Here is a 57,132-nt window from a genome sequence, read left to right as displayed (position 1 = left end):
AGCGCACCGATCACGCCAAGCGGCACCACCAGCATCACCGAGAAGGGAATGGACCAGCTCTCGTACAGCGCGGCGAGGCTCAGGAACACCACCAGCAGCGAGATCGCATACAGAGCAGGCGCTTGCGAACCGGCCTGACGCTCTTCATACGAGATTCCCGTCCACTCGTAGCCGATGCCTTCCGGCAGCTTGGCGGCGATTTCCTCGACAGCCTGCATTGCAGCGCCCGTGGAGAAGCCCGGCGCCGGCAGGCCGACGATTTCTACTGAGGGGTTGCCGTTGTAGCGCTCCAGACGCGGCGAACCATAGGTCCAGTGGCCGGTAGCGAAGGCGGAGAAGGCAACCATCTGGCCGGTGCTGTTGCGCACGAACCACTTGTCGAGATCCTCCGGCAGCATGCGCGAGGCAGCCTCACCCTGCAGGAAGACTTTCTTCACGCGCCCCTTGTCGACGAAGTCGTTCACATAGGAACTCCCCCAGGCGGTGGCGAGAGTGTCGTTGATGTCGGTCAGCGACAGACCCAGCGCGGTGGCGCGAGCATTGTCGATATCCACCTGGTATTGCGGCGTATCGTCCTGGCCGTTGGGGCGCACGCCAACGAGGCGTTTGTCCTGCATGGCCATACCAAGGAACTGGTTGCGTGCAGCCATCAGCACTTCATGGCCCACACCGGTGCGGTCCTGCAGCTTCACGTCGAAACCGGAGGCATTACCCAACTCGGGCACGGCCGGCGGGGCAATGGCAAACACCATCGCATCGCGAATCTGCGAGAAAGCCATCATGGCGCGACCGGAAATTGCCTTGACGCGCTGGCTCGCACCATGGCGCTCTTCCCAGGGCCTGAGCCTGACGAAGGCGAGGCCGGTGTTCTGGCCGCTGCCGGCGAAGCTGAAACCTGCGGCGGTGAAGATGGATTCGACGGCTTCCGTCTCTTTCTCCATAAAGTGCTTCTCGACTTGCTTGAGCACTTCAACCGTACGCTCCTGAGTGGCTCCGGCAGGCAGTTGCACGATAGTGAATAGCACGCCTTGGTCCTCATCCGGCAGGAAGGCAGTGGGCAGACGCATGAAGAGCAGGCCCATGCCGACCACCAGCAGGCCGTACACCGCGAGGTAACGGCCACGCTTGCCAAGGATGTTGCCTACGGTGCGGGTATAACGCAGCACACCCGCATCAAAAATGCGATTGAAGCCGCGGAAGAACCAGTTCTCCGAGAAATGCTCGCCTTTGTGGATGGGCTTGAGCAGCGTGGCGCACAGTGCAGGGGTGAGCACCAGGGCGACGACCACCGACAGCACCATGGCGGAAACAATAGTGATCGAGAACTGACGATAGATCACACCGGTGGAGCCGCCAAAGAAGGCCATCGGCACGAACACGGCCGACAGCACCAGGGCGATACCGATCAACGCACCCGTGATCTGGTCCATCGATTTGCGCGTGGCTTCATAGGGCGACAGGCCCTCTTCACTCATCACCCGCTCGACGTTCTCCACCACCACGATCGCATCGTCCACCAGCAGGCCGATGGCCAACACCAAGCCGAACATGGTCAAAGTGTTGATCGAGTAGCCGAAGGCGGCCAGCACACCGAAGGTGCCCAGCAGCACCACCGGCACCGCAATGGTCGGGATCAGGGTCGCCCGCAGGTTCTGCAGGAACAGCCACATCACCAGGAACACCAGTATCACGGCTTCGATCAGGGTCCACACCACTTCCTTGATCGAGTTCTGCACGAACGGCGTGGTGTCATAGGGAATTTCAGCCTTCACGCCCGCCGGGAAGAAAGGCTTCATCTCCTGGATCTTGGCCTTCACGGCCTGCGCGGTTTCAAGCGCATTGGCGTTGGCCGCCAGCTTCACAGCCAGGCCGGAAGCGGGCTTGCCCTTGAAACGGGCCACCACGTTGTAGCCTTCGCCACCGAGCTCGGCGCGTGCCACATCCTTGAGGCGCACCGAAGAGCCATCGGGATTGCTGCGCAGCAGGATCTGGCCGAACTGCTCAGGCGTCTGCAGGCGGCTCGCCACGTTGATGGTGGCATTCAGCTGCTGGCCCTGCACGGCCGGGGCACCACCGAGCTGGCCCGCAGAGACCTGTACGTTCTGCGCCGTGATGGCGTTCTTCACGTCCGCCGGGGTGAGCTTGTAGCTGTTGAGTTTGGCCGGGTCCACCCAGATGCGCATCGCATATTGCGAACCGAACAGCTGGATCTCACCGACGCCTTCGACGCGGCTCAGCGGATCGATCACGTTGGCGACCATGTAGTCCGCCAGGTCGTTCTGACCAAGACTGCCGTCTTCAGACGTAAAGGCCACCACCATCAGGAAGCTGGAGGAGCTCTTGGTGACGGTCACGCCCTGCTTCTGCACTTCCTGCGGCAACGAGGAGAGCGCGGACTGCAGCTTGTTCTGCACCTGCACCTGAGCGATATCGGCATTGGTACCGGCAGCGAAGGTCAGGGTAACGCTCACCGAACCGGAGGAATCGCTGGCCGAGCTCATGTAGAGCAAGCCATCGAGGCCCTTCATCTTCTGCTCGATGATCTGGGTGACGGAGTCTTCCAGGGTCTTGGCCGAAGCACCGGGGTAAGTGGCATTGATCGCCACCGTGGGCGGCGCGATCGTGGGGTACTGCGCAACCGGGAGGGTCTCGATGGAAAGCGCACCGGCCAGCATGATGACCAGTGCGATCACCCAGGCAAAGATCGGGCGATCAATAAAGAAACGTGCCATGGATCTTCTCCTTCTCAGCGGCCAGCGGCCGGCGCGGAAGCGGCGCCTGCCGGCACAGCCTTGATCACGGTACCGGGGCGCAGGCGCTGGAGACCTTCCACGATGACCTGATCACCGGCCTTCACGCCTTCAGTCACCAGCCACTTGTCGCCGATGGCCTGGGTCGTCTTCACCACGCGCGGCGCGAACTTGCCTTCCTCGAGCGCCACCATGACTACCGCTTCGCCCTTGGTGTTGCGGGTCACAGCCTGTTGCGGCACGAGGAAGCTGCCTTCACGCACGCCAGTCTGCAGGCGCGCACGCACAAACATGCCCGGCAGCAGTTCCAGTTTCGGGTTCGGGAACACCGCACGCAGATTCACTGAACCGGTGCCGGCGTCCACCGTCACATCGGTGAAGGCCAGCTTGCCTTCGAGCGGGTAGATGCTGCCGTCTTCCAGCTCAAGACTCACCACTGCCTGCTTGGCGCCGCTCTTGAGGGCACCACTGGCCAGTTCGCGGCGCAGCTTGGCCAACTCGGCCACCGACTGGCTCACATCCACATACATCGGATCGAGTTGCTGCACGGTCGTCAGCGCCGTGGCCTGGTTGGCGGTCACCAGGGCGCCCTGGGTCACAGCAGACTTGCCGATACGGCCCGGAATCGGGGAAGACACACGGGTGTAGGCGAGGTTGATGCGGGCCGTGTCGAGTGCGGCCTTGTCGGATGCCACACTGGCTTCAGCCTGCTTCAGGGCTGCGTCAGCGTCATCGTAATCCTGCTGGCTGACGGCCTTGATGCCGACCAGGTCCTTGTAGCGCTCAGCCTTCAGGCGGCTGCTGGTCAGCGTGGCTTCAGAGCGGGCCAGCGCGGCCTTGGCGCTCTCGAAGGCATTCTGGAAGCTGGCCGGCTCAATCTGATACAGCGTCTGGCCAGCCTTCACATCACCGCCTTCGGCAAACATGCGCTGCTGGATGATGCCTCCCACTTGCGGACGAATCTCGGCAATCGCATAGGGCGCGGTACGTCCGGCCAGGCTGGTGGTCAGTGCCACACTGGCCGGGGCCAGGGTCACCACACCGACTTCGGCGGGCGGCATCTGGCCACCGGCCCCCTGAGCGCCGGGCTGGCCCTTGTTGCAGGCGCTCAGTGCCAGAACGGCGAGCAGGGCAGCCGGCAGCAGGCTGTTCTTGTGCGAGGAAAGCTTCATGCGATTCTCCGTTACGGGGGATGCCGTCTGGGCGGCTGGAAGTCAGATATGAAATGGTTGTTAAGCCCAACCATTTCCTTGGGTAGAAATATACATACATCCGTGCATGTATGTAAGTCATCAGCTAAGATGATTTACACGAATTCACCCACGACCAAATCAGTATGGCCCGAAAAACCAAGGAAGAAGCCCAGGCCACACGCGAGTTGCTGCTCGATACGGCCGAGCAGCTGTTCAGTACGCACGGCGTCAGCCACACCTCGCTGAACGATATCGCCCGAGCTGCCAGCCTCACCCGCGGGGCTGTGTACTGGCATTTCGACAACAAAGCCGATCTTCTGAAGGGTCTCTGGGAACGCGTCGCCCTGCCGCTTCAGCAAGGCCTCGAAGCGGTGGACCGGGAACAGGCAAGCAATCCTCGCGCCCGCATCGTGCAAAAAGCTTGCTGGATGGCCGACCATATTGGTGCTGACGCCCACATGCTGGCGATCATGAACATCCTCATGCTGCGCTGCGAGTTCACCGCAGAAACCGAGGGCGCCCGTGCGCACTTTCGCGAAGTGCGCGAAGAATGCCTGGCCGGCATGACCGACGAATTCCGCACGGCCATCGCCCAGCAGCAGCTCCCGCCGACCCTGGATGCCGAGCGCAGCGCATTGGGTCTATTCGGCCTGGTCGACGGCCTGTGCTTTCACTGGCTGATCGATCGCGAGCGCTTCTGTATCCAGGCATGCACCCGTGCAGCCGTCGAGGCCTACTTGAGCGGCCTTGAATGCACCAGATAAAGCCGTAAAATTAGTGTTTCCTCGGTATCGCCACACCAGATTGGTGCATACACTGAGCAAAGAAGTGAGTGACATGCCCAAACGTGCCGATTGGTACAGTTTTCGCATTAAGCTACTTCTATCGCCCTGCGCTCGCCGGGCGTCTGATTTCAGACAGGAGACCCTTTATGACCAAGTTCCACCTGCTTCTCGCCAGCGCCCTTCTCTGTAGTCTTGGCACCGCCCAGGCCCAGGTAGACGGCACCCTGAAGAAGATCAGCGACACCAAGAGCATCACCCTGGGCATCCGCGAATCCTCCTTCCCGCTCTCTTATCTGGACGCGAACCAGAAGCCGATCGGCTATCACATCGACGTGTGCATGGCGATCGTGGATGCCGTAAAGGCCCGCCTGCAGAACCCCAAGCTCGAAGTGAAGATGCAGGCCGTCACCTCGCAGAATCGTATCCCGCTGATGGTCAATGGCACCATTGATCTGGAGTGCGGCTCCACCACCAACAACCTGGATCGCCAGAAGCAGGTTGCCTTTGCCCCCACCACCTTCGTCACCAATGTGCGCATGGCGGTGAAGAAGGCCTCAGGCATCACCGATCTGGATCACCTTGGCGGCAAGCCGGTCGCCACCACCACCGGCACCACCAGTGTGGCGCTGATGCGGGCCAACGAAAAGGGCAAGAGCATCGACTTCAAGGAGGTGTATGGCAAGGATCACGCCGACTCCTTCCTGATGCTCGAAACCGATCGTGCCGTGGCCTTCGTGATGGACGACAACCTGCTCGCCGGCCTGATCGCCAACTCGAAGAGCCCGTCTGACTACGCGCTGGTGGGTGCCCCGCTGTCGATCGAGCCGATCGCCATCATGCTGCGCAAGGATGATCCGCAATTCAAGGGGCTGGTACACGCCACCATTTCCGACATGGCCAAGACCGGCGCCCTCACCAAGCTCTACAACAAGTGGTTCCTCGCGCCGATTCCTCCCAAGGGCATCAACCTGAACTTCGCCATGAGTGATGCACTCAAGGCGCTGATGGCCAAGCCCAACGACAATCCTGCCGAGATGTACAACACCAAGAAGTAATACACTCAGCAAGGAAGCGGCCGACAGGCCGCTTCCTCTTCATGCCTCCGGGAGAAACATGTGAACTACCACTGGAACTGGAACGTCTTCTTCCAGACCATCCCCTCTGGTGACGAGACCTACCTTGCCTGGATCATCCACGGGCTCGGCTGGACCGTTTCCATATCGCTGGCAGCTTGGGTAATCGCCCTTGTGCTGGGCAGCGTGATGGGCACCCTGCGTACTGTCCCCAACACCGGCCTGCGCCTGATCGGCCACACCTGGGTCGAATTTTTCCGTAATGTGCCGCTGCTGATGCAGCTCTTCATCTGGTTCTTCGTAGTGCCCGAGATGCTGCCGCGCGACTGGGGCATGTGGGTCAAGCAGGACATGCCTGCCAAGGAATTCATCACCGCCTTCGTGGCACTGGGCCTGTTCACCTCGGCACGGGTTGCCGAACAGGTGCGCGCCGGCATCCAGGCTCTGCCGCGCGGCCAGCGCAACGCTGGTCTGGCCATCGGTTTCACCCAGGCCCAGACCTATCGCTATGTGATCCTGCCGATGGCCTTCCGCATCATCATCCCGCCGCTGACCTCGGAATTCATGAACGCTTTCAAGAACTCCGGCGTGGCCTATACCGTGGGCGTGTGGGAGCTGATTTTCGTTTCGCGCCAGATGGTAGAAGAAACCGGCGGTCAGGTCATCGAATCACTGATCGTGCCGACTGTGCTCTACATTCTCTGCGCCTATGCCGCCAACCAGCTGATGGCCGTGATAGACCGGCGCGCCCATGTGCCCGGCTTCATCGTGGCGAAATAAGGAAGACGGCCATGTTCAGTACGCTCGATTTTTCCGTCATCCCGCTGGCCTTGCCCGCCATCTTCAAGGGCCTGGCTTTCAGTCTTGAACTCACCTTGATCGCCATGATTGGCGGCGTAATTCTCGGCACCCTGCTCGCCCTCGCCCGCCTCTCCGGCGGCAAGTGGCTCGGCCGCGCCGCCAAGTTCTATGTCGACATCATGCGTTCGATTCCACTGCTGATGATGATCCTGTGGTTCTTCTTCCTGATCCCGCTGCTTACCGGGCAGCCGATCGGCCAGGAAAAGTCCGCCATCATCACCTTCACGCTGTTCCAGGCGGCCTTCTACAGCGAGATCATGCGCGCCGGCATCCAGAGCATCCCGCGCGGTCAGGTCAATGCGGCACTGGCCATCGGCATGACCTACTGGCAAAGCATGGGGCACGTAATCCTGCCGCAGGCCTTCCGCAACATGGTTCCGGTGTTGCTGACCCAGACCTTCGTGCTGTTTCAGGACACCTCGCTGGTCTACGCTATCGGCGCTACCGATCTGCTCAAGGCCGCTGAAAACGCCGGCATGCTTTACGGCCGCACGGTGGAGATGTACCTCTTCGTGTCGCTGATCTATTTCGCCATCTGTTTCGCGTTGTCCATGCTCGTCAAATACATGAACAAGCGCATCGCCATCATTCGCTAGCCAGGTCTCCTCACCATGATCCAGATCCAGAACGTTTCCAAGTGGTATGGCCAGTTCCAGGTGCTCACCGATTGCACCACCAGCATCGCCAAGGGCGAAGTGGTGGTCGTCTGCGGCCCCTCCGGCTCCGGCAAGTCGACCCTGATCAAGTGCGTCAACGGCCTCGAGCCGGTGCAGCAGGGCAAGATCATCGTCGACGGCATCCAGGTGAACGCCCCCGCCACCAACCTGCCCAAGCTGCGCTCGCACGTCGGCATGGTGTTCCAGCACTTCGAACTGTTTCCGCACATGAGCATCATCCAGAACCTCGCCATCGGCCAGGTCAAGGTGCTCGGTCGCAGCCAGGACGAAGCCAATGAACGCGGCATGAAGCTGCTCGATCGCGTCGGCATCAAATCCCACGCCAACAAGTTCCCGGGCGAGCTCTCCGGCGGCCAGCAGCAACGCGTGGCGATTGCCCGTGCGCTGTCGATGGACCCGATCTGCATGCTCTTCGACGAACCCACCTCGGCGCTGGACCCCGAAATGATCAGCGAAGTGCTCGACGTGATGGTGGACCTCGCGCACGAAGGCATGACCATGATGGTCGTCACCCACGAAATGGGCTTTGCCCGCAAGGTGGCACACCGCGTGGTGTTCATGGACCAGGGCAAGATCGTTGAGGATGCCAGCAAGGACGAGTTCTTCGGCCAGCCGCGTTCGGACCGTGCCCAACAGTTCCTGTCCAAGATCCTCAACCACTGAGAACCAGACGGAGCCATGAGGACTGAGTGCCGAGCAGCATCTCGCGGCCCTCAGCCCTCAGCCCTCACGCCATGCCACGTCTAGCCTTGATTGCCACCGGCGGAACCATCGCCGGCAGCGGCTCGCAGGAGAACTACACCGCCGGCGTGCTCGGCGCTGATGTGCTGCTCGGCGCGGTCGCGGAGTTGCGCCAGCTGGCGGACTGGCATGTGGAGCAGCCCTTTGCACTGGACAGCCGCGATATGGAACCGGCTCACTGGCTGCTCCTCGCGGACCGTGTGCAGGCCATGCTGGACGACCCGGCCATCGACGGCATCGTCATCACCCACGGCACGGACACGCTGGAGGAAAGTGCCTTTGCGCTGGACCTGTTGCTGCCTGCCGGCAAGCCGGTGGTGCTCACCGCTGCCATGCGCCCGGCCACCAGCCTGTCCTCCGATGGTCCGCTGAATCTCTTGCAAGCCGCCTGTGTGGCCCTGCATCCGGCGGCACGGGAGCGCGGTGTGCTAGTGGTGGCCAACGGCCTGATCATCGCGGCACAACAGTTGCGCAAGACCAGCACCCATGCTGTCGAAGCGCTGCAGCCACAGGCCGGCGCGGCGCCCCTCGGCCAGGTCATAGGTGAAATCGTGCAGCTGCCCCCCGGCCAGCCGCCACGCTCCGCGCCACTGCAAGTCCAACCGGGCGAATTGCCGCGCGTAGACATCCTGTATGCCCATGCCGGCGCCACACCAGATCTGATCGCAGCCTGTGTCGCCGCTGGCGCACGTGGGCTGGTGCTCGCCCTGAGCGGTCACGGCTCCATCCCACAATCCTGGCGCCCGGCGCTGGCACAAGCCCGGGCGAGCAGCCTGCAGGTGGTGCGCGCCACGCGCATCAGCGCGGGTGGTGTGTGGCCAAATTGCAACGAAGACGATACCGCTAACGGCTGGCTCGCCGCCGGCCCGCTGAGCCCACAGCAGGCGCGCGTGCTCCTCATCCTGGCACTGGCCGGGCAGGCACACCCTGATCCGCAGCCGCTCTCCGGACTATTTGCGCGCTACCACGCCTGAGACCGGCCTCGCCCAGCCCCGTTAGCAAGGGGGAAACCCCTGTGTAAAAGCGCCTGACACCCCTTGGAGCAGCCCTCTGGTCATGTTGCCAGCCCCTTCGGCGAGGAGTTGAATCGATTCATCCTGCGGGTGAATCGGCGGTCACACAGTTTTGCAAGAAAGGGCTGCCATCCACCTCAAGTTCAGCGCTGCTCCGACGTTAGCGTATTTATCCACGCAAGCGCCCACGGCAGCCGGGCTGATTGCGGGAATCGGGGTGAGGCCTGCGCCGCACTCTGCTCAAATCGACCACGCAGATGGTAACCAGCATGAACACGATGACCCGCCCCGCCCCGGCAGCAATCGAAACCTACAGTGACGAAGTGCTCAATGCCAACTGGCTGCCCCAAGCCATGCTAGCCGCCCTGGGCTTGCCGCCCGGCAACACGCGCAGCCGCCATGCCCGCAGCAGCAGCGTAAAGGATCCGGAGACCTTCATGGCGCGCCTGTACCGCGCCCAAGAATAAGCCCAGCCTCCGGCTTGACGGCTCGAGCAGGTCGCCACGGGCGATCTGCAGCTCAACGCCGGCCGGCGTTGCTGGCCACCGCCGGCGCAGCATCACGTACCAGCCGCATATAGGCCAGTGCCGATTCATTCATGATCTGGCTGATGCGCTCGCTGGTCGTGGCCACATCGCGACGTGCGAACTCGAAACTCTTCTCGCGATCATTCACGGCCAACTCGAAGAACATCCACTGCTGCCGCGCAACCTCCAGATTGGCGCGAATCGTCGGGGTGTTTTCGGCTGCAGCCGCCAGCTCGCCGAAGGCAGCCTTGAATTCCTTGCGGGTCTGCTCCAGATCCACCTCCGCAGCCTTGCCACCCATTCCCGCCCGCATCTGCATATAGATACGCGCCAAGCGCTGCGCCAGCATGTCGCTGCGCGAGGCCAGGTCAACCAGGCGATAGAGTGGCGACTCCTGCGCCAGATCGAACTGCACGGCCAGGCTCTGCGCCGCAATCGAGATCTGCTCGGCTTCAGCCGACAGGCTGCTCGCGGCCGGGCCATTGAGTGGAGCCTCCAGAGCTTTGCGGAAACTCTCCCATTCACTCCCGATACGCCGTGCCGAGCGCGCCGCCGAACCGCTTTGGGCCGCAGCCTGCACGATCGGCAGGCAACGCTCGAACTCGGCAATGCTCTCGGCCAGACGCTGCTGCGCGGGTCCCTGCTCCACGCCCACACGGGCCTGCAGGTAAAGCTTGGCCTGACGCTGAGCCAGGCTACGCAGCTTGCCGGCCGCTTCCATCGGCGTCATCACGGCCGGCGAGGACGGCGCTGCCACGGCCGAGCAGGCGAAAGGAAAGCACAGGATCAGGCAGCGCGCCCACCAGCGTGAATTAATGCACATTTATTTATTACCAAAGTAGTAAGCAAATGTGAATTCTGCGTTGGCTGCATTAAAGCCAGATGACACCCTCGGTCGGTGCTGGACTTGAAGCCCGGCCCAGCAACGCCATCGCGAGAACTACAGGGCGTGGGTACGATCCCCGCGCAGAACGCCGAGCCAGGCTTCGTCGAGGCCACGCGTCAGCAACAGCACCTTGAACAGCTCGCCCATTTCATGCGGCGCCACCAGACGCAGGGCCGCGCGCGCAGCGCGCAGATAGGCCGGCGAATCACTGGGACCAACGCTGCCCAGCAACTCAAGCACACCACAGTTCTGCAGGAAGCTGGCCTGGCTGGTGTAGCCGGCCACGCTGAAGCCCGCTTCATGGGCTGCGGTCGCGATGGCCGTAAAATCAACGAAGCTTGTGATGTCATTAAGGCCGGGCCACAGCAGCACTTCGGGGTGGGCGCGGTGGCGGTAGTAGCACTGCAGGCTGCCGCTAGAGCGGCTGGGCAGGTAGTACTCAGCCTGCGGATAGCCATAGTCGATCAGCAGCAGTGCCCCACGTTCGATGCACGAAGCCCACTCAGCCACCCAGGCCTGGGCGGCAAGACAAATCTCGCTGAGGTATTCCCCCTCCTCCGGCATGTCGACGGGCAAGGCCTCGGCGGCTGCCAGCAGACGACCCGCAGCCGGGCGATCCTGCCAGGCAAATTCACCCGCCGCATCGAGCACCACACCGCGCTCGAAAATGGCGCCGTCGCGCCACACCACCAATTGCACCGGCATCACGTCGAGCACTTCGTTGGCCAGCACGCAGCCACTGAAATTTTCGGGCAGTGCATCCAGCCACACCACCCGCCCAGCCAGATGCGGCACCCGGGCCTGAATAGCTTCCGCCTGACGCACGCGCAGCTCGCCCGAGAGTTCAAGGATGCCGTACTGCGCGGGCAGGCAGCCACGCGCTTCAAGCTCCAGTAAAAGGTCGCAGGCCAGCGCCCCGGTACCGGCGCCCACCTCGATGAGCTCCGGAGCAGAAGCCTCCATGATCTGCAGCACCTGCGCAGCCAGTGCGCGGCCAAAAAGCGGCGAGATTTCCGGTGCGGTCACGAAATCCCCGTCCGGACCAAATTTGTGCGAGCCACCGCTGTAGTAGCCGAGACCAGGGGCAAACAGGGCCAGCTCCATGAAGCGGGCAAAGCCGAGCCAGCCGCCGGCATCACGGATCTCCGTGGCGATCCGGGCAGACAGGCGGGCGGAATGTTCCAGCGCGTCGGCGCCGGGAGCGGGAAGCTGATTGTGCATAGCCGGATTGTAGCGGCGGCGGTGCTCGCCCGGCATCCACTACAATGACGCACCTGTTCAAAGCGCCCGCCCATGTCCGCCAGCCAGTCCTTGCCGCTTTTCCCGCTCCAGAGCGTGCTTTTCCCGCACAGCCGGATGAACCTGCGAGTCTTCGAAGCCCGTTATCTGGACATGATTGGCCGCTGCATGCAGGCCAATGCCACCTTCGGCATCTGCCTGATTGCAGAAGGCAGCGAGGTGGGCGCACCGGCCCTACCGCACCGCATCGGCACCGAGGCCCAGATCGTGGACTGGGACATGAGCCAGCCCGGTATCCTGGGCCTGGTCGTACGCGGTGGTCGGCGCTTTCGCATTCTCGAGCAGGAGGTCGATTCCCAAGGCCTCCTGACCGGCGAAATCGAATGGCTCGGCGAGCCCGACAATGAACCGCCTGCAGCGGAATTCCTGAATCTTCTACCACTGCTGGCCGTGGTATTGAAGGACGCGGGTGAAGCGCGCATTCCACGCCCCTATGCACTCGATGACGCGAGCTGGGTCGGCTATCGCTATGCCGAGATCCTGCCGATCCAGCCTCTGGCGCGCCAGCGCCTGCTGGAGCTCGATGATGCCCAGCTGCGCCTGCGCATCATTGCAGATTACCTCACTCAGCAAGGCCTGCTGAAGAGCGCCAGCTGATGCCGCCAGCCTATTGATTGTTTCAACGAATCAATCATTTGGCGGCTGCAGCCTACCATTCATAGCGGATATCCGCCCCTCGTCCGACGCTGGCGTAAAGCGTGACGGATTCCCTTGTACGCCGAAGGGGAAGCGATCGACACTCAGCACTCACCTGCCCCTAAAATGGACCGGAGAATCTTTCCGGGAGAGATGCCATGAGCGATTCAACGATGGATTTCAGCCAAACCATGCTGGAACTGAACGAAGCCATCAACCAGCTGCGCGAGCGCGAGCCCGAGGATGTCTGCTGCTCCTTCTGCGGCAAGCCGCAGTCTGCCGTAGGCATGCTGGTGCCGGGGCCCAACTCGGTCTATATCTGCGACCTGTGCGTCACGCGTGCCGCGCGCCTGATCTCAACCCGCAGCTAAGCCTCCAGTAGCTTGCGGATCGGTGCCGGGAGCCCCAACTGCGCCAACGCCTCACGCGGCACCCAGCGCAAGGCCGCCTGCGCCACGCCAGGCGGCACGCGAGCGAGGCAAGTCCGCCAAGGCTGGATTTGCAGACGGAAATGGGTAAACACATGCTGCACCGGCGGCAGAGCCTCCCAGTTCTGAGGCGCCTGACCTAGATAGCGTAGCGCGGCCTGCGCCGGTGTTTCGCCCTCGATCATTTCGGGCAGGCTGAAGAGCCCTCCCCAGATCCCCTGCAGCGGCCGCTGCTCAAGCAAAACAGTGCCTTCAGCCTCGATCAACAGCAGCTCGGCACTGCGCTGAGGCTGCGCTTTCTTGGGCCGCGGCACCGGCAGACTGGCAGTCAAGCCATGCGCACGGGCATGACAGGATTCACTCAAAGGGCAAGCTTCACAGCGCGGCCGGCTGCGCGTGCACAGCGTTGCACCCAGATCCATCTGGGCCTGCGGATAGATTTCGAGCCCGGTCTCCGGCAGCAAGGATTCCGCCAAAGCCCACAGTTGCTGCTCCACCGCCCGCTCGCCGGGGAAACCACTGATGCCGAAATGCCGGCACAGCACGCGCTTCACATTGCCATCGAGAATCGCCACCCGCTCGCCGTAGCAGAAGGAGGCAATCGCCGCAGCAGTCGAACGGCCGATCCCAGGCAGGCTGGTGAGTAGCGCTGCGGTGGCCGGGAAGCGCCCACCATGCTCACTCATCACGGCCTGTGCGGCCCGATGCAGGTTGCGCGCCCGGGCGTAGTAGCCCAGCCCGGCCCACAGCGCGAGTACCTCGTCGAGCGGGGCTGTCGCCAGCGCAGCAACATCCGGAAAACGCACCAGAAAACGCAGGTAGTACGGGATCACCGTATCCACCTGGGTCTGCTGCAACATGATTTCAGACAGCCAGACACGGTAGGGGTCGCGTGTGTTCTGCCAGGGCAGGTCGTGGCGGCCATGTTGGCGCTGCCAGGCCATCAGGCGGGTAGCAAAGTCACTCATGGGGCCGGAGCCTAGCATCGCTGACGACCGTCCGGGCCCAGAAGTATCGCACTCCGCTCAAGACAGCCCCCCGCTGTGCCGCTAAGCAAGGAAGTTTCCGCATATTCCGGGTGTGATCATGGGCAAATTTTCTGCTGGGCTGCTCTGTGCCGTATGTTGCCTGCCACTGCAGGCGGCCGACTGGCTAGTGGTAGCCAAAGACAAGCTGCGCAGCATCGAGATTGATCGAGGCAGCGTAATGGAGTCCGACGGTGGCTCACGAGTAGCTTGGGGGCGCATCGTGCTCACCGAGACTCAGGCCGACAAAGCCGGCTACAAGACCCTGCGTGCACTGAACCGTTACGACTGCCGCACGCGCAGCTTCACTCTCGTCAAACGCGTCTATCTGTCGGCAGATGACCGCGTACTACGCGAGGAAAACGTTGATGCCAGCAGCCCCAGCGTCGTTCGCCCGGGCACCGTCGATGAGCGCTTCCTGAACGAAATCTGCCCGCCTCCTGCCGCTGAAACAGCGAAGAAAACCAGCCCGGCCAACAAACGCAGCCTGCAGGAAATCGCCGATGAGGCCGGTCGGCGTGCCGCCGCGGCCGGCAGTACGGAGGGCAGCGAGCGTCCCTTTCGCCGGGCCGAGCTCCGGCTCGTCAAGGACGAATCCCCCGCCGCCAGCGCAAAGCCAGCCGCTCCGGGCTCCACAGCCGCTCATGGAGAAATCTCCGCCAAGCCGCCGCTGAACCCGGAACCCAAAGCCGCCAGCCAGGAAGCTCCCACTCCGCCGGTGTATCGCGCGGCACCGCCGCAATACATGCCCCGGCCGGTCGCACCGAAAGCCCCCAAAGCCCCGGCCAGCCATGAGGTCGCGGCGGCTCCGGTAGCTCACAACCCACACGCCCACTGGAGTTACGAAGGCGAGACCGGCCCTGAATTCTGGGCCTCGCTGAATCCGGCCAACAGCACATGTAGCCGCGGCAACCGGCAATCCCCGATCGACATCCGCGACGGCATCCGCGTCGATCAGGAGGAGCTGCTCTTCGACTACAAGCCCTCCTATTTCCGCATCGTCGATAACGGCCACACGATCCAGGTCAATTACGGATCCGGCTCCATGCTCACGGTCATGGGGCGCAACTACGAGCTGCAGCAATTCCACTTTCATCGGCCGTCCGAAGAGCGCGTCGGCGGACGCTCCTTCGCGATGGTGGCGCATCTGGTGCATAAGGATCTGGAGGGGCGCCTGGCGGTCGTCGCGGTACTGATCGAGGAAGGCGCAGCCAACCCTCTGATCCAGACCCTGTGGAACAATCTGCCGCTGGAGAAGAACGAGGAATACACGCCAAAAGCCTCCATCCGCATGAGCGAACTGCTGCCCGCCAGGCTCGATTACTACAGCTACATGGGCTCACTCACCACCCCGCCGTGCACCGAAGGCGTGCTGTGGCTGGTGCTCAAGCAACCGATGAGCCTATCGCGCGAGCAGATCGAAATCTTCAGCCGCTTCTATAGCAACAACGCCCGCCCGCTCCAAGCCCAGAAGGGGCGCGTAATCAAGGAGAGCCGCTAGGCAATGGAAGGCGCCGCGCCAGACCGTAGAACACCGGCTCGGCGCCACTTGCCCGTGCGGCGACATGGCCAAGGGTGGCGGCCAAAATCAGCGGGATCATCAATTGCTGATTGCTGCTCATCTCCAGCACCACCACGAAGGAGGTGATCGGGGCCTGAGTCAGCCCTCCCAGATAGGCAGCCATGCACAGCAAGGCCAGCGCCCCAAGCGTGCTGCCGGGGCAGAGAAACTCTACGAAACCGGATAAACCGGCGCCGATGGCCAGCGAAGGCGCAAAAATGCCGGCCGGAATGGAAGAGGCGAAAGTGATCAGCAGGGACAGCATTTTCAGCGGACTGTAGTACAAGGGCATGCTAGCGGCGCTGGTCACGGCCTGTCGCGCCTCCTCATAGCCGGTTCCCCATGTCAGCCCGCCACTGGCCAATCCTAATAAAGCGGCGCAAAGCCCGCAGGCCGAGGCAAAGTACATCGGCCGCCCGACCCGCAAGCTGCGCAGGCGCGCCGGCAGAAGGCGTTCGACGTTGATCGCGGCACGCGAAAAGAGGCCTCCAGCCAGCCCACCCAATACACCGCACAGCAAGAGCGCATCGAGTTCGCTGAACACAGCCAGAGTGGCCGCATTGCGGCCGAAATACAGGTAGTTGCCAAGCAGTGCAGTTGAAGCCAGGCCTGCCAGTACGACAGCCATCAGGGTGGTGGCATTGGCATTGAAGCTGCGCTTGCGGCTGAGTTCCTCGATCGCAAACATGATGCCCGCCAATGGCGTGTTGAAAGCCGCGGCGACCCCGATCGCACCACCTGCCACCAGCAACTGGCGCGGGCTCGCAGCGTGACGCAGGTAGGACCAGCGCGCGCCCCCCTGCATGATCGCAGCCCCCAGAAAGATACTCGGCCCTTCACGCCCGGCAGCCGCACCCCACAACATGGCCAACGGCGTCAGCAGGAGTTTGCCGAGTGCGGCACGAAAGCCTGGCATGCGCACTCCATGATCGAGGGCAGCGGCGACCGTCTGTGGAACCCCACTCCCCTGCGTACCGGCAAAAATCCGCAGGCTCAGCCAGCTGCTCAACGCAAAACCGGCCGGCATCCACAGCAGGGCCAGCCAGGGCGACATCGCCATCAGCCGCAGGTGCATCAAGGCCGCCCAATCCGCCAGCACCGCCAGCAGGATCACCCCGCACGCAGCCAGCAGGGCCAGCGCACCGAACAGCCCCCGCCCCTGCCAGCGCCCGGCCCGCAGCGGAATCCGCCAACTGCGTGGCAACTTCGCCATCAGTGCTTCAAATCGCACATGCCTCTCCTCGTCTAAACAGCAACGAACTCATGCAAGCGACGTGCCTTCAGCCTTGCGCATCCAGCGCCTCACCCAGAAAACGCTCCAGGCGCACATCACCGCCATAAGCCACGTTCAGGCGCAACCACGGAGATGCCTGGCCTTGCGGGCGGAACAGGGTACCGGGCGCGAGAATGATGCCCTGCTGCGCAGCGCGTGCGGCCAGCGCTACGGCATCGTCCACGCCGGGAATCCTCGTCCAGATGAAGACCCCGCCTTGCGGCGCGATGAAGGGCGTGAGCCCCACCTTGTCGGCCAGGCGCAGGGTGCGCGCACTGGCCTCACCGAGACGGTTGCGCAAACGCTCCACATATTTTCGGTAGTGGCCCTCGGTCAACATCCGATACACCATATCCTCGGCCGCTTCGGGGGTGGCCAGCGAGGTCAGCACCTTGATGTTGGTGAGGGCCTCGGTGATGTCCGGACGGGCCGCCACAAACCCCACCCGCAGATTGCCGGACAGGGTCTTGGAGAAGCTGCTGATGTAGACCACCCGATCCAGGTGATCGAGTGCCGCCAGGCGCGTCGTAATGCCCGGATGCAGATCACAGTAAGTATCGTCTTCGACAATATGGAAATCGTGGCGCGCCGCGCACTGCAGGATGCGATAGGCATTGGCTGGCGAGAGACAGGCACCGGTCGGGTTATGCAACACCGACTGGGTGAAATACACCTTCGGTTTGTGTTCGGCGGCCAGGCGCTCAAGCTCGGCCGCATCCGGTCCCTCGGGCGTCCACGGCACTCCGATCAGGCGCGCACCATGCAGGCGCAACAGGCCGAAAAGCGAGAAATAGCCTGGATCATCCACCAGCACCGCGTCACCGCGCCGGACGAAGTGGTGCACCGCCATATCCAGCGCTTGCGTGGCACCATGCGTCAGCACGATCTGCGCCGGCTGCACCGCGATACCCAGTTCGGCCAGCTTGAAGGGCAGATGCTGGCGCAGCGGCAGGTAGCCCTGCGGGCAGCCGTAGTCGCCCAAATTGCTGCCCTCGTCGCGCAGCATGGCACGTAACTGGCGCCGCAAGCCCTCCTCATCCAGCCAGCTGCGCGGCAGCCAGCCGGCACTCGCGCGCAAGCCCTCGGCCCCCGCATCCAGTGCCTGACGCATCAACCAGGCTGCATCCACAGCCGCACTGGCAATCGGCGCGGGATGAGGATTACTCGCTGGCAAGCTGCGATTAGCGACGTAAAAACCGGACCCACGGCGCGACTGGACATAGCCCTGAGCCACCAGCCGGTCATACGCCTCGACCACCGTGAAGCGGCTCACCTCATGGTTTTCGGCGAACTGGCGGATCGCCGCCAAGCGTGCTCCCGGGCGCAACACGCGATCTTCGATCTGGCCACGAATGGCGTGCACGATCTGATCTACGAGCGGCACGCCGCTCTCGGGGGAAAGGCTGATTTGCAGCATGTGTCGGCTCCTCCGGCCATGTCCGTGCCGGTGATTGGACCGGTACAGTGCGTTGCATTGCCAGAATTATTGTACCGGTCGGAAAACAGAATTGTCCTCTATTGTCTTGCTGCACGACAACAAAACCGGGAGCCATCATGTTGCCGCAAACTACCTCAGCCACCTCCAGTTTTTCACGCCTGCAAACCCTCGCACTGTGCGCTGGCGTCATCGCCATCCCACTCCTGCTGGGCCTGGCCGGCGAGAAAATGCGCGCCATCACGAGCCCGGCTCCGACGCTGCAAAGCTTCGACGCCAGTCGCCAGATGCTCTATGTAGCGCAGGCCGATGGCAGCGTGCGGGTGCTGAACCTGCGCAACACCGTCGGCGAAATCGGTGCTTTGCGCAGCGCCGAACGGCGTGAGGTGCGAGCCATGAAGTTGCAGGCAAACGGTCACGAACTGTGGCTGCGCGGCGACGATGCCGATTACCGCTACGACGCGCACAGCCTGCGTCTGATCGCTCGCGAAGCATCCGTCGCGCAAACCCTGGCCATGAGTGCACCAGCCGCCGGCCCGTTGCAACGCTGAACAAAAGAAACGCAGAAAAACAAAAAGGGACCACGAAGGTCCCTTTTTCATTTCGCCAGAATCTCTGGCGAAGCACCCGGCACTTACTTCACACGGCTCTTGTATTCATCGGTACGCGTATCGATTTCGATCTTGTCGCCGATTTCAACGAAGGCCGGTACCGGCAATTCGAAACCGGTCGCCAGGCGAGCGGGCTTCATCACCTTGCCGGAGGTATCGCCCTTCACAGCAGGTTCGGTGTACTCGACCACGCGGACCACGGAGGTGGGCAGCTCAACCGAGATGGCCTTCTCGTTATAGAACACCACTTCGCACTTCAGACCGTCTTCCAGATACTTCAGCGCGTCGGTCATGTTGTCGGCTTCGATGTCGTACTGGTTGTACTCATCGTCCATGAACACGTACATCGGCTCGGCGAAGTAGGAGTAGGTCACTTCCTTGCGGTCTAGTTGAACGACTTCAAACTTGTCGTCAGCCTTGTAGACGAATTCAGAGCCGGCTTCGGTGAGCAGGTTCTTGAACTTCATCTTCACTTGAGCGGCGTTACGGCCACCCTTCGAGTATTCAGCGCGTTGCACGACCAGCGGCTCGGAGCCGACCATCACGACGTTGCCGACGCGGAGTTCTTGAGCGGTTTTCATAGGGGACACCTTAAAGCGGCGCCCGGATGTGCGCCTGACAAGTTTACAAAGCCGGGCATTCTAGCAAGTTTTTACAGAAAATCAGCAGCTTGGAAGCCAGATCAGGCTCTGAAACAAGATTTTTTGTCCATCGCTGTGCGTGCTTCTGCAAGCCCGGCAGCTCGGCCAGCAGAGCGGGCCAACAGGCGTCAGCCCCCTCCTCGTCTTCCCAGGCCTGCCAGAATTTGCACAGCGCACGACTTTCCATTTCCCCCAGAGTCTTGCAGTAAAGCGCGAGAAAAGCCGCCAGCTTGGGAAGATGTGCGCCCTCATCCTGCTGATAGATGTGCCACACCAGAGGCCGCGCGGCCCACTGGGCACGCACGAAGGAATCTTCGCCGCGCACGAAGTTCAGATCACAGGCGGCCAGCAGCAGGTCGTAATCCTGCTGGGAGAGGAAAGGCAGGAAAGCCAGGCGCAGGCGCCCCACCTGCGGAAGCGGCCGGTGGGCGCGAGCCGGCATATCACCGCCGTTGGCCACGCCCTTAGCGGCAAGCCAGGCCTCAATCTGCGGCAGATGCCGCCCGGCAGTGACAGCGCAGAAGATTTCACGCTCGCCGTTTGCCCAAGCATCAAGCAGGCCCGGCAGCGCAGCGTTTTCATAGGCAAACATCGAGATCTTCAAGACCTCATCTGCCACGCAAGCGCCGCTGATGCGCTGCCAGAATGCGTTCTGAGCCGAGGCACTCGATTGAAATATGTGCAGCGTGTCGACAAGCCGGTTTTCGCGAATCAGACCACCAGTTGCTGGCGTAAAACCCGGAAAGAAGAAGTGTTTGACCAAGGGCAGGCGTGGATGCGGCGAGGGCAAGGCATGGCTGCCGGCGGCCCAGTCTTCCGCGGTGAGGTATTCGAGATTGATCCACACCGGCCGGTGGGCGCGCGCCGCCATTGCCCGCACGTAAGCCTCGGGTGGGTCACAAGCAAAAGCTTCGATCACGAGATCAGCAGCTTCGGCCTGCACTGCGTCCCGCCAGCGGCAAATGCGCACCCCAGCCACCTCCTGCACCGCGACATCCACCGCCACGCCCCCTTCCAGCCGGGCAAAGACTGCCAGATCATCGACCCACAAGCACACGGCCAGGCCATGCTCGGCCACCAGTTGTCGGGCAAGGCGCCAGCACACACCGATGTCGCCATAGTTATCGATGACTTTGCAGAAGATGTCGCAGCGCGTGACGGACATGACAGGATTGATCAGAATGCGGGGTCCCCACATTGTCCCAGCAAGTCACAACAAGATGGAAAAACAGCTCAAAGCCGATGTGCGCGGCCTGCTTGGCCGCCTGCCGATGTTTGCCGCCGTGGATGGCGAAGCGCTGGACCGGATTGCCGCCAGTGTCACTGAACATCGCCTGGCGCGCGGTGATGTGCTGTTCCGCCAGAACTCGCCCTGTACCGGCTTCTATGTGGTGGTACATGGTCAGATGAAGCTGGCGGTGACGGCGCCCAACGGCAACGAAAAAGTGCTGGAAATCATCCCCGCCCACATGAGCTTCGGCGAGGCTGTGATGTTCCTCGGCCGCCCGTTCCCGGTGACGGCCGAAGCCCTGACCGACTCACTGATACTGGGCGTGCCGCGCGACCCGGTGCAGGACCTGATCGACAGCGACAAGCTGTTTGCCCGCAAGATGCTGGCCGGCCTGTCGCTGCGCCTGCACTCGCTGGTCAAGGATGTGGAGGGCTATGCCCTGCGCTCCTCCACCCAGCGCCTGATCGGCTACCTGCTGCGCGAGGCGGGAGACGATGCCGCCGGCCCGGTCGAAATCGACCTGCCAACCAGCAAACAGGTACTGGCTTCGCGTCTCTCGGTCACCCCCGAGACCTTCTCGCGCATTCTTCACAACCTGTCGGCCGACGGGCTGGTGGAGGTGGATGGCAAGACCATCCGCGTCGCAAACCTTGCCCGCCTGCGCGACCATGAGGCCTGACGGCCTCCGAAACTTGTCAGACAAAGGCGCTAGAATGCTGCAATGCAGCTGACCCGCAACCAGATCCAGCTCTTTTCCCTCATTGCCGTCTCGATGCTGGCCCACATCACGATGGGGGGCGGGCGGATCGCTGCATCGCTCTACATGCTCAAGCATGGCGGCTCGGAAGCCCTCGCAGGCATTGCCTACAGCGGCTACAGCCTGCTGCCGGCCCTGCTCTCGCTTGCGATGGGTAAATGGATAGACCGGGTCGGCGCTCGCAAGGTGATGCGCACCAGCCAGCTGATCATGATCGCTGGCCTGGCCCTGCCAGCCTTACAACCTTCCATGTTCACCGTCCTCGGTGCCGCGCTGGTTTGCGGTTTCGGTTTTGCCAGCTACATGCTGGCCGCGAACGTTGCCGTCAGCCTGATGCCTTTCCAGCACGAAGGCGAGCGCGTGGGCATGCTGGGCTGGCTGGGCATGGGAAATTCGGTGGCCGCCGTTGGCGGGCCGACCATTGCCGGCTTCGTGATCGACCACGGCGGCTTTGCGGCCGCCTACGCCACGATGGCTGCCATCGTGCTGGCCAGCCTGGCCATGTCCTTCTGTGTAAAAGTACCAGGCGGCGAAGCACAGCCACGCAAGGGCAAGGGGCAAGGCAGCAGCGTGGTAAAAATGGTGTTCTCGGATCCTCGCCTGCTACGCATCTACCTGCTGGCGATGGCGGTTTCGATGGCCTACGACTGCTTCGCGTTCATGACGCCGGTGCTGGGGCATGAGCGCGGCCTGTCGGCCACGAGCATCGGCCTGATCATGTCCTGCTTTGCGGTGGGCACGTTCTCCTCGCGTGCGCTGCTGCCCTGGCTGTCCCGTCGTATGGTCGAATGGCGCCTGATGACGCTAGCCTATGCCATCACGGCGACAAGCTTCGTGTTGCTGCCATTTGCGCATCAGGTCTGGCTGCATGCCGCACTCGGCTTCTGCTTCGGCCTGTCCGCAGGCGTTGGTCAACCCGCCATCCTTGGCCTGATCTACCGGGTGATGCCAGCTGACAAAGCGGGTGAAGGTGCCGGCCTACGCGCCATGATGGGGAACACCATGGGGCTGACCGCACCCTCCTTGTACGGCGCAGTCTCCGGGCTGGTCGGTGCAACGCCAGTCTTTCTGGGTGTCGGTCTGGTCGCCGGTTTTGCCAGCTGGCAAGCGGACCGCGGCTGGCGCCTCAGTCGCCGGAGTTGAAGCGGGCGCGGTCAAAGCATCAGAAGCTGATCGCCATACCCAGAGACCAGCCGGACACCCCTTCACCAAACACATGACGCGCCACCAGGCGGGCGCGCTGAGTCAGCGGCAACCAGGTCGCGCTGGTATCCAATTCCAGACCAAATCCGAGCGAGAACAAACGCTTGAAACCCAAGGCATAGGCCTGATCACCGAAAAATTCGGAGTAGGTGCCTTCATAAACATAACGAACCGGCCGTTCGAACGCGACCCAACCGGTCGGCACCCGCAGTCGGCTCCATACATTCAGGCTTTCTGCGGTGGCACTGCCATTCATGGACGCATCCAGATCGCTCTTGGTGCGCAGAGTGACGTTCGTATAACGAATCTCCAGATCCGTGTCGTACTCAGGCGTGAATTTCTCCCAATCCAGCATCAGCGAACCGCCATTGCCATAGGCGCTCATCTTGCCGCCTTTCAGAAAATCGATATCCGAGCCGGTCCTGTAATTGATGAAACTCGCCGCAAGCGAAGCATCGCTACTGACATAGCCCTGGGTGTAATTGAAGATGGGTCGCAGGGAGAGCTCCGGCATCAGCTTAAAGTCCCAGCCAAGGCCTACAGTCACCGAAGCGGTATTCCATTTCGTCGGAACTTCTCGCTCTTCCGTACCGTTGCTGACAAGGAATTTCGGATCAAAGCGCGAGTAGGCCGCGTTCCCCTCCATATAAACAGGCACGTCTTTGCTCAGCGTGAAGCCGCCCCCCAACTGGGACATCTGCAAATTCGGATTACCCGTCGAGCCACTGCTCAGTGACAGGGAGCTGGTGGTGACGTCCGGCGTGATGGTGAAGGTCATCAGCGTCAGCACTGCATCAGCATTCCTCTTTACGTTCGTGCCGATGACTTGCTGCGCCTGTGCTTCCGACAGCGCACCCGCAGAGAACAGAAGGAGGGCCGCAAGACGGACTTGAAAGAAGCAGAGGCGAGGGTTGCGCATGGCATTCAAGGCAGAAGTAATGAAGTGATTCTGAGCGTACACTCCGAATGCTGCAATATGCCTGCAGGGACGGTCTCCATCGCAAAAGTCAGTACGGGAACCACGCCGAAGTATGCAAGTCGAACCAGTAAGCCCCGATATTTCAAACACTTCTGTTATTCACTCAGCGCACTCATGCTCCATCCAACCAACATCGAATTGCTCGCCGCGATCCTTTTTGCGCTGGCCCTGATTCACACATTCTCCACTCGCCTGTTTGAACGCTTGGCTCACCAGCACCCCAAACACGGAGGGCTGTTTCACCTCCTGGGCGAAGTCGAGGTCGTCTTCGGCTTCTGGGCGATGGTGCTGTTCGTACTGATGCTCTTCCTTGATGGCAAGACCGCTGCTACCACTTACGTTTCTTCACGCAGCTTCATCGAGCCCCTGTTCGTGTTCGTCATCATGGTCATCGCAGCCAGCCGACCGATCATGGAGATGGCAGCACATCTAGTCAGAAGTCTGGCCAGACGCTTGCCACTTCCCCGCGACACGGCCCTCTACATTCTCTGCCTGGGGCTGCTGCCGCTGGCAGGCTCTTTCATCACCGAACCCGCCGCAATGACCGTCGCCGCCTTGATGCTACGCGACAACTTCTATGCGCGCGAAATGAGCGAGCGCTTCAAGTACGCCACCATCGGTGTGCTCTTTGTGAATATTTCTGTCGGTGGCCTGCTCACCTCCTACGCGGCCCCCCCTGTGCTGATGGTGGCGGGCGCTTGGGGCTGGGACACCGGCTTCATGCTTAGCATGTTCGGCTGGAAGGCCGCCGTTGCGGTGCTGATCAATACCGCTACAGTCTGCTGGCTGTTCCGTAAGGAGCTGATGAACCTGCCTGAACGCGAAATGGCCGGCGGAGCGACGACCCCGTTAGCGGTCAATCTTATTCATATAACATTCTTGGCCGCCACGGTTTTCTTTGCCCACTACCCTATCGTTTGCATCGGCCTGTTAATGGCGTTCATCGGCTTCACGCATGCCTACAAGCGCTACCAGAGCCCATTGATGGTGACCGAAGCCTTGCTGGTGGCTTTTTTCCTCGGTGGTCTGGTGGTGCTCGGAGGCTTGCAGGAATGGTGGCTGAGCCCACTCCTGATGAGCATGAGCGAACAGGCGGTATTTTTCGGCGCCACCGCGCTGACAGCGATTACCGACAACGCAGCACTGACCTATCTGGGCTCACTCGTTGAAGGCCTCAGCGATGGCTTCAAATACGCCCTGGTTGCCGGGGCGGTCGCTGGCGGCGGCTTGACCGTGATTGCCAATGCACCGAACCCGGCCGGCGTTTCGTTGCTGCGCGGCCACTTTGCCGACGAATCGATCGGCACGCTGCCACTTCTACTGGCCGCATTGCCTCCCACGCTGGTCGCCATGGCGGCGCTATTCCTGCTTTGAGCGCAGCACACGTAAAAAAGCCCGCTGATGTGCGGGCTTTTTTACATGTGCCAACGCGGAATCAACGATCGTAAGGATCATCCTGATCCAGCACATCCCGCTGTCGCTGCACGAACTCCTGAGTGGAATCGATCCCACGCAACTGTAGGATGGTGTTGCGCACGGCCGCTTCCAGCAGCACAGAAAGGTTGCGGCCCGCAGCCACTGGCAGCACAACCCGGCGCACCGGCACCCCCAGAACATCCTGCGTGTCTTCATCATCCAGCGCCAGGCGCAGGGGCTCGTTCTGGGCCCCGGTACGGCGCTGCAAGTGGGCGATGAGCTTGAGCTTCATCTTGCGTCGGCAGGCCGTTTCGCCAAAGATGGTGCGGATATTGAGAATGCCCAGGCCACGTACTTCGAGGAAATCCTTGAGCATGTCCGGACAACGGCCTTCCAGCACTCCAGCGGCTACGCGCGAGATTTCGACTACATCATCAGCCACCAGACCGTGGCCACGCGAAATCAGTTCCAGCGCCAGTTCAGACTTGCCGGCCCCCGAGTCGCCGGTGATCAGCACCCCGACCCCCAGCACATCCATGAACACCCCATGCAGTGAAACCCGCTCGGCCAGCTTGCGCGAGAGATAGGCGCGCAGTACATCGATTATCCGGGCGGACTCCAGCGGCGAAGCCATTACTGGCACCCCAGCCTCATCACAGGCGCGGCGGAAGAGCTCGGGCACTTCACAGTCATCTGCCACGATCATGCCGGGCGGGGTGGCGGCAAAAAGATCCATCATGTGCAGATCGAGCTTATCCCGGCTCTGCCGGCGCGCCCAGGCGAACTCAGCCTCACCGAGGATCTGCAAACGATTCGGGTGAATCATGTTGAGGTGGCCAACCAGATCAGCGGGCCACACCCGATTGTCAGACACCGACAGGAAGGAATCCAAACGCCCGGCCACATGGCGCAGCTGCAAGGCTGCGCGATTGACTTCAAACAGCTGAGCTACGCTCGCTCGCCGCATGGAGGCTCCAGTTCTGGAAGGCTGCCGCAATGGCGGCGGAATCTGGTGCGCTCAGCAGGGTGTCACGAAACCCCTTGTCACTGAACATCTGGGCGAGTTCGGCGAGCAGACGCAGGTGGGTCTCATTGGCCTGCTCCGGCGCCAGCATCACGAAGAACAGACTGACCGGCAATCCATCCGGCGCATCAAAAGGGATCGGGCTAGCTGTGCGCAGGAAAGCGCCCAGCGGCTCTTTGAGACCTTTGATGCGCTGATGCGGAATCGCAATTCCCATCCCAAGCCCTGTCGAACCAAGTTTTTCGCGCTGGTTCAGTGCATCCACCAGCTTGCGGGCCGCGAGGCCACTGTCGCGCTCGCACAGCTCGCCAATGGCGGCGAACAAGCCGTCACGCGCGGAGGCCGCTACATCGACACGGATGCGCACGGGGTCAAGGATCTGCGAAATCAGGTTCATGAGTCTTTACAGCACAGCGGCGAGTCTCCGGACCGGAGCTCGCCGCTTTCTGGGTTTCAGAGCGGTTGAGGCAGAAGGCCTCAACCATCGCCGGCCGGACAATTCTGCCTGTCCAGACCGGCTGCGTCCAGCGCTTCAGCTGGCGCTCTCGGCGCCTTGCCGTTTCATCGATTCACGGTTGTGATCGCTGATCTTTTCCTTGTGCTTGAGAACCTGACGATCCAGCTTGTCTGCCAGCGCATCAATGGCGGCATACAGGTCGTCGTCTTCACTTTCCACGTGGATATCCTTGCCGCGCACGTGAACAGTCACCTCTGCTTTCTGCTTGAGTTTCTGTACCGAGAGGGTCACATGGGTCGCCGTAACATGATCGAAATGGCGAATCACCCGATCGAGCTTGGAAACCACATATTCGCGCAAAGCGGGAGTGACTTCCAGATGATGGCCGGTGATGTTGAGATTCATAAAACTACTCCTCTCCTGTTAGATCGACTTGCGCTGACTGACCGGCGGAATATTCAGCGACTCCCGGTATTTCGCAATCGTCCGGCGTGCCACCACGATACCCTGCTGGCCCAACAATTCGGCAATCCTGGCATCCGACAGGGGTTTTTTCCCGTCTTCGGCCGCGACCAGCTGGCGAATCAGCGCGCGTATCGCCGTTGCTGAACATGCACCACCGGTATCGGTGGAAACATGACTGCCAAAAAAGTATTTCAGTTCGAACACACCGCGGGGACTGGCCATGTACTTCTGGGTGGTCACCCGCGACACCGTTGACTCATGCAGCTCCAGCTCTTCGGCGATCTCCCTCAGGGTCAGCGGACGCATGGCCACTTCACCATGATCAAAGAACTGGCGCTGACGTTCGACGATGGCCTGCGAAACACGCAGGATGGTGTCGAATCGCTGCTGCACATTCTTGATCAGCCACTTGGCTTCCTGCAGCTGTCCCGACAAGGAACTACTTACGCCCCTGTTCTGTTGAAGTATATCGGCGTAGACCCGATGGATCCTGAGCCTCGGCATGGCCTCTGGATTGAGGCTTACCGTCCAGCCGCTACGTTGCTTGCGCACCACCACGTCCGGAATCACGTAGCGCGTTTCCATCGGTGCAAATTGAGCCCCCGGACGCGGATTCAAATGACAAATGAGTTCCTGAGCTGCGCGCAAGGCATCATCATTGCAGCCCAGGCGCCGCTTGAGGCGCGCGAAATCGCGCGCAGCCAGCAATTCCAGATTGCCGTCCGCGATCAGCATGGCGTGCTCGCGCGTGGCACTTTCCGGCAAAGCGCGAATCTGCAGGAGCAAACACTCCTGCAAGTTGCGAGCGCCGATGCCAGCGGGGTCAAGGTTCTGGACCTGATGCAAGGCAATGTTCAACTCATCGAGTTCTACTTCCCATTCGGCCGGAATCAGCGGCAGAAGTTCCTCGAGGTCCTGCAGCAACAAACCGTCGTCGTCCAGCGCTTCGATGATCAGCTGCACCAGCGCACGATCACGATCAACCAGCGGCATCAGGGCGACCTGCCCCAGCAGGTGATCCCGCAAGGAAGTAGCGGCGGCCTGGAATTCCTGAAAGTCGGAATCATCGTCGTCCCCACCGCCATTCCGCGAGGCGCCTTCCGTGCGCCATTCGGCAGCTTCGCCGATATCATCATCCGAAACGCTGTCGTAAGCCTCTCCGATGTTGTCCGGCATGTCCGTCACGCTCGGCGACTCGAAATCCTCATCGCCGGAGGATGAAGCAGAGGATTCGATGCGGTATTCCTCACCCGCCGTTGCCACACTGGCTTCGCCCGCCTCGACAGGGACGGGTCCATCACTTTCCTCGTCGCCGCCTTCACGCTCCAGCATCGGGTTTTCGAGCAGGATGCGTTCGATCTCCTGATTGAGTTCGAGCGTGGACAGCTGAAGCAGCTTGATGGATTGCTGCAACTGCGGGGTGAGTGCAAGTTGCTGGGAAAGGCGGAGCTGAAGCGAGGGTTTCATTCTTTACAGACGGGGAGGTGCGGAGCGGCCAAGCCTAGAGGCGGAAGTGTTCGCCAAGGTAAATCTGCCGTACCTGTTCATTCTGCACGATTTCTGCCGGTTTGCCGCCAGCCAGTACCTCACCCGCATTGATGATGTAGGCGTGATCGCAAATACCGAGGGTTTCGCGCACATTATGGTCGGTAATCAGCACGCCGATACCGCGCGCCTTGAGGTAACTGATGATTTTCTGGATATCAATCACTGCAATCGGATCAACGCCGGCAAAAGGCTCATCCAGCAGGATCAGACGCGGACGGGTGGCCAGCGCACGCGCGATTTCGACGCGGCGGCGCTCACCGCCGGACAAGGACATAGCGGTCGCTTCGCGCAAATGGCCGATGTTGAGTTCATCCAGCAGCTCATCCAGACGTTTTTCCATGTCTGCGCTGGAGAGCTTTTGCAACTCCAGCACCGCCATGATGTTCTCGGAGACCGTAAGTTTGCGGAACACCGAGTTTTCCTGCGGCAGATAGGAGAGCCCTTGGTGCGCCCGTTTGTGGATCGGCCAATGGGTGAGCTCGGTTCCATCGAGATGGATCTTGCCGCCATCGGCACGTACGAGGCCGACGATCATGTAGAAACAGGTGGTCTTGCCTGCGCCGTTCGGCCCCAGCAAGCCCACCACTTCGCCACTGCCAACCTCGAAGGACACGTCGTGCACTACGGTGCGTGCCTTGTAGCGTTTCTGCAGATTGCTAACCCTGAGCAGACTCATCCAGTGTTTCTTTCAAGAGTTTCCTGATGATGTCGACCGCAAACCCTCTGGTCTGCAGGAAGCGCGCCTGACGCGCCCACTCCCTGTGATCCTGCGGCAACACCCCGAATTTTTTCTGCCACACGCTGTGCGCGCGCATCAGTTCATCTTCCTGCAAAGCCTCGCCCATGGCGCCAGCTGCCGTCTCGCGATCCACACCCCGGTCATCCAGCTCACGACGGATGCGCGCGGCACCAAAGCGGCTGGCGCGCGATCTCACGAAACTCTCGGCAAAGCGCTCGTCAGACTGCAGACCTGTCTCTGCCATGCGATCCAGCACGGCTTCGACATCATCGTCGGCGCCGGCTCTTGCCGCCAGCTTGCGCCGCAGCTCCAGCCTCGAATGTTCGCGCGTGGCGAGCAGGCGCAAGGCTGTCGAGCTGAGCGAAGCGGCGGGCTTCTTCAAACAGCTTACTCCGCTTCAGCCACAGTAGGCATCACGGCAACCCCCACACTGGCACGCACCTTGTTTTCGATCTCGAGTGCCAGCGCCGGATTGGCACGCAGGAATTCACGTGCATTGTCCTTGCCCTGGCCGACCTTCTCACCGTTGTAGGCGTACCAGGCACCGCTCTTGTCGACGATTTTGTGATCGACGCCCATGTCGATCACTTCGCCTTCACGTGAAATGCCTTCGCCATAAAGAATGTCGAAGTGGGCTTCCTTGAAGGGAGGCGCAACTTTGTTCTTGACGACCTTGACCTTGGTTTCGGAGCCGACGACTTCGTCGCCACGCTTGATCGTGCCGGTGCGGCGAATATCCAGACGGACCGAGGCGTAGAACTTGAGTGCGTTACCACCGGTGGTGGTTTCCGGGTTGCCGAACATCACACCGATCTTCATGCGGATCTGATTGATGAAGATGACCAGCGTATTGGTGCGCTTGATGTTGGCCGTCAGCTTACGCAGAGCCTGACTCATCAGGCGCGCCTGCAGACCGGGCAACTGATCGCCCATTTCACCTTCGATTTCGGCCTTCGGCGTGAGCGCGGCGACCGAGTCGATAACCACGATATCGATACCGCCTGAACGCACCAGCATGTCGGCAATTTCAAGGGCTTGCTCACCGGTGTCAGGCTGCGAAATCAGCAGATCCTCAACCTTGACGCCGAGCTTTGCTGCGTATTGCACATCCAGGGCATGCTCTGCATCGATGAAGGCGGCCGTACCGCCAATTTTCTGCATTTCGGCAATGACCTGCAGGGTCAGCGTGGTCTTGCCGGAAGATTCCGGACCATAGATTTCCACCACCCGGCCACGCGGCAGGCCGCCGATGCCCAGCGCAATGTCCAGCCCGAGGGAGCCCGTGGAAACGGCCTGGATGTTTTCTTCCAGTTTGCCGTCACCCATGCGCATGATGGAACCCTTGCCGAACTGCTTCTCGATCTGGGAGAGTGCGGCGGCAAGTGCCTTGGCCTTGTTGTCGTCCATGAAAGTCCTCACTGAGTGGTCTGAAGGATTATGGCACAGAGCTTGCTGTACGAAACCGAAGTCCGCCCCGCATGCCAACTCGACTCCGCCCGGGAGCCGACTGCGCCAACTACTGTACAAATATACACCATCATTTCTGCGACACAAGTCACAGCTCGAAAACTTGCTTTGTGAGAACAAGTTAAGGCACTTGGCGCCCCTAACCGCTTAGGTGATGATTCGCGTCCGCAGCTCATGAATACACCGCCCCCAGCCCCGGAACCCCACCATGCTTCGTAAGTCGCTTGCCCTGCTCACCGCGTGTTGCCTGCTCAGTGCCTGTCAGAACAAGGAGGCTGCACCAGCGGCAGAAAGCTCGGCTCCCGTCAGCGGGGTATCTGCGCCCGCCGCATCGGCTCAGGGCAGGCCGCAAAGCGTATCAACCACCATCAGCCGGGTGGAGGACGTGCCTATCGTGATCGAGACGCAAGGCAGCGTCGTACCGCTGGACGAAGTGGATCTGCGTCCGCAGAAAAACGGCATGATCACCGCCATTCATTTCACGGAAGGCCAGGAGGTACGCCGCGGCCAGTTGATGTTCTCGATGGACTCACGCGACGACGATGCCAACGTCGGCAAGGCCGAGGCCGGTGTGGCCAGTGCCGAAGCACAGGCGGCAATTGCCGAGCGTGATCTGAAGCGCGCTCAGGAAATGTCTGAAAAACAGTTCATCTCACCCTCGGCACTGGACACGGCACGCAACAAAACCGATACCGCCCTTGCCAATCTGGGTCAGGCACGCGCCAGTCTGGAGCAGGCTCGGGTCGGTCGTACCTATACCCGCATCGTGGCCCCTTTTGATGGTCGTGCCGGCGTGATCAATGTACGCCCCGGCAGCCTCGTGACGTCCAACTCCACCGCCACTGCACTGGTGCGCCTGACTCGCATGGATCCGATCGGGGTGAGCTTCTCGATCAGCGAACGTGACATCGGCCCCTTGCTCGTCGCGCTGCGTAAGGGCCCGGTCAAGCTCAGCGCGCGCACCAATGCGCAGGCCGTGCTGAAGGGCGAAGTAAGCTTCGTTGACAGTTCGGTAGATCGCGCTTCAGGCACCTTGCTGATCAAGGGGCGCTTGGAGAACAAGAATCGACTGGTATGGCCGGGCCAATACTTGTCGGTAAAACTCGAAGCCGGCAAGCTCGACAATGCCGTTGTGCTGCCGGCGCAAGCGGTGGTGAACGGTCCCAACGGGCGCTTCGTGTACGTGGTGCAGGACGATCAGACCGTGCAGCCGAAGAACATCGAACTGCTGCGCATCGCGGATCAGCGCGCCGTCGTATCCGGCATTCCGGCGGGCGTGAAGGTTGTCTTGGAAGGCACCCAAAATCTGCGCCCCGGTGTGAAGATCACGGAAACGAAGGGTGACAAGGAAGGCAAAGGTAAGCGCGCCGAGAAAGCCTCGGACGACAAGGCCGCAGCCCAGCCCACAGCAGCCGCCAATACGGCCGGAGGCGTTGAAATACCCCCCGGGTTCACGCCACGCGACCCGGACCGCTGGGCTGCCGCCAGCGACGAGCAGAAGCGCGAGATCCTTGCCCGCTGGCGCGAGCGTCAGGCACTCAAGGCGGCTGCGCAATGAAGTTCACCGAGCAGAGCATCCATCGTCCGGTCGCCACGACCCTGCTGTGGCTGGCCGTGATGATTGGCGGTATCGCCGCCTGGTTCAAGCTGCCGATCGCAGCCCTGCCCTCCTTCAACCAGCCGATCATCCAGGTCAGCGCCAGCCTGCCCGGAGCCAATCCGGAAACCATGGCCAACTCAGTGGCCACGGTACTGGAGCGCCAGTTTTCGACGATCTCCGGCCTCAAGATGATGACCTCCTCCAGCACCCTGGGGAGCACCAACCTGACGCTGGAATTCATCCCCTCGCGCGATATCGATGCCGCCTCGGTGGATGTTCAGGCAGCGATCATGCGCGCCAACCGCCTGCTGCCCAAGGACATGACCACGCCGCCAAGCTACCGCAAGGTCAATCCGGCGGACGATCCCATCCTCTTCATCACCCTGGACTCACCCTCGCTATCGCTGGACCAGCTCAATGACTACGCCGACAACCTGATCTCGCCGACCCTTGCCACGCTGGACGGGGTGGCCCAGGTCAGCATCAACGGCCAGAAGCGCTATGCCGTGCGCGTGACGGTCGATCCGGCTAAGCTCGCCGCACGCGACCTCTCCATCGGTGAGCTATCCACCGCTCTGGCCGCCGCCAACTCCAACACGCCGATGGGCTCACTCGAAGGTGCGCGCCAGACGCTGGTGATCACCGCCAACGACCAGCTCATGAACGCCACCGACTTCGGCCGCATGATCGTTGCCGTGAAGAACGGCCAGCCGGTACGCCTCGCCGATGTGGCTGAAGTGGTCGACAGCGTGGAGAACATCAAGAGCGCCAGCTGGGTCAATGGCAAGCGCGGCATCAACCTGCAGGTCCTACGCCAACCGAGCGCCAACACCGTGGCCGTGGTGGATGCGGTACGCGCCGCCATCCCCAAGCTGCAAGCGCAACTGCCGGCCTCGGTGGATATCAGCATCCTCAATGATCGTTCGACCTCGATCCGCGAATCCATTCACGACGTGAGCCTCACCATGCTGCTCACGATCGGGCTGGTGATGTTGGTGATCCTGATGTTCCTGCGCCGCATCTCGGCCACCCTGATTCCCTCGGTTTCCCTACCCTCCTCGCTTCTGGGCACCTTCGGCCTGATGCTGTGGGCCGGCTTCAGCCTCAACAACATCTCGCTGATGGGCCTCACCATCGCCATCGGTCTGGTCGTCGATGACGCCATCGTGGTGCTGGAAAACATCGTGCGCCACATCGAAAACGGAGTGAAGCCCTTCCCGGCCGCCGTGCGCGGCGTGCGCGAAGTGAGCTTCACGGTGATCTCGATCTCGATCTCGCTGGTCGCCGTGTTCATTCCGATCTTCTTCATGCCGGGCACCGTGGGCCTGATGTTCCACGAGTTCGCGGTGGTCGTGACGCTGTCCATCGCCGTCTCAGCGCTCGCCGCCCTGACCGTGATTCCGATGCTGGCGGCGCGCTTCATCCATCACCACCCGGAAGAAGCAACGCACGCCCCCGCCTGGAGCCGGGCCTTCGAGCGCGGCTTCGAGGCGGTCCTCAACGCCTACGGCCACAGCTTGGCCTGGACGCTCAAGCGCCGCTGGCTGATGCTGCTGCTGGCGCTGGCCACCTGCGTCGGCACCGTGTGGCTGTACCTGATCATGCCCAAGGGCTTCTTCCCGGATGAAGACATCAGCCAGGTGCGCGCGCCAGTCACTCCTGCCCAGGACATGTCCTGGCAAGCCGTGCGCGACATGACATTGCAGTACGACGCGCGCATCCGCCGCAATCCCTACGTGCTGGATGTGGTCTCCAACATGAACGGCAGCGGCACCCGTGGTTTTATCTTCATCACCCTCAAACCCAAGGGTGAGCGTCCGCCTATGAAGGAAGTGCTGGAAAGCCTGCGCAAGGATGCGGCCGGCATTCCCGGCGGACAAATCTCCTTCTCCGCGATCCAGAACCTTCGCATCGGTGGGGTGAGCTCGGCCTCGCGCTTCCAGTACACCCTGCAATCGGTGGACTACGACCTGGCCGCCAATCAGGCCGAACGCATGCAGCGCCGACTGCGCGAATCGCCTCTGCTGAAAGATATCGCTACCAACTCCGAGCGGCGTGCCGTGCAGGCCAAACTGGTGATCGACCGCGATCAGGCCCTCGCCCTCGGGGTGGACATGCAGAGCCTGCGCAATGTGCTCAACGCCTCCTTCGGCGAACGCCAGGTGACCTCGATCTACGCGCCGCAGGACAACTTCCCGGTGCTGCTGCAGTGGGCCGACGAGTACCGCGATGACGAGAGCGGGCTGGACTTCCTGCGCGTGCGCGCCAAGGGCGGCCAGCTGGTGCCGGTCACCGCCTTTGCGCGCATCGAACGCGCAGCCGTCAACAACTCGGTGAACCACCAGGGGCAGATTGGCGCAGTCACTCTGTCCTTCAACCTCGCCCCGGGTGTCACGCTCTCGCAGGCGATCGACGAAGTGAAGAAGATCAAGGAAGACCTGGCCATGCCGGCCAACGTCTTCGGCGCCTTCGCAGGTGATGCAGCGGTCTATCAGGAATCCCAGGGCAGCCAGCTATGGCTGATCCTGATCGCCATCGCCGTGATCTACGTAGTGCTGGGCGTGCTGTACGAAAGCTGGATCCACCCGATCACCATCCTTGCGGGCATTCCCTCGGCGGCCGTGGGCGCACTGCTCTCGCTGCAGCTCGCCGGGCTAGAGCTCTCCTTCATCGCCATGGTAGGCATCCTGCTGCTGATCGGCATCGTGAAAAAGAACGCCATCATGATGATCGACTTTGCGCTGGAGGCGCAGCGTAAGGAGCACCTCTCACCGCACGACGCCATCCGCGCGGCCAGCCGCCTGCGTTTCCGCCCGATCATGATGACCACCCTGGCAGCCATCATGGGCGCGCTGCCAATCGCCCTGGGCCTCGGTGCCGGTGCCGAACTGCGCCAGCCGATGGGGGTCGCGATCGTGGGTGGTCTGATCTTCTCGCAGCTAATCACGCTCTACATCACGCCAGCGCTCTACCTCTCCTTCGACTGGCTGCAGCACAAGCTGGGGCTGATTGAAAAGAAGGCGCACTGACAATACGGGCGGGCACCAGGCAGTTTGCCAGCCCCCGCCCCATGCCGCGTAAGATGGGCGCTCCTGCCCATCTCCTCGCGAGGCTCCCATGCACGCAGATCGCTTCGTAGCGCTGTTTATTGATGCCGACAATGCGCCGGCCAGCCATGTGGACGTCATCCTCAACGAGCTCGCCGGCTTCGGCACCGTCAGCATCCGCCGCGCCTACGGCAACTGGAAGGGCGAGCGTCTGAACTCCTGGGAAAAGCTGCTGCATGAATACGCCATCCAGCCGATCCAGCAGTTCGATCTCACCAAGGGCAAGAACGCAACCGATATCGCACTGGTGATCGACGCCATGGACGCGCTCTACGCACGCCACGTGGACGTCTTCGCGCTGGTTTCGTCAGACTCGGACTTCACCCCGCTGGCGACCCGCCTGCAGGCCGACGGCAAAACCGTGGTCGGCTTCGGCGAACGCAAGACCCCGCTGCCCTTCGTGAATGCCTGCTCCAAGTTTCTCTACCTCGATCGCGAGGAAGAGCAGCCGGAAGCGGCCAGCGGCAACATCGTCAGCGTCAGGAAATGGAATGCCAACGAGCTCAAGGGCGACGCCAAGCTGGTGACCCTGCTGCGCAACGCAGTACAAGCTGCCGAAGGCGATGATGGCTGGTCCCAGCTCGGCCGTGTGGGCGGCCACATCGCCAATCAGGCCTCCTTCGACGCGCGCAACTACGGCTACAAGAAACTGGTGGATCTGTTCAAAGCGGTCGACCTCTTCGAGCTCGAGCAGCGCGAAGGCAAGGGCGTTTGTGTGCGCGACAAGCGCCGCGCCAAGTCAGCCTCCGGCGGGTAAGCCCAGATCTAGAACCCCTTGCAGCGCCCTTAGTACGGCCGCCTCGCGCACTGCGACCCGATCGCCAGGCAGCAGCAACGTGAGGCATTGGGCCGGGTAGCCACGCCGCTGCCAGCCGAAGCACACCGTTCCAACCGGCTTCTCGGCCGTGCCACCGGCCGGGCCAGCGATGCCTGAAATCGCCAGCAGGACATGCGCAACGGACTTCGCCAGCGCGCCGGCCAGCATCTCGCGCACCGTTTCCTCGCTCACCGCTCCGTGAGCATGCAGCGTCAGCGGCGACACACCCAGCATCTCGACCTTGGCCTCGTTCGAGTAGGTCACGAAACCGCGATCGAACCAGCCGCTTGAGCCGGCTATTTCGGTCACCGCAGCGCAGACCAGTCCGCCAGTGCAGGACTCGGCCGTCGCCAGTTGCCAGCGTTGGGCCTGCAGGGCGATGCCGACCTGCGCGGCGAGGGAGATGACTTCAGGCGACATGGGACACTCCGATTACGGCGATGTAACGGCATCTTACGCCTGGCATATTGCAGCCGCGCTCAGTCTGCGGGGGCATGTTCGCGTCTACCAGAAACGCAGCACCAGCCACAGACAGAGCAAGGTATAGAGCGCCGCAAGCAGATCATCGAACATGACGCCCAGACCGTTCTTGAAGCGGCGATCCGCGATGTAGATCGGCCAGGGCTTGAGAATGTCGAAGAAACGGAACACCACCACGCCCGCCAGTTGCCAGCCAAAGCCCTGCGGAATCAGGGCCAGCACCAGCCACACGGCAACAAACTCATCCCACACGATGGCGCCATGATCCACCTCGCCCAGCGCCTTGCCGGTGCGCTCGATGCATACCGCGCCCAGCATGAAGCTGGCAAGGATCAGCATCACGGCCATGCCCTCGAAGTGCCACGCCGCCGGCACCCGCCAGCTCAGCAGAGCGTAGACGCCCCAAGCCGCAAAGCTGCCGAAAGTACCTGGCGCTTTCGGCGCAAGGCCGGAGCCAAAGCCGAGCGAAATGAAATGGGCGGGATGGGAGAGCAGGAGCTTGAAGGTCGGTTGCATGGCAGCCTTGAGGACAATCAGCGCCGGAGGGGCAGGCCTCCAGGCCGTCAGTCTGTCTGGAAGTGATCGAAGCCACCAGCCTGCAAGGCCTCGGCCACGCCGTCACCCCGTTGCAGCCACAGACCGGGTTTGTCGAGAATGCGGCCGATGCGGTGCAAGGGTAGTTCGAGGTGGCGGCCGATGGCTTCCACGTGCCCGCGCTGCTCACGTGGGGCGGCAAACAGCAGCTCGTAATCATCGCCTCCGGAAAGCAGTGCTTTGGTAGCCGCCTCGGTACGTTTGCAGGCGGCCAGCAAGGGTTCCAGTGGCAGGAGGGTTTCGTCCAGGATGGCGCCCACTTCGGAGGCCTCGAGAATATGACTGAGGTCCCCGCACAGGCCATCCGACACATCCAGCATGGCGCTCGCCACACCTCGCAGGGCCAGACCCAGCGCGACCCGCGGCAAGGGGCGGTGCAGGCGTTCGAGACAAGCCTCGCGCCAGTCGCTCACCAGCTCCAGGCGATCCTTCAGATGAGCCAAGCCGAGCGCAGCCATGCCGGGCCAGCCGGACACCCACAGATCGTCACCATGATCCGCCCCCGTTCGGCGCACGGCGGTATCCGGCGAAACTTCGCCGAAAATGGTGGCGCAGAGGTTCAGCGGCCCACGCGTGGTGTCGCCCCCCACCCAGTCAACGCAATAGGCTTCGCAGCAGTCGCGAAAGCCCCGCGCCATCGCCCCGACCCAAGCCTCGTCAGCTTCTGGCAAGGCCAGTGCCAGGGTGATCCAACGCGGCTCGGCGCCCATCGCGGCCATGTCCGAGATATTCACGGCCGCAGTCTTCCAGCCCAACAGAAAGGGATCGGCATCGGCAAAGAAATGGCGCCCGGCCACCAGCATGTCGGTCGACACGGCCAGTTGCATACCGGGACGCGGCTGCATCAGCGCGGCGTCATCCCCAACCCCGAGCACAGAGTGACTCACGGGGTAGTGGAAGTGGCGCTTGATCAGCTCGAATTCGCCTGCCATGGGGAGTGGGGAGTGGGGAGTGGGGCCGGCTTGCCGACTCCCGACTCACTGCTCCTTATTTTTTCCTCTGCTTGGCCGAGTGCTCAACTTCTGCCGCGCGCACAGTCGGCGCGAACTTGTCGAGCACGCCATTGATGTAGCGGTGACCATCCGTGCCGCCGAAAGACTTTGCAAGCTCGATGGCCTCGTTGATCACCACGCGATACGGCGTTTCGATGCGATGAGTCAGCTCGTAAGCGCCCAACAGCAGGATGGCGCGCTCGATCGGCGAGATTTCGCCCAGGGGACGATCCACGAAAGCAGCCACGCTGGCTTCTAGCGCATCGGCGTTTTCGGCTGCGCCGCGCAGCAGCACCAGTGCCAAGGGCCGGTCAGCGCGCGTCCAGGCTTCATTTTCCTGCTCAAGGTGATCTTCGATCACCGGCAGGGAGTTGCCACTCATGCGCCACTCGTAGAGGCCCTGCATCGCGACTTCGCGCGCCAGGCGACGCGGAGTCTTCTTCGGGGCTTCTTGCGGAATCAGTACTTTGTCATCGCTCATGCGCGGATTGTCCTCAACAGCTTGGCCATTTCAATGGCGCATTCGGCGCATTCACGCCCCTTCACATCCATGCGCACTTCAGCCTGTTCATCGGTATTGGTGGTCAGCACGCCATTGGCCACCGGAATATTGCAATCGAGCTGGACGCGGGTGATACCCGCTGCCATTTCATTGGAAACCACTTCGAAGTGGTAGGTATCGCCGCGAATCACGGCGCCGAGTGCGATCAGCGCATCGTATTTGCCGGTTTCGGCCAGGGTCTTGAGGGTCAGCGGCATTTCCAGCGCACCCGGCAGCTTGCAGACCAGGATGTCACTGGCGGCCACGCCCCGAGCCAGCAGCTCGGTCAGGCAGGACTGCAGCAGGCCTTCACCGATGTTGGCGTTAAAGCGTCCGATCACGATGCCGATGCGCAAACCCTTGCCATCCAGATCGGGAGAAATTATGGGGATGTTGTCAAAACTGGACATGGAATGCCTTCAGCGAGGTTCTTCGTAAGAGGTGACTTCGAGCCCGAAGCCAGTCATGTTCGGGATGCGGCGGGCCTGCGCCATCACACGCATTTTGCCGACACCGAGATCGCGCAGGATCTGCGCACCGATGCCGAACAGGCGCGGATCCCACTTGGCGGCAGGCTTCTTTTCCTCGCCCTTCACGCCCAGTGCAACGAGCATTTCTTCGGTGGACTCTGCGCGGCGCAACATCACCAGCACACCATGACCGTGGGCAGCAATACGAGCCAGCGAGTCATCGACCGGGAAGCTGTGACGGCTACCGGCCGGGTCGAGGAAGTCGAGCACCGAGATCGGCTCATGAACCCGCACCAGGGTCTCGACCTCCGGCTTGATCTCACCCTTGTAAAGCGCCAGGTGCAGATCGCCCGAAGCACCATCGGTAAAAGCAGCCAGGCGGAACTCGCCATGCGCGGTCGCCACTGCTTTGTCAGCCACGCGCTCAACCAGCTTCTCGACGGCCGCGCGATAGTGGATCAGATCACGAATCGCGCCAATCTTGAGGCCGTGCTGCTGAGCAAAGGGAATCAGGTCCGGCAAGCGGGCCATGCTGCCGTCTTCATTCATGATCTCGCAGATCACCGACGCCGGCTCCAGCCCGGCCAGATCAGCCAGATCGCAACCCGCTTCGGTATGGCCAGCACGCACCAGCACGCCGCCCGGCTTGGCCTGGATCGGGAAAATGTGGCCCGGTTGCACGATGTCGGCCGGGCGCGCGTTACGCGCCACGGCGGCCTGCACCGTGCGGGCACGATCCGCTGCCGAGATGCCGGTAGTTACCCCTTCAGCCGCTTCGATGGAAACAGTGAAGGCCGTGGTGAACTGGCTACGGTTGTCGCGCGCCATCGGGTTCAGGCCCAGCTGGCGGCAGCGCTCTTCGGTGAGCGTGAGGCAGATCAGACCGCGCGCGAACTTCGCCATGAAGTTGATCGCCTCGGGCGTGACATGCTGGGCGGCAATGACGATGTCGCCTTCGTTTTCGCGATCTTCGTCATCAATGAGAATCACCATCTTGCCGACACGGATGTCTTCGATAATGTCGCGAATCGGGGAGAGCTGGACGCTGCTCATGACTGGGCCTTCCATTCGAGCATGCGCTCCACGTATCGGGCGATCAGGTCAATCTCGAGATTGACCTGGCTGCCCGCCTTGAGGCGCTTGAGGGTAGTGACTTCAACCGTGTGCGGAATCAGGTTGATCGAGAATTCGCGGCCTTCAACCCGGTTGACGGTGAGGCTGACGCCATCCACCGTGACCGAACCCTTGCGCGCAATATAGCCGGCAATCGCGGCCGGGGCGCGAATCACCAGCTCATGACTTTCAGCCAGCGGCGCGAACTTCACGACCTCGCCGACGCCATCAACGTGACCCGTCACCATGTGGCCGCCAAGGCGGTCATTCAAGCACAGAGCTTTTTCGAGATTCAGCTCGCCACCCGCCTGGTCCAGGCCCACGGTGCAGTTGAGCGACTCACGCGACACGTCGTAGCGCAGCACACTGCCCGCCTTTTCAATGACGGTCAGACACACCCCGTTATGCGCGACCGAGTCGCCAATGGCGACATCCGACACGTCCCAGGCACCGACGTCCACGCTGATGCGTACGCCATCCTGCAGAGGCTCGCATAACTGGATGCGGCCAACTGCTGCAACAATTCCGGAAAACATGTGGGGGACAATCCCTTGATTTGATTCGCGAGTTGCAATTTTACGTCATTCCCCGTCGCGCCGCCTGCAAAGCTGCACGGCAGCACCGAGCGGGCACTTGCACGGCGGCCTGCCGGCAAGCAATGATCCACACCAACCAAGCCTCGAGACTCATCATGAAACAAGCCCTCCTGTTCTGCGCATTGGCTCTGCCCGCCGCACTGGCACAAGCAGAAACGACGGATTCAGAACGCGTAAAGCTGTGCATGATCGAAAAATTCGTCGAAGCCAGCCCTGACACAACCGTTGGCCAGATCCGCAGCGAGTGCCAGCAACGCCCGGCCGAGTCCTTTGTCGTGGAAAGAGCCAAGGCAGAACAGCTGACCTATGCCGACGGTTACGCGATTGCTCCGCACAAGCCGAACTACATGCTCGGAGTGGTGCAGAGCAGCCACACCCCGTCCAGCCCACCTTTCCAGAACGCTAACAATGGGCAAGGCTCGGCCAACAAGACCGAAGCTGAATTCCAGATCAGCCTCAAGTTTCCGATCATCCCTGGCGACCTGGGCAGCATGAAGTGGATGGTGGCCTACACCAATCGCTCGTTCTGGCAGGTCTACAACGAGAACTGGTCGCGCCCCTTCCGCGAAACCAACCATGAACCGGAAACCTGGTTGCAGTTTCCAGTATCGATTTACCTCCCCGGCACCGGCCTGACCCTGCGCGCAGCCACAGTAGGCTTTAACCACCAATCCAACGGCCAGACGGCCGAATGGTCACGCAGCTGGAACCGGATCACCTCCAGTTTCGTGGCCGACAGCGAAAACTTCGCGCTGGTGCTGCGCCCCTGGTGGCGCATTCCGGAAAGCGCCGCAAGCGACGACAACCCGGACATCAATCACTATCTCGGCAACTTCGATCTGAACGGCACATGGCGCTTTCAAAACCGCCATCGCCTGTCCTTCATGTTGCGTAACAACCTCGAGTTCGAGCACAACCGCGGTGGCTACGAGCTATCCTACGGCATCCCGATTCCCGGCTCCAACCATCTGCGCCTCTACTTTCAGGGCTTCAGCGGCTATGGCAAGAGCCTGATCAGCTACAACCACAAACAGGAATCCATCGGCGCCGGCATCGAACTGGTCGACTGGTAAGCTGCAGCGAACACGCCGGGCTTGCATTCAGCTCCGGTGCCCCCATCTGAAACAGGACTCCGCTCCTCCAAAGAAAGATCGCGCCATGGTGCCGCACCTGACTACCGCCCTCTCCGGGCCGCTGCAAGACCTCGAACGCGCGCTGCTGGGCAACGCGACCCGCATCGAACAATGGTTCCGCAGTGAATGGATGGAGCACACGCCACCCTTCTATGGCTCGGTGGACCTGCGCAATAGCGGCTTCAAGCTCGCTCCGGTCGACATGAATCTGTTCCCGGGTGGCTTCAACAATCTGGGGGCCGACTTCCTGCCTCTCTGTGTGCAGGCTGCCAGCGCAGCAGTTGAACGCCTCTGTCCGCAGGCCAGCCGCCTGCTGCTAATTCCCGAGAACCACACCCGCAACCTGTTCTATCTGCAGAACGTAGCACGCATTGCCAGCATCCTCAGCCTTACCGGGCTGGAGGTACGCATCGGCAGCCTGCTGCCCGAAATCACTACACCCACGCCCCTCGAGCTGCCCGACGGCAGCACGCTATTACTCGAGCCGCTGGTACGCAATGGCAACCGCCTCGGCCTGAAGGACTTCGATCCCTGCGCAATCCTGCTCAACAACGATCTCTCCGCTGGTGCGCCGGCCATCCTGCACGGGCTGGACGAACAGTGGCTGCTACCCCCCATCCACGCCGGCTGGGCCACACGCCGCAAGTCCATCCACTTTTCGGCCTACGATCAGGTCGCCGCGCGCTTCGGCCGCCTGCTGGACATCGACCCCTGGCTGGTGAATCCCTATTTCGGCCGCTGCGGCTCGATCAACTTTCATGAGCGCACCGGCGAGGACTGCCTGGCCACCCAAGTCGACTCCCTGCTCACGATGATCCGCCAGAAATATGCTGAGTACGGCATCACCGAAACGCCTTTCGTAGTCGTCAAAGCGGATGCCGGCACCTACGGCATGGGCGTGATGACGGTGCGTGACGCCAGCGAAGTCATCGGCCTAAACCGCCGTCAGCGCAACAAGATGAGCGTGATCAAGGAAGGCCAGCAGGTCTCCGAAGTCATCATCCAGGAAGGCGTACACACTCTCGAAACGGTCAACGGCGGCGTCGCCGAGCCGGTCGTCTACATGATGGACCACTACGTGGTGGGCGGCTTTTATCGTGTCCATGCGGATCGCGGCCGCGACGAAAACCTCAATGCGCCCGGCATGCATTTCGAGCCACTAGCCTTCGAAACCTGCTGCAATATCCCCGATTGCAAACAGGCCCCGGATGCCGCACCGAACCGTTTCTATGCCTACGGCGTAGTCGCCCGCTTAGCCTTGCTGGCAGCCTCGCTGGAGCTGGAGCAAACCGCCCCGACGGAGTTGGTCCACGCATGAAAATCGCCTTCATCGTCGACCCGCTCGACAAGCTCAAACCCTACAAGGATTCCAGCGTCGCCATGATGCGAGCGGCACAGGCTCGCGGCCACCAGATCTTCGCCATCCGGCGCGAAGCCCTGCTGGTCCGCGATGGCCATGTGAGTGCTCACACCGTCGCCCTGCAACTCAGTGCGGACGACCATGCCTGGTATCAAGCAGCTCCCTCAGCGCTAACACCCCTGACGGACTTCGATGCCATCCTGATGCGCCAGGATCCGCCCTTCGATGCCGAGTACGTCGCCGCCACCTGGATCCTCGAACGTGCCGCCGCCCAAGGTGCGCGAATCTTCAACGATCCACGTGCGATCCGCGATCACTCGGAAAAACTCTCGATCGCCGAGTTCCCGCAATTCACGCCCACCACGCTGATCGCACGGGATACGGCAGATCTGCAAGCCTTCATTGATGAATTGGGCGATGTCATCCTCAAGCCGCTGGACGGCATGGGCGGCAGCGGTATCTTCCGGGTGCGCCGCGAAGATCCGAACCGCAACGCCATTCTCGAAACCCTCACCGATCTGGGCCACCGTACGATCATGGCGCAGCGCTACCTTCCGCAGATCAGCGAGGGTGACAAGCGCGTACTGCTGATTGGCGGACAAGTCCAGCCTTACAGCCTGGCGCGCATCCCGATGGCCGGCGAAACCCGCGGCAACCTTGCCGCCGGTGGCAAGGGTGTGGCCATGCCACTCACGCCACGCGAACGCGAAATCGCCGAAAGCCTCGCCCCGGTATTGTGGCAACGCGGCCTGCTGATCGTCGGACTGGATATGATCGGTGGCCATCTCACCGAGATCAATGTCACCAGCCCGACCTGCATGGTGGAGATCGAACATCAGACGGGCCACGCTGTCGCCACCCAAGTCATCACCACCCTGGAAAGTCTGTAAGAAGCAGCTCACGAGCTTACTGCGAGGCCGCTCATTGATAACTGAGAGGGCTCATGCGCTGCTCGGAATCCTCATTGATCAACATAAATTCCGGTTCCTGTGCGGCGCTTCCCCACGATTTGCTTGGCACAGCAAACCGACCGCGGCAGCGCAGAGCAGGCTCTGCTAAACCCGGTCTCGCCCCTGCGACGGCCCCTCGCTACAGATCGTGAACAACCTCTAACAGCCCTCAATCCTCGCTGCAGCGCAGCACTCAAGCCATCCGGGACCTACCCTTTTTTGCGTACCGACCTACGGGCGCGCCAAGGGTTGGTATCCGGCCGCTACGCATAATCAACTCACCAGCCCCCACTGCGCGAGTCTCTCGATCATGCGAACGTCCTCCACCCTCCTGCACCGCGGCAGCGTCGGCACCGTACTTGAGCATTCGCGCGCCAAAGGCTCCGACTGGCAGCATCTGGCTCCGGGAAGTGGCGAAACGCGTACCCGTCCAAGCCTGCTCAAGCGCCTGCAAGCACTGCTACTGCTGATGTCTGGCCTGCTCGCACTGGGGCTGGGTCTGCACCTGCTGAGCCCGATGCTCGCTCGCTCGCTAGCCGCCAATCTGCCTACAAACTGGATTCACGGCAGTTCCGAACGCGTCCTTGCCCGCCTCGACGGCAGCCTTCTGCGCCCCAGCCAAAGCGATGCAGCCCACCAGACTGATTTGCGCAAACGCTTCGCCAATCTCAACGCACCGACCACAGGCGCCCCACCTTACCGCCTCGTATTTCGCCAGGGCAGCAGCGCCAGTCCGCTGCTGTTCTCACTGCCCAGCGGCGACATCGTAGTCACCGACGCCTTCTTCACGCACGAGCCAGACCCCACAACGCAGCTCGCCCTACTGTGCCAGCAACTGGGCCACCTGCAACACCAGCACGCCTTGCACAACGCCATCGAGCTCAAACTGCTGCGCCTCGCCACTGCCGCACTGGCAGGAAGCGCCGAACACAGCATCGGAGCACTGACCGAAGGCCTGCAGCGTGTCGAATACACACTGCCGCAACTGCAGGAAGCCGACCGTTACGCAGCCGCCATGCTGGCAGCCAACCGGATCTCTCCCGGGGTCCTGCAGGGGCTCCTGAGCGAACATGGAGAGAATGGCGCCGTCGGACAATTCAGCAGCCCCGAGCGCCTACCTGCCTACACGGAAGCGCGTCGCTACGTTCTGATGCTGCAACAGTGACCAAGTGGGGGGCCTACCGTATCATGCAGGCATGCCTGCCCCTACCCTGCCCGCCTTGCTGCGCCTGCTCTGCCTGACCCTTGCCCTGTTTCTCAGCGCCTGCGGTGACGGCCCTCTGGTACGACAGGAGTCCTTCGTTTTTGGCACTCGTGTCGAGGTGGTCAGCTACGGCAGTCCGGAAGCCGAAGCCCGCACCGCACTCAATGCCGTGCTACGAGAATTCGATCGCCTCCACCGCAGCTATCACGCTTGGCAACCCTCCGAGCTGACCAGCTTGAACGCCGCCATCGCCGCCGGCAAATCCGCTCCGGTCAGCCCCGAAATGCTGAGCCTGCTGCAGGCCTCACAGCGCTATGCGGCGCTCAGTGACGGCCTATTCGATCCGGCTATAGGCAAGCTGATCGAACTGTGGGGATTCCATGGCGACAGCTTCACGCCGCACCTTCCAGAGCCTGCAGCACTGCAAGCAGCCATCGCCGCCGCGCCCAGCGTGCGCCAGCTGAGCCTGCAGGGAGAACTCGTTCGCAGCAGCAATCGTGCCGTGAACCTGGATTTTGGCGGTATCGCCAAAGGGTATGCGCTCGATCGCGCCGCAACCATCCTGCGCGAGCACGGCATCAAGAATGCCCTGATCAATATCGGCGGCAACGTAATGGCTCTCGGAGCCAAGGGCAAGCAGCCCTGGTCGGTCGGCATTCAGCATCCACGAGCGTCCGGCCCCCTGGCAACCCTCGCGCTCTATGACGGTGAGGCCATCGGCACCTCCGGCGACTACCAGCGCTTCTTCGAATTCGAGGGTCAGCGCTATAGCCACCTGATTGATCCACGCACTGGTGTACCCGCCAAACATACTGCTGCGCTCACCGTACTCGTCACCCCGCGCGAGAATGCCGGCATGCTCTCAGACGTTGCCAGCAAGCCGCTTTTCCTGGCTGCTGACGACTGGCCCGCGATGGCCCGTCGTTTTGAGATCCGCCATGCTTTGCGTGTCGATGCGGCCGGCCATATCAGCCTGACACCGGACATGCGGGCACGACTGCGATGGGCGGACGGTGTGGGTCCGGCGACGGTGGTAGAGTAAGGGCTGGCGGGCATCTCGCCCGCATGCACCCTCCGCTCTGGTTTCACGCATGATCGGCATCCTCCTCATCACTCATGGCACGCTCGGCGAATCGCTGATCCAGTGTGCATGTCATGTCGTGAACAGGCGCCCGGCCCGGCTGGCCCAACTTGGTGTCGCTGCGCAGGATGATCCGCACGAATTGCTGCAAGAGGCGCAGCGCCTGCTCACCGCGGTTGACGACGGTCATGGAGTGCTGGTGCTCACCGACATTTTTGGCGCCACTCCCAGCAATATCGCAATGAAACTTCTGCAGCCGGGCAAGGTCGAGGGAGTAGCCGGGGTCAATGTTCCAATGCTGCTTCGCGTCTTGACCTACCGGGAAAAGCACGATATCGATACCGTAGTGCATAAGGCCATCACCGGTGGGTGTGATGGAGTGCTTCACATTAAAGGGAGTATCTGAAATGCCAAGAGCGATTGCCGAAATCGCAAACCGCCTGGGTCTGCATGCACGTCCCTCAGCCAAACTCACCCAGCTCGCCACGCAGTTCCGCTCTGACGTCTGGCTGGAGCGAGAAGGCCGCCGAGTAAATGCCAAAAGCATCATGGGAGTCATGATGCTGGCTGCCTCGCATGGCACCAAGCTCACTGTCGAAACCGAAGGTGAAGACGCCGATGCGGCACTCGCGGCCATCGTCGAACTGATCGCCAGCCGCTTCGGCGAGCGCGAGTAAGGCTCACGCATGCCCTTCGTCATCCACGGCCTGCCCGTATCGCAGGGAATCGCCATTGGCAATGCGCATTTGATTTCTCATGCGCTGCTGGAAGTCGACCATCTGCTGATCGCGCCACGCCATGTTGATGCCGAAGTCATCCGCCTCGAAGACGCCGCAGCCAAGGTACGCTTCGAGTTACGCGCACTGCGTGAAGTCTCTGCCAGTGCCCAGTCAGAAGTGTCTGCTTTTGTCGATCTGCACACCATGCTGCTCGACGATCCGATGCTGGTCGAAAATGCCATCAAACTGATCCGTGAGCGCCGCTGTAATGCCGAGTGGGCGCTGGTACAGCAGATGGAAGCAATCGTCGATGATTTCGACAATATCGACGACCCCTACCTGCGCGAACGCAAGGCCGACGTAATTCAAGTGGTGGAACGCCTGGTCAAGGCCTTGCTGGGCCACCCGAGCCACGTCGGCACGAAACGCAACAAGAACGGGCTGGACTCCATCGTGGTCGCCCACGATCTCTCGCCAGCGGACACCATCCATTTCAAGGACAGCCAGATTGCCGGCTTCGTCACCGATGTCGGTGGCGCAACCTCGCACACGGCAATCGTGGCGCGCAGCCTGGGTATCCCGGCGGTGGTGGGCCTGCGCCACATCCGCCAGATCACCCGCGACGGCGACATCATCATCATCGATGGCGCACGCGGGGTGGTCATCATCGACCCGGATGAGCGCGTCCTCGAGGAATACCGCCTGCGCCGCAGCGCGCTGGAGCTGGAACGCTCCAAGCTCAAGCGCCTGAAAGCCAATCGTGCGGCCACCATCGACGGCCACGAGATCGCCCTCCAGGCCAATATCGAGTTGCCGCGCGACGTGCCAGCAGTCAAGGATGTGTACGCGGACGGCATCGGCCTGTTCCGCACCGAGTTCCTCTTCATGAACCGTGACACGCTGCCCAATGAAGAGGAGCAGTTCGAAGCCTACAAGAGCGTGGCCCGCGCCATGGGCGGCAAACCGGTGGTGATCCGCACGCTGGATATCGGAGCCGACAAGGCGCTCAGTACCGGTGGCCCGCGCCCCGAACTGAACCCGGCCCTGGGCCTGCGCGCCATTCGATTTTGCCTAGCTGAACCACAGATGTTCCTGACCCAGTTGCGGGCCATCCTGCGCGCTTCCCTGCATGGCAAGATCAAGATCCTGATCCCGATGGTGGCACATGCCCACGAAGTGGACGCTGCGCTGGGTGCCATCGAGCAGGCCAAAGCCCAGTTACGGGCTGAAAAGATCAAGTTCGATGAGGACATCAAGGTCGGAGGGATGATCGAAATCCCCGCAGCCGCACTGGCGCTGGGCATCTTCGTGCGACGCCTGAATTTCCTCTCCATCGGCACCAACGACCTGATCCAGTACACCTTGGCCATTGATCGCACCGACGAGGCTGTCGCCCATCTCTACGATCCGCTCCATCCGGCCATCCTGCGTCTGATTGCTGCCACCATTCATGCTGGCGCCAAGGCCGACATCCCGGTTTCAGTGTGCGGTGAAATGGCGGGTGACAAGAAGTTCACCCGCCTGTTGCTGGGCATGGGCCTGCGTCAGTTCTCCATGCACCCAACGCAGATCCTTGAGGTAAAGCAGGAAATACTGCGCTCGGACGCCGCCGAGCTCGCCATCAAGGTCGGCCGCCTGCTCAAGCTCGATGAACCAGACAAGATCCGTGAAGCAGTGGATAAACTGTAGTGGCCGAACGCATGGTTTGACATCATTTCCCTGCGGGAGTAAGTTCTCTGCATTGCGCCGATTTGATTCAGCTTGCGGGCGCGTAACAAATACGGCTAAAGCGGATGGGCGCCCTCAAACCCGATCACGCTTTGGCTGATCGGGTTTTTGCATTTCATGACTACACATTCTCATAGCGTCGGCATTGTCACTCCGCAATGTGCGCACTTCGACGAGCCCTTGCCCCTGCGCAGCGGCAGCAGCCTGCCGGCTTACGATCTGGTCTATGAAACCTACGGCACGCTCAACGCAGAGCGCTCGAATGCCGTGCTGGTGTGCCACGCGCTCTCCGGCTCGCACCACGTTGCGGGCACCTATGCTGGCCAAGCCAAGAGCACTGGCTGGTGGGACAACCTGGTCGGCCCCGGCCGGCCGCTGGACACCAACAAGTTCTTCGTGATTGGCATCAACAACCTGGGAGGCTGTTTCGGCAGCACGGGCCCAAAAAGTCTCAACTCGGACACCGGCAAACCTTGGGGCTCAGCTTTCCCCTTCGTGACCGTGGAAGACTGGGTCGACAGCCATGCCCGCCTGATGGACCGCCTCGGCATCCAGCAACTCGCTGCCGTGCTCGGCGGCAGCCTCGGCGGCATGCAGGCCCTGGCCTGGACTTTGCGCTACCCCGAGCGCGTGCGCCACGGCATGATCATCGCCGCCGCGCCCAAACTCTCCACCGAAAACATCGCCTTCAACGAAGTGGCACGGCAGGCCATCCTGACCGACCCTGAATTTCACAACGGCGACTACTACGAACATGGCGTGGTGCCCACCCGCGGCCTGCGTCTGGCGCGCATGCTGGGGCATATCACCTATCTCTCGGATGACGCGATGGCGGACAAGTTCGGCCGCAAGCTGCGCCACGGCGAACACCGCTACCACTTCGACGTCGAGTTCGAGATCGAATCCTATCTGCGCTATCAGGGCGACAAGTTCGCCGGCTTCTTTGACGCCAACACCTACCTGCTCACCACCAAGGCGCTCGACTACTTCGACCCGGCTTACGCCTTCGAGGGTGATCTGGAAGCGGCCCTTGCGGCTGCACGCGCCAAATTCTTCATCGCCTCTTTCTCCACCGACTGGCGCTTCTCGCCGGCCCGCTCGCGCGAACTGGTCTTCGCTCTGCTGCACAACGGTCGCGACGTGAGTTATGCCGAGATCGAGAGCGACGCCGGGCACGACTCTTTCCTGCTCGACGATCCGACCTACCACGCCGCAATGCGCGCGTACTTTGCCAACATCGAGGTATGAGCAACATGGTGAAATTCGGCAATCAGGAACGCCACGACTACGACGTGATCGCTGGCTGGATCAGCACGGGTGCGCGTGTGCTCGATCTGGGCTGCGGCGATGGCGAATTGCTGCTGCATCTGGCCAGCATCCGTCAGGCACGCGGCTACGGCATCGAGCGCAACCCGGCGCATGTCATCAACTGCCTGAGCCACCGCATCAACGTACTGCAGAGCGACCTTGAACAAGGCCTCGCCGGCTTCAAGGACGGCGAGTTCGACTACGTGATCATGAGCCTCTCGCTGCAGGCGGTGCACAACACCGAAGGCATTCTCGCCGAGATGCTGCGCGTGGGCAGGGAAGCAGTTGTGAGCTTCCCGAACTTCGGTTACTGGCGCCATCGGGTCTCGATCAACGAAGGCCACATGCCGGTCTCCGACAGCCTGCCCCACCAGTGGTACAACACCCCGAACGTGCGCTTCTTCACTATGGCGGACTTCGAACAGTTGTGTGAACAGCGTGGCATTGCCGTGCTGGAGCGCGCCGCCTTCGACGAAGACCGTGCGATCGACATCGATCCCAACAATTACGCCAGCGTGGCGCTCTACCGGCTCGGTCGCAAAGCCGACTGAGGCCTCATCGCAGGCGTATTGCGAAGAACTGCACAGTCCTGCGGCGGTGCAGCTTGTGACCGATTTCACCCTGAGTTACTTTCCTGTTTGCACTAAGGCGCCCACAGCTCATCACTGATAGGGCGCCATAAAACAAACGGAGGTGACAAGGATGATTGCAGCAATTCGCCGCACGCTAGGCGTGCTTTGTCTCGGCTCGGCCATGCTCGGCCTGCTCGCTGCCTGCGGCGGCGGCGGTTCCAGCGGCACAAATTCCACTAGCAGCAGTGGCAATAACGGCGGCAGTGCCGCCAGCAGCCAGGCTACGAGCAACAGTGCCAGCAGCCAGAGCGAAGGGGACAGCGCTAGCAGCGCAGCTGCCCAGACCTCGGCCGCCAGCGCCCTCAGCGTACCGGTTGGCGTGACCGGCTGGGCCTCCCAAGGCACTGGTACCACAGGCGGAGCCGGCGCTCCGGCCAGCAACATCTACGTGGTGCACAACCGCGCCGAGCTGAAGGCGGCTCTGGCCAACCAGAACAGCCCGACCTATGCCACCAATGCCACCACCGCCAAGAGCGAAGCCAAGATCATCTACGTGGTTGGCTCCATCTACGGCACCGATCTGGGCAATGGCAAGTTCGCCGATGAGGCTTACTACAAGACCCTGACCACCGCCTTCAAGAACATCGACAAGTGGGACTTTGAAGCCTACATCGGTTACGTCACTGCTCAGGCGACCCTGAGCACCGCAACCGCAGAGCAAACAGCGGCGGCCTCGGCGCGCAGCATCATGCAGAACGCGCAGAAGGCACAGATCGAATTCTCGGTTCCATCCAATACCACTATTCTGGGTGTCGGCGCCGACGCCAAGATCATCGATGGTTTCCTCACCGTTAACGCCACCAGCAACATCGTGATCCGCAATCTGGAGTTCCAGGCTCCGCAGGATCTCGGCACGTCCTACACCTGGACCGCAGGCAAGGAAGAATGGAACGCCAAGTTCAAGGCCATCAACATGGTCACCGGCAAGCAAATCTGGATTGACCACTGCACCTTCAGCGACGGCGCCAACTTCGACAGCAAGGAAGTGCGCACCATCAACGGCGTGACTAAACACGTCCAGCGTCACGACGGCCTGCTCGACATCGAGGACAGCTCGGATTACGTCACCGTGTCCTACTCGATCTTCAAGAATCACGACAAGACCAACATGGTCGGCGGTTCGGGTGACGGCAACGGCGCCAAGGAGCGTGCCTACAATCGCCTCACCTTCAGCAACAACATCTGGCAGGACACCACCCAGCGCGCACCGCGCGCCCGCTTTGGCCAGATCCACCTTTACAACAACAGCTACAGCGGCAATACCGACTCTGCCGACTACCCGGTCAGCTACTACGTCGGCATGGGCGCGGAATCGCGCATTCTGTCGGAAGCCAACGTCTTCGACATGAGCGGATCCAAAGCCACTGTCGCGCGCGTGATGTCCAACCTGAACGGCTACCAGTTCAAGGATGTCGGCTCCTGGTTCAACGGCGTAGCGGCTTCGGCCGAACTCGAAGCGGCCGCCAAGGCAGCCCTGGACGCTCGCTGGAATGATGCCCGCAAGGCCGCGGATGGCTCGTCCACTCCGACTGCTGACAAGGTCAACAGCGTCTTCACCCTCGCCGCCTACACCAATCAACTTGGCTGGACGCCAGCCTACAGCTACACCCCGGGCAGTTCGGCGAACGTTGTACGGGCTCACAACCTGGTCAACGCCGGGGCCGGCAAACTGCCGGTAACGGCCGCCAGCAGCACACGCCCGATGCTCGACGATACGGCCGCCAGTAACGCCACCGTAGCCAAGGCGCTTGCCGGCTCGGACGCCTGGGCGCCGCAGAGCGTGAACGCCGGTCAACCGAATGCGGGTCGTCTCTACCCGGCAGGCTTCACTGCTGATTTCATCGTCACCAAGGATGGCAGCACGCCCTACAGCACGATCCAGTCCGCGCTGAACGCCGCCTCCACCAGCACCGCCGCGCGGGTCTACATCCAGGTCAAGGCGGGGGACTACAACGAGCAACTGATCGTCAGCAACACCGCCGCCGCCATCACCCTCTACAGCAGCGAAGCCGATGCCACCAAGGTACGCATCTACAACGCACTGTCGCAGGGCAGCCTCGGCGCCAGCTACAACACCTTCGTCACCAACAGCACTTACACCGGCAATACCGATGCCACCACGCTGTACAACGCGTGCTCAAAGAAAACCGGCAGCGTCGGCAAGGAGTGCTCGGCCACGATCCGCGTGCGTAACAACGGTTTTCAGCTGGTAAACCTCAGCGTTGAAAACGCCTGGGTGGAAACCGGCAGCAGTGATCAGGCGGTTGCCGTGATGGTCGACAAAGCCGACAAGGTGGTGCTCGATGGCGTACGCCTGATCAGCAACCAGGACACCCTGTATCTCGCCAACAGTGGCAAGCGCGTCTATGTCACCGCCAGCGACATCAGTGGTGACGTGGACTTCATCTTCGGCGCCGGCATCGGCGTGTTCGAAGGCAGCACCATCCGCACCCTCGGCACGCGCAAGCCCTCCGGCACATCGATCACCTCCCCCTCCACCACGGCTTCGACACAAACGGTCGGCCTGCTCTTCAACAACAGCGTCTTCCTGGCCGACAGCGCAACGACGGACAACAGCATCTATCTGGCCCGCCAGTGGGACGACAGCGCAACCGACGCACCAGGCAAGGTGCTGGTGCGCAACTCGGTGCTGGGCAAGCATGTGGCTTTGACAAGCGGGCCGTGGAGCCCGACCGTCATCGGCGGCTCGGCCACCCAGTACACCTACCTCAATGAGTACCGCAACTGGGATGAGGTGCAGAAGGCCAGCTCCTCGGCGACCAGCAGCGCCGCGGCCAGCAGCGCCGCAGCGAGTTCGGCGAGCAGTTCTTCGGCAACCGCCAGCTCGTCAGCCACGTCGTCGGTCAGCTCCAGTGTGGCCACCGGCAGCGGCTCGAACACCCCGATTACCGGCTCCACCACACTTACCAATGCCTATGTCGCCAGCGGCCTACCGGTCACCGTCAGCACCAGCTACGACAGCGTGAATGGCAAGTACACACTGGTTTCGGCCGGCATCATGGGGGGCACGACAGACTCGCTGCAGTTTTCCTACCAGCAAATCGCGGGCGACTTCACCATGATCGCGCGCCTGACCTCTCTGGAAGCGGTGCCCACGGGGCTGAGCACCGGCAACTGGCGCGCAGGCCTGATGGTGAGAAATAGCCTGGCCGACAACTCCCGATACTACGGCTTGCTCATGCGCAGCATCCCCCGCCTGCAATGGGAGCAACGCAAAACCGACGGCGACGTGACCAGCACGGGCACTCTAAGCCCCAGCTACACAACAGCCATCGGCAACAGCGCGCCTCTTTTCCTGAAACTGGTACGCAGCGGCAACTCAATCACGGTGTCTTATTCTTCAGACGGTGGCGTCACCTGGCTGGGCAGCAAGACCCAGGACTTCACCGCAACGGGCTACACCGCTCTGGACAACACCGTCTATGTCGGTCTGGCAGGCGTCTCCGGCAGCACGACGGTCACCTCCACCAGCGTGTTCGATTTCGTGTCGATCACAACGCCCTGATCACGCTCTGACGACGCATTCCGAGCCCGCCTCCCCGGCGGGCTTTTTTTCGTCCTGCGCAAACCCCGTAGAATCCTCCCATGACTTTTGCCGCACACGCTTTCATCGTCAGCCCGTGGACTGCCCGCCTCCGCATCGGCGCCTTCAACCCGGCCGCCGAGCACGACTGGCCAGGCCGCCGCACCGCCACGCTGTTCCTGCATGGCTGCCCGTGGCGCTGCGCCTATTGCCACAACCCCGAGCTGCAATCGCGCAGCAGCATGCGCCTGCTCTCCTGGGAGAAGATCGCCACGGAACTTGCAACCCATCGTCACACCATCGATGGCGTGGTGTTCTCGGGCGGAGAGCCCACAGCCGACAGTTGCCTGCCTGATGCCATCCTCGCCGTGAAGGGCATGGGCTTTGCGGTCGGGATGCATACCAGTGGCGCCTACCCTGAACGGCTGGAGAAGGTGCTGCCGCTGCTGGACTGGGTCGGCTTCGATCTGAAGAGTGATTACGACGGCTACGACACCCTCACTGGTGCACCGGGCAGCGCCGCGCGGGCCACACGCAGCGCGCAGCTGATCGTGGCCAGCGGCGTGGCGCATGAGTTCCGCCTCACCTGGCATCACGAGTTGCTGAGCGAAGACGCTGCCCTGCTCGCCGCCCACTTCGCGCAGCATCTGGGGGCGCAGCGCTTCGTGCTGCAAGTCTTCCGCCCAGAGGGCGTCACTCATCCGGCAATCGCGGCCCACTCGGTACCCAGCGCCGAACTGGTCGAACGGATCGGAACCTTGTTTGCCGACTTCGAGTTGCGCGGCGAGATCTGCGGGCTGGCGACCTAGCTCTTGTGGGAGCGACTTCCGACTTCGTCCATAATCGCCCCAGCCTCTACGCCCGACCATCCCATGCCCCTCGCCCACCTCGCCCACCTCGCCCGCTTCCAGCGCCTCGCCGCCATACTGCTGCTGGGCTTTGCCTCCGGCCTGCCGCTGGCGCTCACCGGGCAGGCAATGCAGGCCTGGCTCACGGTGGACGGGGTGGACATCGTCACCATCGGCTTCCTCGGTCTGGTCGGCCTGCCCTATACCTTCAAGTTTCTCTGGGCGCCGCTGATGGATCGTTTCGAGCCGCCCTGGCTCGGTCGCCGGCGCGGCTGGTTGCTGCTCTCGCAACTCGCGCTGGCAGCCTTGCTGTTCTTCATGGCCGGGCTCAGTCCACAAGCCGCGCCGGGCTTCTTCGCCCTAATCGCAGTGACGGTGGCTTTTCTCTCCGCCTCGCAGGATGTGGTGGTCGATGCCTACCGCACCGACGTGCTCAGCGACCGCAGCGAACACGGCCTGGGCGCCTCGGTGCACGTCTTCGGCTACCGCCTGGCGATGATCCTTTCCGGCGGCATCGCCCTGATCTGGGCGGACCAGTGGGACTGGCCCACGGTCTATCGCACCATGGCGGCCATCATGCTGGGCATCGCCATCGCCTGCGCCCTGCTCGCGCCGCGCATCGACGCTGCACTCAAGCCACCCACCAGCGAAGCGGGGCAGGATCTGCGCGGCTTCCTCGCCATGCTGCTCGCGGTGTTCGCCGGCTACTGGATCGCCCGTAGCGGGCTGACGCTGATCGGCTTCGACCCGGCCAGCAAGAACAAATGGATTGAACTGCTCTTCGTGCTGACGGAAATCGCGGTGGCCCTGCCGCTGGCCGCCTGGGCTGCACGCAAGGCGAAATTCGAGACCTTCAACCAATCGCTCACCAGCTATTTCAGCTTGCCCGGCGCGGCCGCCTTCCTGCTCCTGATCGTCCTCTACAAGCTGGGCGACGCCTTCGCCGGCAGCCTCACCACGCCCTTCCTGATCAAGGGCATGGGTTTCGCGCAGGCCGAAGTCGGCATCGCCAACAAGATCATCGGCATCTGGCTGACCATCTTCGGCGCCTTCCTCGGCGGCCTGCTGATGCTGCGCCTGAAACTCTATCGCGCCCTGCTTGTGTTCGGCGTGCTGCAGCTGGTGTCCAACTTTGGTTTCTATGCACTCGCCAGCCTGGGCAAGGGCGCCTGGGGTGCAGTGATGGTGCAGCCCTTCGACTGGGGCTTCGTGGCGCTGAAGGAAGCGGCCGCGCTAGACTGGCTGCTGCTTACCGTGATCGCCGGTGAGAACATCTCCGGCGGCATGGGCACCGTAGCCTTCGTGGGCCTCCTGATGGCGCTGTGCAACAGCCGCTTCTCCGCCACCCACTACGCACTGCTCTCTGCCTTCTCGGCAGTGGGCCGGATCTATGTCAGCCCGCTCGCCGGGGTGCTCTCCGAGAGTCTCGGCTGGCCGGTGTTCTTCATCCTATCCATCCTGCTCGCCATGCCGGGCGTGATCATGGTGTGGCTGATGCGTCACAGCATCCTCGCCCTGATCCAGCCCGCCAGACCCACTCCGGAAACCGATTGATGCCTGCTACTGCCCTCATCACCGCCGCCCGCACCCTCTCCGCCATGGTGGCGCCGATGC

At 62.0% G+C, this 57,132-nt stretch carries 55 protein-coding genes (2 of these 55 running past the window's edge); 31 read left to right on the top strand and 24 right to left on the bottom strand.

The window, feature by feature from the left end:
* Positions 1–2,732: the 5' portion of an efflux RND transporter permease subunit gene (locus tag C0V76_RS03690; RefSeq protein ID WP_101940975.1), read on the bottom strand. 415 nt of this gene lie to the left of the window's left edge; only the first 2,732 of its 3,147 coding nucleotides appear in the window; the start codon lies at positions 2,730–2,732; its stop codon lies off the left edge, out of view.
* 14 nt (positions 2,733–2,746) lie between these two features.
* Positions 2,747–3,922 (bottom strand): efflux RND transporter periplasmic adaptor subunit, encoded by a 1,176-nt coding sequence (locus C0V76_RS03685; protein WP_101940974.1) that lies wholly within the window; start codon positions 3,920–3,922, stop codon positions 2,747–2,749.
* A gap of 164 nt (positions 3,923–4,086) precedes the next feature.
* Here C0V76_RS03685 and C0V76_RS03680 point away from each other — a divergent pair, with 164 nt between their 5' ends.
* From C0V76_RS03680 to C0V76_RS03650, 7 genes are all read left to right on the top strand, one after another.
* Positions 4,087–4,707 (top strand): TetR family transcriptional regulator, encoded by a 621-nt coding sequence (locus C0V76_RS03680; protein WP_101940973.1) that lies wholly within the window; start codon positions 4,087–4,089, stop codon positions 4,705–4,707.
* Between the two features lie 167 nt (positions 4,708–4,874).
* Positions 4,875–5,783: a transporter substrate-binding domain-containing protein gene (locus C0V76_RS03675; RefSeq protein WP_101940972.1), complete on the top strand. Its 909-nt coding sequence runs from the start codon at positions 4,875–4,877 to the stop codon at positions 5,781–5,783.
* A gap of 60 nt (positions 5,784–5,843) precedes the next feature.
* The gene (locus C0V76_RS03670; protein ID WP_101940971.1) at positions 5,844–6,581 is read left to right on the top strand and encodes an amino acid ABC transporter permease; all 738 of its coding nucleotides are present in this window, start codon (positions 5,844–5,846) and stop codon (positions 6,579–6,581) included.
* A gap of 11 nt (positions 6,582–6,592) precedes the next feature.
* Positions 6,593–7,258: an amino acid ABC transporter permease gene (locus C0V76_RS03665; RefSeq protein ID WP_101940970.1), complete on the top strand. Its 666-nt coding sequence runs from the start codon at positions 6,593–6,595 to the stop codon at positions 7,256–7,258.
* 15 nt (positions 7,259–7,273) lie between these two features.
* Complete coding sequence (locus C0V76_RS03660) at positions 7,274–8,002, top strand: amino acid ABC transporter ATP-binding protein (RefSeq protein ID WP_101940969.1); 729 nt, start codon at positions 7,274–7,276, stop codon at positions 8,000–8,002.
* 71 nt (positions 8,003–8,073) lie between these two features.
* Complete coding sequence (locus C0V76_RS03655; protein WP_101940968.1) at positions 8,074–9,054, top strand: asparaginase; 981 nt, start codon at positions 8,074–8,076, stop codon at positions 9,052–9,054.
* A 308-nt stretch (positions 9,055–9,362) separates the two neighbouring features.
* Positions 9,363–9,560, top strand: a complete 198-nt coding sequence (locus C0V76_RS03650) for a hypothetical protein (protein ID WP_101941049.1) — start codon at positions 9,363–9,365, stop codon at positions 9,558–9,560.
* 52 nt (positions 9,561–9,612) lie between these two features.
* Here the strand turns inward: C0V76_RS03650 and C0V76_RS03645 are convergent, their stop codons facing one another.
* Together C0V76_RS03645 and C0V76_RS03640 are read right to left on the bottom strand one after the other, a co-directional pair.
* A complete protein-coding gene (locus tag C0V76_RS03645; RefSeq protein ID WP_101940967.1) occupies positions 9,613–10,443 on the bottom strand; it encodes a type IV pili methyl-accepting chemotaxis transducer N-terminal domain-containing protein in 831 nt (276 codons plus the stop codon).
* A gap of 117 nt (positions 10,444–10,560) precedes the next feature.
* Entirely contained in the window at positions 10,561–11,727 is a 1,167-nt protein-coding gene (locus C0V76_RS03640) for a class I SAM-dependent methyltransferase (protein ID WP_101941048.1), read from the bottom strand.
* 72 nt (positions 11,728–11,799) lie between these two features.
* Here C0V76_RS03640 and C0V76_RS03635 point away from each other — a divergent pair, with 72 nt between their 5' ends.
* Entirely contained in the window at positions 11,800–12,402 is a 603-nt protein-coding gene (locus C0V76_RS03635; protein WP_101940966.1) for an LON peptidase substrate-binding domain-containing protein, read from the top strand.
* Between the two features lie 197 nt (positions 12,403–12,599).
* Positions 12,600–12,812 (top strand): ClpX C4-type zinc finger protein, encoded by a 213-nt coding sequence (locus C0V76_RS03630; RefSeq protein WP_216821637.1) that lies wholly within the window; start codon positions 12,600–12,602, stop codon positions 12,810–12,812.
* Here C0V76_RS03630 and mutY read toward each other — a convergent pair.
* A complete protein-coding gene (gene mutY / locus C0V76_RS03625) occupies positions 12,809–13,837 on the bottom strand; it encodes an A/G-specific adenine glycosylase (protein ID WP_101941046.1) in 1,029 nt (342 codons plus the stop codon). The two genes, C0V76_RS03630 and mutY, sit on opposite strands and share 4 nt — an antisense overlap.
* Positions 13,838–13,955: 118 nt before the next feature.
* Between mutY and C0V76_RS20165 the strand changes: the two genes are divergently transcribed.
* Positions 13,956–15,395 carry a carbonic anhydrase gene (locus C0V76_RS20165; protein ID WP_101940965.1) on the top strand — a complete coding sequence of 480 codons (1,440 nt, stop codon included), beginning with the start codon at positions 13,956–13,958 and terminating at the stop codon, positions 15,393–15,395.
* Here C0V76_RS20165 and C0V76_RS03615 read toward each other — a convergent pair.
* Entirely contained in the window at positions 15,379–16,686 is a 1,308-nt protein-coding gene (locus C0V76_RS03615) for a chloride channel protein (RefSeq protein ID WP_101940964.1), read from the bottom strand. The two genes, C0V76_RS20165 and C0V76_RS03615, sit on opposite strands and share 17 nt — an antisense overlap.
* Positions 16,687–16,735: 49 nt before the next feature.
* A complete protein-coding gene (locus tag C0V76_RS03610) occupies positions 16,736–18,145 on the bottom strand; it encodes a PLP-dependent aminotransferase family protein (protein ID WP_101940963.1) in 1,410 nt (469 codons plus the stop codon).
* Between the two features lie 137 nt (positions 18,146–18,282).
* On the opposite strand from C0V76_RS03610, the gene C0V76_RS03605 reads away from it, so the two are divergent.
* A complete protein-coding gene (locus C0V76_RS03605) occupies positions 18,283–18,714 on the top strand; it encodes a hypothetical protein (RefSeq protein ID WP_101940962.1) in 432 nt (143 codons plus the stop codon).
* 83 nt (positions 18,715–18,797) lie between these two features.
* Here C0V76_RS03605 and efp read toward each other — a convergent pair whose 3' ends face one another.
* A complete protein-coding gene (gene efp / locus C0V76_RS03600; RefSeq protein ID WP_101940961.1) occupies positions 18,798–19,355 on the bottom strand; it encodes an elongation factor P in 558 nt (185 codons plus the stop codon).
* Positions 19,356–19,398: 43 nt separating this feature from the next.
* Positions 19,399–20,580, bottom strand: coding sequence for an elongation factor P maturation arginine rhamnosyltransferase EarP (gene earP, locus C0V76_RS03595; protein WP_101940960.1), 1,182 nt, complete (start codon positions 20,578–20,580; stop codon positions 19,399–19,401).
* Positions 20,581–20,635: 55 nt separating this feature from the next.
* On the opposite strand from earP, the gene C0V76_RS03590 reads away from it, so the two are divergent.
* Together C0V76_RS03590 and C0V76_RS03585 are read left to right on the top strand one after the other, a co-directional pair.
* Positions 20,636–21,325 carry a Crp/Fnr family transcriptional regulator gene (locus tag C0V76_RS03590; protein ID WP_101940959.1) on the top strand — a complete coding sequence of 230 codons (690 nt, stop codon included), beginning with the start codon at positions 20,636–20,638 and terminating at the stop codon, positions 21,323–21,325.
* Between the two features lie 42 nt (positions 21,326–21,367).
* Positions 21,368–22,546, top strand: a complete 1,179-nt coding sequence (locus C0V76_RS03585; protein ID WP_101940958.1) for an MFS transporter — start codon at positions 21,368–21,370, stop codon at positions 22,544–22,546.
* Positions 22,547–22,565: 19 nt separating this feature from the next.
* On the opposite strand, the gene C0V76_RS03580 is transcribed toward C0V76_RS03585, so the two are convergent.
* Positions 22,566–23,567, bottom strand: coding sequence for a hypothetical protein (locus C0V76_RS03580; protein ID WP_216821636.1), 1,002 nt, complete (start codon positions 23,565–23,567; stop codon positions 22,566–22,568).
* Between the two features lie 132 nt (positions 23,568–23,699).
* Here C0V76_RS03580 and C0V76_RS03575 point away from each other — a divergent pair, with 132 nt between their 5' ends.
* Positions 23,700–24,959, top strand: coding sequence for a putative Na+/H+ antiporter (locus tag C0V76_RS03575; RefSeq protein WP_101940957.1), 1,260 nt, complete (start codon positions 23,700–23,702; stop codon positions 24,957–24,959).
* 61 nt (positions 24,960–25,020) lie between these two features.
* On the opposite strand, the gene hprK is transcribed toward C0V76_RS03575, so the two are convergent.
* The 7 genes from hprK to recA all read right to left on the bottom strand — a co-directional run bounded on the left by hprK (position 25,021) and on the right by recA (position 30,641).
* Positions 25,021–25,968 (bottom strand): HPr(Ser) kinase/phosphatase, encoded by a 948-nt coding sequence (gene hprK / locus C0V76_RS03570; protein ID WP_101940956.1) that lies wholly within the window; start codon positions 25,966–25,968, stop codon positions 25,021–25,023.
* Positions 25,937–26,422 (bottom strand): PTS sugar transporter subunit IIA, encoded by a 486-nt coding sequence (locus tag C0V76_RS03565; RefSeq protein ID WP_101940955.1) that lies wholly within the window; start codon positions 26,420–26,422, stop codon positions 25,937–25,939. Before C0V76_RS03565 ends, hprK begins: the two co-directional genes overlap by 32 nt.
* A gap of 135 nt (positions 26,423–26,557) precedes the next feature.
* Positions 26,558–26,887 carry a ribosome hibernation-promoting factor, HPF/YfiA family gene (hpf, locus tag C0V76_RS03560; protein ID WP_101940954.1) on the bottom strand — a complete coding sequence of 110 codons (330 nt, stop codon included), beginning with the start codon at positions 26,885–26,887 and terminating at the stop codon, positions 26,558–26,560.
* An 18-nt stretch (positions 26,888–26,905) separates the two neighbouring features.
* Positions 26,906–28,414, bottom strand: coding sequence for an RNA polymerase factor sigma-54 (locus C0V76_RS03555; RefSeq protein WP_101940953.1), 1,509 nt, complete (start codon positions 28,412–28,414; stop codon positions 26,906–26,908).
* 34 nt (positions 28,415–28,448) lie between these two features.
* A complete protein-coding gene (lptB, locus tag C0V76_RS03550) occupies positions 28,449–29,171 on the bottom strand; it encodes an LPS export ABC transporter ATP-binding protein (protein WP_101940952.1) in 723 nt (240 codons plus the stop codon).
* The gene (gene recX, locus C0V76_RS03545) at positions 29,152–29,616 is read right to left on the bottom strand and encodes a recombination regulator RecX (protein ID WP_101940951.1); all 465 of its coding nucleotides are present in this window, start codon (positions 29,614–29,616) and stop codon (positions 29,152–29,154) included. Before recX ends, lptB begins: the two co-directional genes overlap by 20 nt.
* A 5-nt stretch (positions 29,617–29,621) precedes the next feature.
* Positions 29,622–30,641, bottom strand: a complete 1,020-nt coding sequence (gene recA / locus C0V76_RS03540) for a recombinase RecA (RefSeq protein WP_101940950.1) — start codon at positions 30,639–30,641, stop codon at positions 29,622–29,624.
* A 268-nt stretch (positions 30,642–30,909) separates the two neighbouring features.
* Between recA and C0V76_RS03535 the strand changes: the two genes are divergently transcribed.
* From C0V76_RS03535 to C0V76_RS03525, 3 genes are all read left to right on the top strand, one after another.
* On the top strand, positions 30,910–32,259 hold the full coding sequence (locus C0V76_RS03535; RefSeq protein ID WP_101940949.1) for an efflux RND transporter periplasmic adaptor subunit: 1,350 nt from the start codon (positions 30,910–30,912) through the stop codon (positions 32,257–32,259).
* Positions 32,256–35,330, top strand: a complete 3,075-nt coding sequence (locus C0V76_RS03530; RefSeq protein ID WP_101940948.1) for an efflux RND transporter permease subunit — start codon at positions 32,256–32,258, stop codon at positions 35,328–35,330. Before C0V76_RS03535 ends, C0V76_RS03530 begins: the two co-directional genes overlap by 4 nt.
* A gap of 88 nt (positions 35,331–35,418) precedes the next feature.
* Positions 35,419–36,165: an NYN domain-containing protein gene (locus C0V76_RS03525; protein WP_101940947.1), complete on the top strand. Its 747-nt coding sequence runs from the start codon at positions 35,419–35,421 to the stop codon at positions 36,163–36,165.
* Here the strand turns inward: C0V76_RS03525 and C0V76_RS03520 are convergent.
* From C0V76_RS03520 to C0V76_RS03490, 7 genes are all read right to left on the bottom strand, one after another.
* Complete coding sequence (locus C0V76_RS03520; protein ID WP_101940946.1) at positions 36,148–36,645, bottom strand: CinA family protein; 498 nt, start codon at positions 36,643–36,645, stop codon at positions 36,148–36,150. The genes C0V76_RS03525 and C0V76_RS03520 overlap by 18 nt on opposite strands.
* Before the next feature lie 84 nt (positions 36,646–36,729).
* Positions 36,730–37,221, bottom strand: a complete 492-nt coding sequence (locus tag C0V76_RS03515; protein ID WP_101940945.1) for a phosphatidylglycerophosphatase A — start codon at positions 37,219–37,221, stop codon at positions 36,730–36,732.
* A 47-nt stretch (positions 37,222–37,268) separates the two neighbouring features.
* Entirely contained in the window at positions 37,269–38,231 is a 963-nt protein-coding gene (gene thiL / locus C0V76_RS03510; protein WP_101940944.1) for a thiamine-phosphate kinase, read from the bottom strand.
* A gap of 55 nt (positions 38,232–38,286) precedes the next feature.
* Positions 38,287–38,772: a transcription antitermination factor NusB gene (nusB, locus tag C0V76_RS03505; protein WP_101940943.1), complete on the bottom strand. Its 486-nt coding sequence runs from the start codon at positions 38,770–38,772 to the stop codon at positions 38,287–38,289.
* Positions 38,769–39,242 (bottom strand): 6,7-dimethyl-8-ribityllumazine synthase, encoded by a 474-nt coding sequence (gene ribH, locus C0V76_RS03500; protein WP_101940942.1) that lies wholly within the window; start codon positions 39,240–39,242, stop codon positions 38,769–38,771. Before ribH ends, nusB begins: the two co-directional genes overlap by 4 nt.
* A 9-nt stretch (positions 39,243–39,251) precedes the next feature.
* Positions 39,252–40,355, bottom strand: coding sequence for a bifunctional 3,4-dihydroxy-2-butanone-4-phosphate synthase/GTP cyclohydrolase II (gene ribBA / locus C0V76_RS03495; RefSeq protein ID WP_101940941.1), 1,104 nt, complete (start codon positions 40,353–40,355; stop codon positions 39,252–39,254).
* Positions 40,352–40,951: a riboflavin synthase gene (locus C0V76_RS03490; RefSeq protein ID WP_101940940.1), complete on the bottom strand. Its 600-nt coding sequence runs from the start codon at positions 40,949–40,951 to the stop codon at positions 40,352–40,354. Before C0V76_RS03490 ends, ribBA begins: the two co-directional genes overlap by 4 nt.
* A gap of 155 nt (positions 40,952–41,106) precedes the next feature.
* On the opposite strand from C0V76_RS03490, the gene C0V76_RS03485 reads away from it, so the two are divergent.
* From C0V76_RS03485 to C0V76_RS03420, 14 genes are all read left to right on the top strand, one after another.
* Entirely contained in the window at positions 41,107–42,084 is a 978-nt protein-coding gene (locus C0V76_RS03485) for a phospholipase A (protein ID WP_158239132.1), read from the top strand.
* Between the two features lie 85 nt (positions 42,085–42,169).
* Complete coding sequence (gene gshA / locus C0V76_RS03480; protein ID WP_101940938.1) at positions 42,170–43,462, top strand: glutamate--cysteine ligase; 1,293 nt, start codon at positions 42,170–42,172, stop codon at positions 43,460–43,462.
* On the top strand, positions 43,459–44,394 hold the full coding sequence (gene gshB / locus C0V76_RS03475; protein ID WP_101940937.1) for a glutathione synthase: 936 nt from the start codon (positions 43,459–43,461) through the stop codon (positions 44,392–44,394). The genes gshA and gshB overlap by 4 nt, the downstream gene beginning before the upstream one ends.
* Positions 44,395–44,764: 370 nt before the next feature.
* On the top strand, positions 44,765–45,619 hold the full coding sequence (locus C0V76_RS03470) for a hypothetical protein (protein WP_101940936.1): 855 nt from the start codon (positions 44,765–44,767) through the stop codon (positions 45,617–45,619).
* Between the two features lie 31 nt (positions 45,620–45,650).
* Positions 45,651–46,700 (top strand): FAD:protein FMN transferase, encoded by a 1,050-nt coding sequence (locus C0V76_RS03465; protein WP_101940935.1) that lies wholly within the window; start codon positions 45,651–45,653, stop codon positions 46,698–46,700.
* Positions 46,701–46,749: 49 nt separating this feature from the next.
* A complete protein-coding gene (locus tag C0V76_RS03460; protein WP_101940934.1) occupies positions 46,750–47,145 on the top strand; it encodes a PTS sugar transporter subunit IIA in 396 nt (131 codons plus the stop codon).
* A gap of 1 nt (position 47,146) precedes the next feature.
* The gene (locus tag C0V76_RS03455) at positions 47,147–47,416 is read left to right on the top strand and encodes an HPr family phosphocarrier protein (RefSeq protein ID WP_101940933.1); all 270 of its coding nucleotides are present in this window, start codon (positions 47,147–47,149) and stop codon (positions 47,414–47,416) included.
* A 9-nt stretch (positions 47,417–47,425) separates the two neighbouring features.
* On the top strand, positions 47,426–49,147 hold the full coding sequence (gene ptsP, locus C0V76_RS03450) for a phosphoenolpyruvate--protein phosphotransferase (RefSeq protein ID WP_101940932.1): 1,722 nt from the start codon (positions 47,426–47,428) through the stop codon (positions 49,145–49,147).
* Between the two features lie 156 nt (positions 49,148–49,303).
* Positions 49,304–50,434, top strand: coding sequence for a homoserine O-acetyltransferase (locus C0V76_RS03445; RefSeq protein ID WP_101940931.1), 1,131 nt, complete (start codon positions 49,304–49,306; stop codon positions 50,432–50,434).
* Positions 50,435–50,439: 5 nt separating this feature from the next.
* Complete coding sequence (gene metW, locus C0V76_RS03440) at positions 50,440–51,045, top strand: methionine biosynthesis protein MetW (protein ID WP_101941044.1); 606 nt, start codon at positions 50,440–50,442, stop codon at positions 51,043–51,045.
* Between the two features lie 151 nt (positions 51,046–51,196).
* On the top strand, positions 51,197–54,652 hold the full coding sequence (locus C0V76_RS03435; protein ID WP_101940930.1) for a pectinesterase family protein: 3,456 nt from the start codon (positions 51,197–51,199) through the stop codon (positions 54,650–54,652).
* A gap of 80 nt (positions 54,653–54,732) precedes the next feature.
* On the top strand, positions 54,733–55,479 hold the full coding sequence (locus C0V76_RS03430) for an anaerobic ribonucleoside-triphosphate reductase activating protein (RefSeq protein ID WP_101940929.1): 747 nt from the start codon (positions 54,733–54,735) through the stop codon (positions 55,477–55,479).
* 63 nt (positions 55,480–55,542) lie between these two features.
* On the top strand, positions 55,543–57,072 hold the full coding sequence (locus tag C0V76_RS03425) for an MFS transporter (RefSeq protein WP_101940928.1): 1,530 nt from the start codon (positions 55,543–55,545) through the stop codon (positions 57,070–57,072).
* Positions 57,072–57,132 carry the beginning of a single-stranded DNA-binding protein gene (locus C0V76_RS03420; protein WP_101940927.1) on the top strand. It continues 656 nt past the right edge of the window, so the window shows 61 of its 717 coding nt (coding positions 1–61); it begins with the start codon at positions 57,072–57,074; its stop codon lies beyond the right edge, outside the window. The genes C0V76_RS03425 and C0V76_RS03420 overlap by 1 nt, the downstream gene beginning before the upstream one ends.

The organism is Uliginosibacterium sp. TH139 (assembly GCF_002855595.1).
Lineage (GTDB): Bacteria > Pseudomonadota > Gammaproteobacteria > Burkholderiales > Rhodocyclaceae > Uliginosibacterium > Uliginosibacterium aquaticum.
The sequence above is the reverse complement of the archived record's forward strand: the minus strand, read 5'-3'. Positions and strand labels throughout refer to the sequence as shown.

Bases quoted from the DNA above. Each gene is read 5' to 3' on its own strand.
- C0V76_RS03685 (WP_101940974.1), bottom strand. From the start codon at position 3,922: ATGAAGCTTTCCTCGCACAAGAACAGCCTGCTGCCGGCTGCCCTGCTC.
- C0V76_RS03680 (WP_101940973.1), top strand. From the start codon at position 4,087: ATGGCCCGAAAAACCAAGGAAGAAGCCCAGGCCACACGCGAGTTGCTG.
- C0V76_RS03675 (WP_101940972.1), top strand. From the start codon at position 4,875: ATGACCAAGTTCCACCTGCTTCTCGCCAGCGCCCTTCTCTGTAGTCTT.
- C0V76_RS03665 (WP_101940970.1), top strand. From the start codon at position 6,593: ATGTTCAGTACGCTCGATTTTTCCGTCATCCCGCTGGCCTTGCCCGCC.
- C0V76_RS03660 (WP_101940969.1), top strand. From the start codon at position 7,274: ATGATCCAGATCCAGAACGTTTCCAAGTGGTATGGCCAGTTCCAGGTG.
- C0V76_RS03655 (WP_101940968.1), top strand. From the start codon at position 8,074: ATGCCACGTCTAGCCTTGATTGCCACCGGCGGAACCATCGCCGGCAGC.
- C0V76_RS03650 (WP_101941049.1), top strand. From the start codon at position 9,363: ATGAACACGATGACCCGCCCCGCCCCGGCAGCAATCGAAACCTACAGT.
- C0V76_RS03645 (WP_101940967.1), bottom strand. From the start codon at position 10,443: ATGTGCATTAATTCACGCTGGTGGGCGCGCTGCCTGATCCTGTGCTTT.
- C0V76_RS03640 (WP_101941048.1), bottom strand. From the start codon at position 11,727: ATGCACAATCAGCTTCCCGCTCCCGGCGCCGACGCGCTGGAACATTCC.
- C0V76_RS03635 (WP_101940966.1), top strand. From the start codon at position 11,800: ATGTCCGCCAGCCAGTCCTTGCCGCTTTTCCCGCTCCAGAGCGTGCTT.
- C0V76_RS03630 (WP_216821637.1), top strand. From the start codon at position 12,600: ATGAGCGATTCAACGATGGATTTCAGCCAAACCATGCTGGAACTGAAC.
- mutY (WP_101941046.1), bottom strand. From the start codon at position 13,837: ATGAGTGACTTTGCTACCCGCCTGATGGCCTGGCAGCGCCAACATGGC.
- C0V76_RS20165 (WP_101940965.1), top strand. From the start codon at position 13,956: ATGGGCAAATTTTCTGCTGGGCTGCTCTGTGCCGTATGTTGCCTGCCA.
- C0V76_RS03610 (WP_101940963.1), bottom strand. From the start codon at position 18,145: ATGCTGCAAATCAGCCTTTCCCCCGAGAGCGGCGTGCCGCTCGTAGAT.
- C0V76_RS03605 (WP_101940962.1), top strand. From the start codon at position 18,283: ATGTTGCCGCAAACTACCTCAGCCACCTCCAGTTTTTCACGCCTGCAA.
- efp (WP_101940961.1), bottom strand. From the start codon at position 19,355: ATGAAAACCGCTCAAGAACTCCGCGTCGGCAACGTCGTGATGGTCGGC.
- earP (WP_101940960.1), bottom strand. From the start codon at position 20,580: ATGTCCGTCACGCGCTGCGACATCTTCTGCAAAGTCATCGATAACTAT.
- C0V76_RS03590 (WP_101940959.1), top strand. From the start codon at position 20,636: ATGGAAAAACAGCTCAAAGCCGATGTGCGCGGCCTGCTTGGCCGCCTG.
- C0V76_RS03585 (WP_101940958.1), top strand. From the start codon at position 21,368: ATGCAGCTGACCCGCAACCAGATCCAGCTCTTTTCCCTCATTGCCGTC.
- C0V76_RS03575 (WP_101940957.1), top strand. From the start codon at position 23,700: ATGCTCCATCCAACCAACATCGAATTGCTCGCCGCGATCCTTTTTGCG.
- hprK (WP_101940956.1), bottom strand. From the start codon at position 25,968: ATGCGGCGAGCGAGCGTAGCTCAGCTGTTTGAAGTCAATCGCGCAGCC.
- C0V76_RS03565 (WP_101940955.1), bottom strand. From the start codon at position 26,422: ATGAACCTGATTTCGCAGATCCTTGACCCCGTGCGCATCCGTGTCGAT.
- hpf (WP_101940954.1), bottom strand. From the start codon at position 26,887: ATGAATCTCAACATCACCGGCCATCATCTGGAAGTCACTCCCGCTTTG.
- C0V76_RS03555 (WP_101940953.1), bottom strand. From the start codon at position 28,414: ATGAAACCCTCGCTTCAGCTCCGCCTTTCCCAGCAACTTGCACTCACC.
- lptB (WP_101940952.1), bottom strand. From the start codon at position 29,171: ATGAGTCTGCTCAGGGTTAGCAATCTGCAGAAACGCTACAAGGCACGC.
- recA (WP_101940950.1), bottom strand. From the start codon at position 30,641: ATGGACGACAACAAGGCCAAGGCACTTGCCGCCGCACTCTCCCAGATC.
- C0V76_RS03535 (WP_101940949.1), top strand. From the start codon at position 30,910: ATGCTTCGTAAGTCGCTTGCCCTGCTCACCGCGTGTTGCCTGCTCAGT.
- C0V76_RS03530 (WP_101940948.1), top strand. From the start codon at position 32,256: ATGAAGTTCACCGAGCAGAGCATCCATCGTCCGGTCGCCACGACCCTG.
- C0V76_RS03525 (WP_101940947.1), top strand. From the start codon at position 35,419: ATGCACGCAGATCGCTTCGTAGCGCTGTTTATTGATGCCGACAATGCG.
- C0V76_RS03520 (WP_101940946.1), bottom strand. From the start codon at position 36,645: ATGTCGCCTGAAGTCATCTCCCTCGCCGCGCAGGTCGGCATCGCCCTG.
- C0V76_RS03515 (WP_101940945.1), bottom strand. From the start codon at position 37,221: ATGCAACCGACCTTCAAGCTCCTGCTCTCCCATCCCGCCCATTTCATT.
- thiL (WP_101940944.1), bottom strand. From the start codon at position 38,231: ATGGCAGGCGAATTCGAGCTGATCAAGCGCCACTTCCACTACCCCGTG.
- nusB (WP_101940943.1), bottom strand. From the start codon at position 38,772: ATGAGCGATGACAAAGTACTGATTCCGCAAGAAGCCCCGAAGAAGACT.
- ribH (WP_101940942.1), bottom strand. From the start codon at position 39,242: ATGTCCAGTTTTGACAACATCCCCATAATTTCTCCCGATCTGGATGGC.
- ribBA (WP_101940941.1), bottom strand. From the start codon at position 40,355: ATGAGCAGCGTCCAGCTCTCCCCGATTCGCGACATTATCGAAGACATC.
- C0V76_RS03490 (WP_101940940.1), bottom strand. From the start codon at position 40,951: ATGTTTTCCGGAATTGTTGCAGCAGTTGGCCGCATCCAGTTATGCGAG.
- C0V76_RS03485 (WP_158239132.1), top strand. From the start codon at position 41,107: ATGAAACAAGCCCTCCTGTTCTGCGCATTGGCTCTGCCCGCCGCACTG.
- gshA (WP_101940938.1), top strand. From the start codon at position 42,170: ATGGTGCCGCACCTGACTACCGCCCTCTCCGGGCCGCTGCAAGACCTC.
- gshB (WP_101940937.1), top strand. From the start codon at position 43,459: ATGAAAATCGCCTTCATCGTCGACCCGCTCGACAAGCTCAAACCCTAC.
- C0V76_RS03470 (WP_101940936.1), top strand. From the start codon at position 44,765: ATGCGAACGTCCTCCACCCTCCTGCACCGCGGCAGCGTCGGCACCGTA.
- C0V76_RS03465 (WP_101940935.1), top strand. From the start codon at position 45,651: ATGCCTGCCCCTACCCTGCCCGCCTTGCTGCGCCTGCTCTGCCTGACC.
- C0V76_RS03460 (WP_101940934.1), top strand. From the start codon at position 46,750: ATGATCGGCATCCTCCTCATCACTCATGGCACGCTCGGCGAATCGCTG.
- C0V76_RS03455 (WP_101940933.1), top strand. From the start codon at position 47,147: ATGCCAAGAGCGATTGCCGAAATCGCAAACCGCCTGGGTCTGCATGCA.
- ptsP (WP_101940932.1), top strand. From the start codon at position 47,426: ATGCCCTTCGTCATCCACGGCCTGCCCGTATCGCAGGGAATCGCCATT.
- C0V76_RS03445 (WP_101940931.1), top strand. From the start codon at position 49,304: ATGACTACACATTCTCATAGCGTCGGCATTGTCACTCCGCAATGTGCG.
- metW (WP_101941044.1), top strand. From the start codon at position 50,440: ATGGTGAAATTCGGCAATCAGGAACGCCACGACTACGACGTGATCGCT.
- C0V76_RS03435 (WP_101940930.1), top strand. From the start codon at position 51,197: ATGATTGCAGCAATTCGCCGCACGCTAGGCGTGCTTTGTCTCGGCTCG.
- C0V76_RS03430 (WP_101940929.1), top strand. From the start codon at position 54,733: ATGACTTTTGCCGCACACGCTTTCATCGTCAGCCCGTGGACTGCCCGC.
- C0V76_RS03425 (WP_101940928.1), top strand. From the start codon at position 55,543: ATGCCCCTCGCCCACCTCGCCCACCTCGCCCGCTTCCAGCGCCTCGCC.